The organism is Streptomyces montanus, from assembly GCF_005786655.1.
Lineage (GTDB): Bacteria > Actinomycetota > Actinomycetes > Streptomycetales > Streptomycetaceae > Streptomyces > Streptomyces sporangiiformans.
This window is the reverse complement of sequence record NZ_VBZC01000015.1, coordinates 139,565-181,715: the sequence shown is the minus strand read 5'-3', so window position 1 is coordinate 181,715 and position 42,151 is coordinate 139,565. Positions and strand designations below refer to the sequence as shown.

The 42,151-nt window shown below is 70.8% G+C and carries 45 protein-coding genes and 1 pseudogene; 30 read left to right on the top strand and 16 right to left on the bottom strand.

Annotated elements, in window-relative coordinates; translation table 11 throughout:
* On the top strand, window positions 1–1,034 hold a 1,034-nt coding region (glgB, locus tag FE633_RS16280), incomplete at its 5' end, for a 1,4-alpha-glucan branching enzyme (RefSeq protein ID WP_138045857.1).
* A gap of 202 nt (window positions 1,035–1,236) precedes the next feature.
* On the opposite strand, the gene FE633_RS16275 is transcribed toward glgB, so the two are convergent.
* A complete protein-coding gene (locus tag FE633_RS16275; protein WP_138045856.1) occupies window positions 1,237–2,637 on the bottom strand; it encodes an MFS transporter in 1,401 nt (466 codons plus the stop codon).
* 61 nt (window positions 2,638–2,698) lie between these two features.
* The gene (locus FE633_RS16270) at window positions 2,699–3,304 is read right to left on the bottom strand and encodes a TetR/AcrR family transcriptional regulator (RefSeq protein WP_138045855.1); all 606 of its coding nucleotides are present in this window, start codon (window positions 3,302–3,304) and stop codon (window positions 2,699–2,701) included.
* 112 nt (window positions 3,305–3,416) lie between these two features.
* Between FE633_RS16270 and FE633_RS16265 the strand changes: the two genes are divergently transcribed.
* Window positions 3,417–4,370: a DMT family transporter gene (locus FE633_RS16265; RefSeq protein WP_138045854.1), complete on the top strand. Its 954-nt coding sequence runs from the start codon at window positions 3,417–3,419 to the stop codon at window positions 4,368–4,370.
* A gap of 171 nt (window positions 4,371–4,541) precedes the next feature.
* Here FE633_RS16265 and FE633_RS16260 read toward each other — a convergent pair whose 3' ends face one another.
* The gene (locus FE633_RS16260) at window positions 4,542–5,075 is read right to left on the bottom strand and encodes a hypothetical protein (RefSeq protein WP_138045853.1); all 534 of its coding nucleotides are present in this window, start codon (window positions 5,073–5,075) and stop codon (window positions 4,542–4,544) included.
* A 577-nt stretch (window positions 5,076–5,652) separates the two neighbouring features.
* Here FE633_RS16260 and FE633_RS16255 point away from each other — a divergent pair.
* Together FE633_RS16255 and FE633_RS16250 are read left to right on the top strand one after the other, a co-directional pair.
* Entirely contained in the window at window positions 5,653–6,045 is a 393-nt protein-coding gene (locus FE633_RS16255; RefSeq protein ID WP_138045852.1) for a DUF485 domain-containing protein, read from the top strand.
* Window positions 6,039–7,679: a solute symporter family protein gene (locus tag FE633_RS16250; protein WP_138045851.1), complete on the top strand. Its 1,641-nt coding sequence runs from the start codon at window positions 6,039–6,041 to the stop codon at window positions 7,677–7,679. The genes FE633_RS16255 and FE633_RS16250 overlap by 7 nt, the downstream gene beginning before the upstream one ends.
* 73 nt (window positions 7,680–7,752) lie before the next feature.
* On the opposite strand, the gene FE633_RS16245 is transcribed toward FE633_RS16250, so the two are convergent.
* Window positions 7,753–8,517 (bottom strand): cache domain-containing protein, encoded by a 765-nt coding sequence (locus FE633_RS16245; protein ID WP_246113649.1) that lies wholly within the window; start codon window positions 8,515–8,517, stop codon window positions 7,753–7,755.
* A 461-nt stretch (window positions 8,518–8,978) separates the two neighbouring features.
* Between FE633_RS16245 and FE633_RS16240 the strand changes: the two genes are divergently transcribed.
* Window positions 8,979–10,178 (top strand): ABC transporter substrate-binding protein, encoded by a 1,200-nt coding sequence (locus FE633_RS16240; RefSeq protein ID WP_138045849.1) that lies wholly within the window; start codon window positions 8,979–8,981, stop codon window positions 10,176–10,178.
* Window positions 10,179–10,298: 120 nt separating this feature from the next.
* Entirely contained in the window at window positions 10,299–11,582 is a 1,284-nt protein-coding gene (locus FE633_RS16235; protein WP_138045848.1) for a DUF4032 domain-containing protein, read from the top strand.
* A gap of 55 nt (window positions 11,583–11,637) precedes the next feature.
* On the opposite strand, the gene FE633_RS16230 is transcribed toward FE633_RS16235, so the two are convergent.
* A complete protein-coding gene (locus FE633_RS16230; RefSeq protein ID WP_138045847.1) occupies window positions 11,638–12,486 on the bottom strand; it encodes a universal stress protein in 849 nt (282 codons plus the stop codon).
* A 55-nt stretch (window positions 12,487–12,541) separates the two neighbouring features.
* A complete protein-coding gene (locus FE633_RS16225) occupies window positions 12,542–13,765 on the bottom strand; it encodes a cytochrome P450 family protein (protein ID WP_138045846.1) in 1,224 nt (407 codons plus the stop codon).
* Between the two features lie 368 nt (window positions 13,766–14,133).
* On the opposite strand from FE633_RS16225, the gene FE633_RS16220 reads away from it, so the two are divergent.
* The 3 genes from FE633_RS16220 (at window position 14,134) to FE633_RS16210 (ending at window position 15,745) form a co-directional block, all read left to right on the top strand.
* On the top strand, window positions 14,134–14,652 hold the full coding sequence (locus FE633_RS16220; RefSeq protein ID WP_246113648.1) for an RNA polymerase sigma factor: 519 nt from the start codon (window positions 14,134–14,136) through the stop codon (window positions 14,650–14,652).
* Entirely contained in the window at window positions 14,642–15,235 is a 594-nt protein-coding gene (locus FE633_RS16215) for a hypothetical protein (protein ID WP_138045844.1), read from the top strand. The genes FE633_RS16220 and FE633_RS16215 overlap by 11 nt, the downstream gene beginning before the upstream one ends.
* Before the next feature lie 114 nt (window positions 15,236–15,349).
* Window positions 15,350–15,745, top strand: coding sequence for a hypothetical protein (locus FE633_RS16210; RefSeq protein ID WP_138045843.1), 396 nt, complete (start codon window positions 15,350–15,352; stop codon window positions 15,743–15,745).
* 139 nt (window positions 15,746–15,884) lie between these two features.
* On the opposite strand, the gene FE633_RS16205 is transcribed toward FE633_RS16210, so the two are convergent.
* Genes FE633_RS16205 through FE633_RS16195 form a run of 3 tightly spaced genes read right to left on the bottom strand, consistent with a single transcriptional unit; the run spans window position 15,885 to window position 19,208 of the window.
* On the bottom strand, window positions 15,885–16,670 hold the full coding sequence (locus tag FE633_RS16205) for a DeoR/GlpR family DNA-binding transcription regulator (protein WP_138045842.1): 786 nt from the start codon (window positions 16,668–16,670) through the stop codon (window positions 15,885–15,887).
* A gap of 55 nt (window positions 16,671–16,725) precedes the next feature.
* A complete protein-coding gene (pdxA, locus tag FE633_RS16200) occupies window positions 16,726–17,778 on the bottom strand; it encodes a 4-hydroxythreonine-4-phosphate dehydrogenase PdxA (protein WP_246113647.1) in 1,053 nt (350 codons plus the stop codon).
* Window positions 17,775–19,208, bottom strand: a complete 1,434-nt coding sequence (locus FE633_RS16195) for a four-carbon acid sugar kinase family protein (RefSeq protein ID WP_246113646.1) — start codon at window positions 19,206–19,208, stop codon at window positions 17,775–17,777. The genes pdxA and FE633_RS16195 overlap by 4 nt, the downstream gene beginning before the upstream one ends.
* A 192-nt stretch (window positions 19,209–19,400) precedes the next feature.
* Between FE633_RS16195 and FE633_RS16190 the strand changes: the two genes are divergently transcribed.
* The 12 genes from FE633_RS16190 to ligD all read left to right on the top strand — a co-directional run bounded on the left by FE633_RS16190 (window position 19,401) and on the right by ligD (window position 31,999).
* Window positions 19,401–20,987 (top strand): ABC transporter substrate-binding protein, encoded by a 1,587-nt coding sequence (locus FE633_RS16190; protein WP_138045841.1) that lies wholly within the window; start codon window positions 19,401–19,403, stop codon window positions 20,985–20,987.
* Between the two features lie 3 nt (window positions 20,988–20,990).
* Window positions 20,991–21,920, top strand: a complete 930-nt coding sequence (locus FE633_RS16185; RefSeq protein WP_138045840.1) for an ABC transporter permease — start codon at window positions 20,991–20,993, stop codon at window positions 21,918–21,920.
* Between the two features lie 3 nt (window positions 21,921–21,923).
* Window positions 21,924–22,823, top strand: a complete 900-nt coding sequence (locus FE633_RS16180; protein WP_138045839.1) for an ABC transporter permease — start codon at window positions 21,924–21,926, stop codon at window positions 22,821–22,823.
* Between the two features lie 3 nt (window positions 22,824–22,826).
* On the top strand, window positions 22,827–23,735 hold the full coding sequence (locus FE633_RS16175; protein WP_246113645.1) for an ABC transporter ATP-binding protein: 909 nt from the start codon (window positions 22,827–22,829) through the stop codon (window positions 23,733–23,735).
* On the top strand, window positions 23,732–24,595 hold the full coding sequence (locus FE633_RS16170; RefSeq protein ID WP_138045838.1) for an ATP-binding cassette domain-containing protein: 864 nt from the start codon (window positions 23,732–23,734) through the stop codon (window positions 24,593–24,595). The genes FE633_RS16175 and FE633_RS16170 overlap by 4 nt, the downstream gene beginning before the upstream one ends.
* On the top strand, window positions 24,592–25,572 hold the full coding sequence (locus FE633_RS16165; protein ID WP_138045837.1) for an aldo/keto reductase: 981 nt from the start codon (window positions 24,592–24,594) through the stop codon (window positions 25,570–25,572). Before FE633_RS16170 ends, FE633_RS16165 begins: the two co-directional genes overlap by 4 nt.
* 197 nt (window positions 25,573–25,769) lie before the next feature.
* Window positions 25,770–26,579 (top strand): HpcH/HpaI aldolase family protein, encoded by an 810-nt coding sequence (locus tag FE633_RS16160; RefSeq protein ID WP_138045836.1) that lies wholly within the window; start codon window positions 25,770–25,772, stop codon window positions 26,577–26,579.
* Window positions 26,579–27,772, top strand: a complete 1,194-nt coding sequence (locus FE633_RS16155; RefSeq protein WP_138045835.1) for a sialidase family protein — start codon at window positions 26,579–26,581, stop codon at window positions 27,770–27,772. Before FE633_RS16160 ends, FE633_RS16155 begins: the two co-directional genes overlap by 1 nt.
* Entirely contained in the window at window positions 27,769–28,719 is a 951-nt protein-coding gene (locus tag FE633_RS16150; RefSeq protein ID WP_138045834.1) for a phosphoglycerate dehydrogenase, read from the top strand. Before FE633_RS16155 ends, FE633_RS16150 begins: the two co-directional genes overlap by 4 nt.
* Before the next feature lie 125 nt (window positions 28,720–28,844).
* On the top strand, window positions 28,845–30,275 hold the full coding sequence (locus FE633_RS16145; protein WP_138045833.1) for an Nramp family divalent metal transporter: 1,431 nt from the start codon (window positions 28,845–28,847) through the stop codon (window positions 30,273–30,275).
* A 107-nt stretch (window positions 30,276–30,382) separates the two neighbouring features.
* On the top strand, window positions 30,383–30,982 hold the full coding sequence (locus FE633_RS16140; RefSeq protein WP_138045832.1) for a DNA polymerase ligase N-terminal domain-containing protein: 600 nt from the start codon (window positions 30,383–30,385) through the stop codon (window positions 30,980–30,982).
* Between the two features lie 6 nt (window positions 30,983–30,988).
* Entirely contained in the window at window positions 30,989–31,999 is a 1,011-nt protein-coding gene (gene ligD, locus FE633_RS16135) for a non-homologous end-joining DNA ligase (RefSeq protein ID WP_138045831.1), read from the top strand.
* An 11-nt stretch (window positions 32,000–32,010) separates the two neighbouring features.
* Here ligD and FE633_RS49240 read toward each other — a convergent pair.
* From FE633_RS49240 to FE633_RS16115, 4 genes and pseudogenes are all read right to left on the bottom strand, one after another.
* Window positions 32,011–32,619, bottom strand: a pseudogene (locus FE633_RS49240) (Orn/Lys/Arg family decarboxylase); the annotation flags it as partial.
* Between the two features lie 75 nt (window positions 32,620–32,694).
* Entirely contained in the window at window positions 32,695–32,889 is a 195-nt protein-coding gene (locus FE633_RS16125) for a hypothetical protein (RefSeq protein ID WP_171059968.1), read from the bottom strand.
* Window positions 32,890–32,966: 77 nt separating this feature from the next.
* Window positions 32,967–33,665 carry a HemK2/MTQ2 family protein methyltransferase gene (locus FE633_RS16120; RefSeq protein WP_138045829.1) on the bottom strand — a complete coding sequence of 233 codons (699 nt, stop codon included), beginning with the start codon at window positions 33,663–33,665 and terminating at the stop codon, window positions 32,967–32,969.
* Window positions 33,666–33,904: 239 nt separating this feature from the next.
* Window positions 33,905–34,078 carry a CsbD family protein gene (locus FE633_RS16115; protein ID WP_138045828.1) on the bottom strand — a complete coding sequence of 58 codons (174 nt, stop codon included), beginning with the start codon at window positions 34,076–34,078 and terminating at the stop codon, window positions 33,905–33,907.
* 235 nt (window positions 34,079–34,313) lie between these two features.
* Between FE633_RS16115 and FE633_RS16110 the strand changes: the two genes are divergently transcribed.
* Complete coding sequence (locus FE633_RS16110) at window positions 34,314–34,673, top strand: ANTAR domain-containing protein (RefSeq protein ID WP_138045827.1); 360 nt, start codon at window positions 34,314–34,316, stop codon at window positions 34,671–34,673.
* A gap of 200 nt (window positions 34,674–34,873) precedes the next feature.
* Here FE633_RS16110 and FE633_RS16105 read toward each other — a convergent pair whose 3' ends face one another.
* The gene (locus FE633_RS16105) at window positions 34,874–35,668 is read right to left on the bottom strand and encodes a SigB/SigF/SigG family RNA polymerase sigma factor (RefSeq protein ID WP_119103622.1); all 795 of its coding nucleotides are present in this window, start codon (window positions 35,666–35,668) and stop codon (window positions 34,874–34,876) included.
* 263 nt (window positions 35,669–35,931) lie between these two features.
* Between FE633_RS16105 and FE633_RS16100 the strand changes: the two genes are divergently transcribed.
* From FE633_RS16100 to FE633_RS16075, 7 genes are all read left to right on the top strand, one after another.
* Window positions 35,932–36,102, top strand: coding sequence for a hydrophobic protein (locus tag FE633_RS16100; protein ID WP_119103621.1), 171 nt, complete (start codon window positions 35,932–35,934; stop codon window positions 36,100–36,102).
* 286 nt (window positions 36,103–36,388) lie between these two features.
* On the top strand, window positions 36,389–36,757 hold the full coding sequence (locus tag FE633_RS16095; protein ID WP_246113643.1) for a DUF6479 family protein: 369 nt from the start codon (window positions 36,389–36,391) through the stop codon (window positions 36,755–36,757).
* A gap of 83 nt (window positions 36,758–36,840) precedes the next feature.
* Complete coding sequence (locus FE633_RS16090; RefSeq protein WP_138045826.1) at window positions 36,841–37,896, top strand: iron-containing redox enzyme family protein; 1,056 nt, start codon at window positions 36,841–36,843, stop codon at window positions 37,894–37,896.
* Between the two features lie 33 nt (window positions 37,897–37,929).
* Window positions 37,930–38,145, top strand: a complete 216-nt coding sequence (locus tag FE633_RS16085) for a CDGSH iron-sulfur domain-containing protein (protein WP_138045825.1) — start codon at window positions 37,930–37,932, stop codon at window positions 38,143–38,145.
* 80 nt (window positions 38,146–38,225) lie between these two features.
* Window positions 38,226–38,852, top strand: a complete 627-nt coding sequence (locus FE633_RS16080; protein ID WP_246113642.1) for an EamA family transporter — start codon at window positions 38,226–38,228, stop codon at window positions 38,850–38,852.
* Between the two features lie 59 nt (window positions 38,853–38,911).
* A complete protein-coding gene (locus FE633_RS49975; protein WP_246113641.1) occupies window positions 38,912–39,061 on the top strand; it encodes a hypothetical protein in 150 nt (49 codons plus the stop codon).
* Window positions 39,062–39,109: 48 nt separating this feature from the next.
* Window positions 39,110–39,736 (top strand): alpha-ketoglutarate-dependent dioxygenase AlkB, encoded by a 627-nt coding sequence (locus FE633_RS16075; protein WP_138045824.1) that lies wholly within the window; start codon window positions 39,110–39,112, stop codon window positions 39,734–39,736.
* Window positions 39,737–39,757: 21 nt separating this feature from the next.
* On the opposite strand, the gene FE633_RS16070 is transcribed toward FE633_RS16075, so the two are convergent.
* Both FE633_RS16070 and FE633_RS16065 read right to left on the bottom strand, forming a co-directional pair.
* Entirely contained in the window at window positions 39,758–40,159 is a 402-nt protein-coding gene (locus tag FE633_RS16070; protein ID WP_138045823.1) for a DUF6114 domain-containing protein, read from the bottom strand.
* Window positions 40,159–40,839, bottom strand: a complete 681-nt coding sequence (locus FE633_RS16065; RefSeq protein WP_138045822.1) for a DUF6230 family protein — start codon at window positions 40,837–40,839, stop codon at window positions 40,159–40,161. Before FE633_RS16065 ends, FE633_RS16070 begins: the two co-directional genes overlap by 1 nt.
* Window positions 40,840–41,468: 629 nt before the next feature.
* Between FE633_RS16065 and FE633_RS16060 the strand changes: the two genes are divergently transcribed.
* Window positions 41,469–42,134 (top strand): Tat pathway signal sequence domain protein, encoded by a 666-nt coding sequence (locus FE633_RS16060; RefSeq protein ID WP_138045821.1) that lies wholly within the window; start codon window positions 41,469–41,471, stop codon window positions 42,132–42,134.
* Window positions 42,135–42,151 lie beyond the last annotated feature (17 nt).

The following is a 42,151-nucleotide window of genomic DNA, read 5'->3' as shown; positions in this document are numbered from 1 at the left end:
TCGCCAACGCCGTGTACTGGTGCGAGGAGTTCCACATCGACGGGCTGCGGGTCGACGCCGTGGCCTCGATGCTCTACCTCGACTACTCGCGCGAACACGGCCAGTGGACGCCCAACGAGCACGGCGGACGCGAGAACCTCGACGCGGTCGCCTTCCTGCAGGAGATGAACGCGACGGTGTACCGGCGGAATCCCGGCGTCGTCACGATCGCCGAAGAGTCGACCGCCTGGGACGGCGTCACCCGGCCGACCTCCGACGGGGGACTCGGCTTCGGACTCAAGTGGAACATGGGCTGGATGCACGACTCCCTGGTCTACGCGTCCAAGGACCCCGTGCACCGCAAGTACCACCACAACGAGATGACGTTCTCGATGGTGTACGCGTACAGCGAGAACTACGTCCTCCCGATCTCGCACGACGAAGTCGTCCACGGCAAGCAGGCATTGGTTTCGAAGATGCCGGGCGACTGGTGGCAGCGGCGGGCCAACCACCGCGCGTACCTGGGCTTCATGTGGGCCCACCCCGGCAAGCAACTCCTCTTCATGGGCCAGGAGTTCGCGCAGGGTGGGGAATGGTCGCAGGAGCACGGACCCGACTGGTGGCTGCTCGATCCGTCGTACGGGGCGGAGCCGGACCATCGTGGGGTGCGGGACCTCGTCCGCGATCTCAACGGCCTGTACGCGGCCACGCCCGCCCTCTGGGAGCGGGACACGGTCCCGGCGGGGTTCTCCTGGGTCGTGGGGGACGCGGCGGACGACAACGTCTTCGCGTTTCTGCGCTTCGACGCGGGCGGCGCTCCGCTGCTGGCCGTCTCCAACTTCTCGCCGGTGGTTCGGTATGAGTACCCGCTCGGCGTGCCGGAGGGCATCCCGGCCTGGAGTGAGGTGCTGAACACCGATGCCGCGCGGTACGGCGGCAGCGGCGTCACCAACCCCGACCCCCTCAAGCCGGACGCCCAGACCTGGCACGGTCGCCCGGCCGGTATCCGCCTGACGTTGCCACCCCTGGCAACGGTGTGGCTCCGCCCGGCCTAGTACCTGGGGGCTCCGCCCCCAGACCCCCGTATCGGCCTGAACGGCCTCGTCCTCAAACGCCGGACGGGCTGAAGATCAGCCCCTCTGGGGGCACCTCCCAGCGGTAGCTGGGGGAGTTTGAGGAGCGGGGTCTGGGGCGGAGCCCCAGGGGATGGGAATGGGTAGGGGCGGCGGGGGCGAAACAACCGGAACCCCCCGCCGCTCACCCGCCCGTGCCCTCGTAACGGCGCAGGTCCGGCGTCGCAGCGGCCAGCGCAAGCGTGGCGACGATCACCAGCAGCCCACCACCCACAACGGCCGTACGCGCCCCGAACGCCGAGCCGGCCGTACCGTGCAGCACGTCGGCCAGGCGCGGACCACCCGCGACCACGACCGTGAAAACGCCCTGCATCCGCCCGCGCATCTCGTCCGTGACGGCGGACAGCAGGATCGCTCCACGGAAGACCATGGACACCATGTCGGCGACACCGGCGGCAGCCAGGAACGCCACCGCCACCCACAGGTTCGCGCTCAGCCCGAAGCAGGTGATGGCCACTCCCCAGGCGACCACAGCGGCGATGACCATGAGGCCGTGCCGCCGCGCACGGGAGAACGTGCCCGACATCAGCCCGCCGGCCACCGCGCCGATGGGGATCGCCGCGAACAGCAGCCCGAGCGCGAGCCCTTCCCCGTAGGGCGCGTACGTCTGTGCGGCGAGTTGTGGGAACAGGGCCCGGGGCATTCCGAGGACCATGGCGACGATGTCGGCGAGGAAGGACAGCAGCAGCACCTTGTGCAACGCGATGTAGCGGAAGCCCGCCACGATCTCTCGCCGGCCGGCCCGGCCGGCTGCCGCGGCGGTGGCCAAGGGCGGCAGCGCGGGGAGGCGGTAGACCGCCCACACGGTGACGCAGAGGGCGAGAGCGTCGATGAGATAGAGCTCGGCCAGTCCGATGACAGGAATGAGAGCTCCGGCGAGCAGGGGCCCGGCGACCAGACCCGTCTGCATGACGGTCGAGCCGAGCGCGTTCGCGGCAGGCAGTTCGTCCGAGGGCACGAGCCGGGCGATGGAGGCGTTGCGGGCCGGGGAGTTGAGGCCGAAGAACGCCTGCTGGAGGGCGAGCAGCACCATCAGGACGAGTACCGAGTCGAGCCCGCCGACGGCCTGGATCCAGAACAGGAGCGAGGTGGCGGCGATGCCGGTATTGGTGACGAGGAGCAGCTTGCGCCGGTCCATGGTGTCGGCGATCGCGCCGCCCCACAGGGCGAAGACGACGAGCGGGAGGAATCCCGCGAGGCTCGCATAGCCCACCCAGGCTGAGGAACCGGTGATGTCGTAGATCTGTTTGGGCACGGCGACGGCGGTGAGCTGGCTGCCGACGGCCGTGACGACGGTCGAGGACCACAGGCGACGGTAGGCCGGGCGCCGCAGCGGGCGGGTGTCCATCGTCCACCGGCGCCAGCCGTGCCTGGGCGAGCCCACCGAAGCCGAAGCCGAGTCCGAGGCCTCGTTCCGCTGGGCGGCCGCGTCACCGGTTCTGTCGCCGGCGCTGTCGCTGTCACCGGCGCTGTCGTCGGTGCTGCTCTTGCTCGTGTCCACGCTCGTCCTGGCTGCTTGGTACATCTTTCCGTGTCGGGGTTCACTATCGCCGATCGGAGAGCGGCCGCCGTCCGGCGGGGTGCGCTCAGCGTGCGGTCGGCCCGCCGTGGGAGGTGTCCAGCAGCGCCCGAGCTTCCTCTCGGGCGTGGTCGAGCGGTCCCGGGAAGATGCCCAGGCCGTGTGCGACGAGGGCGCCTTCGTGGAGCAGCATCAGGGTGCGGCCGAGCGAGTCCGCCTCGGCCGGGGCGAGAGGTCGTAGGAGATCGGTGAACAGGGCGAGCATCCACTGCTTCTGCCCGGTGATGATCGCGTACGCGGGATGAGCCGGATCGTCGATCTCCGCATGGGCGTTGACCATGCTGCAGCCTCGGGAGCCGTGCTCCGCCATCCAGTCGCGTGAGGCGTAGAAGACGGCCAGAAGCCGGTCCTGCGGGGTGGGGGCGTCCTCGATGCGGGGTGCGAGGAAGGCTCTCCAGCGCTCGTCCCGGTCGGCGAGGTACTCGACGACGATCTGCTCCTTGGAGCCGAACCGGTCGTACAGCGTCTTCTTCGTGACGCCGGCCTCGGCCGCGATGAGGTCGACCCCGACCGCGTGGATGCCGCGCTGGTAGAACAGCCGCCCGGCCGCTGCCAGTACACGGCGGGCTCCGGGGGTCAGGGGTACACGGCGGGGAGCGTTCGCGGTCGTCATGGCTCCAGCATAGACCGATCTGTATACTCGGCAACGAACTCAGGTATACAGATCGGTCTACTCGACCGGGATCGGCCGACCTCGGCTCCCCGCCCCGGAGGTGCTCGACACCGTGAACGTCCTGCTTTCCCTCGCGTTCGTCCTGGCCTGGAGTTCCGGCTTCATCGGAGCCAAGCTCGGAGCCGGGACCGCCCCGGCCGTCACGCTTCTCATGTGGCGCTTCCTGCCGCTGGCGCTCGTTCTCGGCATCGCGACCCTGGCCGTGGCACGCGCGTCGTGGCGCACGCTGACTCCGCGGGACGTCGTGCGGCAGGTCGCCGTAGGAGCGCTGTCGCAGAGCGGCTATCTCTTCACGGTCTATTACGCGATCGAGTTGGGGGTCTCCAGTGGTACGACGGCCCTGATCGACGGGACGCAGCCGTTGGTGGCCGGAGCGCTGGCGGGGCCCCTGCTGGGACTGCCGGTGTCACGTACGCAGTGGGTCGGGCTGGGGCTGGGCGTGACCGGCGTCGGCATCGTCACCGCGGCGGACGCCGGGGCCGGGACGGGCACCGAGTGGTGGGCATATCTCGTGCCCTTCGTCGGCATGCTCTGTCTGGTGGCAGCGACGTTCCTGGACCGCCGGTCGTCCGGTGGAGACGTTTCCCCGATGGTGTCGATGACCATCCACGTCGGCACAAGTGCCGTCGCCTTCACCGCACTTGCCGCGGGAACCGGAGCGGCGACGCCTCCTGCGAGCGCCTCTTTCTGGACCGCCGTGGCCTGGCTCGTGATCCTTTCCACCTTCGGCGGGTACGGACTGTACTGGCTGATCCTGAGGCGATCCGGCGTGACGAAGGTGAACGCCCTCATGTTCCTGATGGCTCCGGTGACGGCCGTATGGGGCGCCCTGATGTTCGGAGAGCCGTTCGGGGTGCAGACGGCGGCGGGGCTGACGCTCGGCCTGCTGGCGGTGGCCGTCGTCCATCACGGTGACCGCCAGGGCCGAGGAAGGCCGACGGCGCGACACCCCGTCTCGTGCGAGACCGACCGTTCGACGTCCCCCTGGTCACATCGCCCCTCTTGAGGAAACTGCTGGAAATTTCCGAAAGGAACGGCGTCTTCACAGAAGCGACACGAGCCTTGTCAAGCTCGATACAATTCCTCTTTCCATTTCCTCACAATTGGCCGCCACAAGGAGCCACGCGCATTTGCCGCGGCAAAGAACGCGCCACCGGAAGCGATGCCGCAGACCCGATCAACCGGTCGAGCCCGGCCCGGCTTCCTTCCGCAGGAAGCTGGTCACCTGGGCGGCGAGGATGTCCAGCGGAGTATCGGAGCGTGCGCCGACCCCTATGGCCGACTCATGCAGGTCGATGCCACCCGACCAGAGATACCGGTCGGTCCAGTCCTCGTCGACCTTCAGCTGGACCTGGATGTCCACCTGGGACAGGCTCGCGTCGTCGGCCGCGGCGTACAGAACAGCAGTGACCCGGCGCAGCGGGTAGACGTCGAAACCCTCGATGAACTGCGAGTTCCTCCAGTCGAGGAACGCCGCCTCGCCGTCGGCGCCGACCCGGACGTCGAGCTGGCCGTCTTCGAGATGGATGCCGAAGTGCGCCGTCGTACGGTTCTCGACGGTCACCCGGAACCTGAAGTACGTCAGGCCTTCGGCGGCGTCGTCACGCCCCCGTGGCGGCTCCGCCTTCTCCAGGCCGTGGACGCGGACACGCAGGCCGGCATGCTCGTCGTCGCACTCCTGCCAGTCCCCCACCACGTTCGGCTCGTACACAGTCCACCTCTCGGCCTCAGAGAGCTGCTTCCTATCTGTGCGCGTGGCAACGTGTCAAATGAGCAGAATGGGCGTTGGCCAGGGTTTTTGCCCCTCTTGATCGGCGATCAAGCCATGCCCAGCCAGAATCGCCCCCGCCGACGCCACAGACGCCAGGCACGCGTGCTGCACATCACGTTGCCGACCTTGCACATCACGTTGCCGACCTCCGGTCGCGGACGCGTCACCAGGGCCGAGGAGCGGAGGGCGGATGCTGTGGACTGCATTTGAGCCGACTACGAGCCCTGCCATTCGGCGCTGTTGATTGTTTAATCGATGGAATGCCACAATCCGACAGGCCGCGCTGACCACCCCCACCAGCGGGGCCACCAGAGTTGGCCGGGATGAGGATTTCGGTGGCATTTCGGGCGAATTATCGAGCTATACGATCCGAAAACTTGAACCCAGGTCAGCAATGCCCACCTGTACTGCATTTCTAGTGCGCACTGATCGCGCCCGGGGCGCGAACAGAAAGCGTCAGACAAGGCACGGTATGCCAACACACTCCAGGCCGCACTCCAGCCCCCATTCAGGACAAATGCCACCCTCCCCTCCAGACGGGAGCAGAGTCGGCGACTCTCCCGACTTCCGTGCGATACGTGTCGCCCACCGCTCCTTCGGGATCGTGGCGATGGTGATCTCGGTCGGCGGCTTCCTGCTGTTCGTGCTGCTGTCGAGTTTCGTTCCCGGGATGCTGAACCAGCCCCTGTTCGGACACGTCACGCTGGGACTGGCCTGCGGCGTGGGCGCGTTCGTCGTCATGGGCCTGACCGCATGGCGGTACACGCTGCACATGGAGCGGCGAATCGACCCGGCGACCGACCGTCTCCGTGCGGAGATCGAGCACGACGAGGCCCAGCAGACGCGTCCTCAGCCGACGCGTACTCAGCAGACGCGCGGTCCTCAGCAGAGGCGGTTCGGCGCGTGGTGACCCTCTCCGAAGGCGTCGTCGACGGCGCCAGCCTGAAGCTGACCTTCGTCCTGTTCGTGTCGGTCGTGGTGGTCAGCATGTTCACGGCCCTCATCACGGCCCCGCAGGGCGACGAGATCAGCGAGTTCTACCTGGGCAACCGGGACATGTCGCCCCTGCGCAACGGACTGGCGATGTGCGGTGACTATCTGTCCGCCGCCACCCTCCTGGGCAGCACCGGCCTGGTCGCGCTCACCGGATACGACGGCCTGCTCTATCTCTGCGGCACCGCCGTCGCCTGGATGCTGGTGCTGTTGCTGATCGCCGAACCCCTGCGCAACGCGGGCAAGTTCACCCTCGGCGACACGCTGGCCCTGCGGCTGCCCAGCAGTCAGCGGCCCGTACGGATTGCCCTGGCCGCCTGCACGCTCATCATCTGTGTTCTCTACCTGGTCGCCCAACTCGTCGGCAGCGTGGCCCTGCTGACGCAGTTCATCGGCGAGCCCAGCAGCACCACCCGCACCCTGTGCGTCGTGGTCATCGGCACCCTGGTCGTGCTGTATGTGGCGCTCGGCGGAATGCCCGGCGCGACCTTCATCCAGATCGTCAAGGCCGTCATGCTGATCGCCGGTGTCACGGTGACCGCGATCATGGTTCTGCACCGTTTCAGCTGGAACATCGACGACCTCCTCGGCGCCGCCACCTCCGGGAGCGGGATGGGTCAGCGCTTCCTGGAGCCGGGGCTGCGTTACGGCGGCAGTACGACCAGCAAGCTGGACTTCTTCAGCCTGCAGATCGCCATCGTGCTGGGCCTGGCCGCGCTCCCGCACGCGATGATGCGCCTGCTCGCACCCCGCGTCACCCGGGTGCTGCGCCGCTCGGTGCTGTGGGCCACGGGCCTGGTCGGCTTCGTGTGCCTGGCGGCCGGTGTGCTGGGCCTGGGGGCGACGGCGATCGTCGGCCGCAAGGCCATCGAGGGCATCGACTCCAAGGGGGACGCCGCGGTACTGCTGCTCGCCCAGTCCATCGGCGGCGCCGTACTCACCGCGCTCATCTCCTGCCTGGCGTTCGTGACCCTGCTGGCCGTCGCCGCCGGACTCACCCTCGCCGCGGCCTCCTCGCTCGCCCATGATCTGTACGGGCAGGTGATCCGCAAGGGCAAGGCAGGGCAGACGGAGGAGATGACCGCGGCCCGGCTGGCCGCCGTCGTCATCGGAGTCCTCGGCATGCTGCTCGCGCTCGTGTCCTGGGGTGCGAACACCGCCACCCTGGCGTTCCTGGCCTTCGCCATCGCCGCGTCCGCGATCCTGCCGACCATGATCTACAGCCTGTTCTGGCGTCGCTTCAACGCGGGCGGAGCCCTGTTGAGCCTGTACGGCGGTCTGGCCACGTCCGTGCTGCTGGTCGTCTGCTCGCCCGTCGTCTCCTCGAGGCCCACGTCGTTCTACCCGTCGGTGGACTTCGCCTTCTTCCCCCTCCAGAATCCGGGCATCGTCTCCGTGCCGGCCGGATTCCTGCTGGGGTGGCTCGGCACCGTGCTGAGCAACCGCACGGAGGATCCCGGGGTGTACGAGAAGTTCCAGATCCGCTCGATGCTCGGCGTCCAGCGGCAGCAGCAGCACGAGCAGCAGCAGCCGGCGGGCGCGCCGCACTGACGCCCCGCACGTCCGGCGCCGTCGGTGCGGCGCCGGACCGACGGCGCCCGACCGACGACGCCGCACCGACCGCTCAGCTCTCCGCCACGACCAGTACGAGCGGTATCGCGTCGCACGGCATCAGCCGCATACCGTGCGAGTGCCCGGGCCGTGCTCCGTCGAGCACGGCCCGGAAGTCGGGGCCCCTGGTGAGGGAGCCGGCCAGGTGGGCGGGATCGGCGGAGGCGGCCACCCGCCCGCGCGCGTTGACCAGGTGGGCCGGTGCGGGCAGACCTTGCAGCAGAGGCAGGACGGCTGCCTCGAAGTGGCGCAGATACACGTCGGCGGCGGCCACGCCCGCGAAACGGCCCTGGACGGTCACCGGCACGGACAGGGTCAGGCTGTACTCGTCGGAGCACAGGTAGTCGACGTACGGGCCGGTGACCGTGCGACGTCCGGTGTCCCGCGGCAGGGCGAACCAGTCCCAGTGCGTGTAGTCGCCGTAGGCGGAACGGGCGGGGTCCAGGTCGAGCAGCAACGGCCGGACGTCCCCGTCCGGGCCGCTCTGCCACCACTCCAGCCACGCCGGTACGTCGCCGAGCAGCCCGGGAGCGGCGACGAACCCGATGCCGGAGACCAATTCGTCCTGGGCGAGCCGGAGATGGAGCCCGGGCCGCAGTGCCGCCAGATCGGCCGAGGCGGGCCTGCGGCCCTCCGCGGCCATCCGGGCCAGCAACGCGGCGGTGTCCGCCCGCGTTTCCGCGACGGCGTCGAACACCGCCTCCAGCGTGGAGCGGACCTGCGCCGCAGCGCCTGATGTAGCGTCAAGTGTCGCTGTGCGGCCGGGATTCCCCCTCAAGATCGTCGTCCGGCGAGCAGGGTGGGCTGCCGAGGCGGGCGACGCGGTACGGAGCGCACACCGAGCCCCGCGAGTGAGTTGTGCATGACAGCGACGGTAATACGCGACGCCGTCTCGACGCATCTTTCACGCTCCCCAATCGGCCCCAACTGCCCATATCCATATGGCAGTTGCCGGAGATCGCCGCTCTCCATAGGCTGTGGCGCACGCCGTCCGCCCGGAAGACGTCACCCGTTCACAGGTGGACCCGGCGCAGGGGTGCCGCCTGCCTCCAGCAGGATCCGGAGCCGATCCGGTACGTCGCGGCGATCCGTGGCCCCGGGTCTCCCTCCAAGGGCACGTTTTCGGGCACTGGACGCCCGTTTTGAGGCCCTTCGGGCACATGGACCTCCCCCTCTCCGAGGTCCGTGCGCCCCCGGGTCGCCACTCCCCCCACCTTCAATCCCCCCTGTGGAGATTTCGTGCGTCTGAGCAGGTTATTCACGACCGCCGTCGCCATCGGCGCCTTACTGTCCGTCACGGCCTGTGGCTCGTCGGACAGTTCCGGCTCCGCCTCGGCGTTCGGGCTCAACCCACCGGACATGGAAGCCCAGAGCGAGCTCGGCAAGACCGAGGGCCAGGTCAACCTCATCGCCTGGGCCGGCTACGTCGAGGACGGCTCCAACGACCCGGACGCCGACTGGGTCAGCACCTTCGAGCAGCGGACCGGCTGCAAGGTCAACTCGAAGACCGCGGCCAGCTCCGACGAGATGGTCAAGCTCATGAAGACCGGCCAGTACGACGCCGTCTCCGCCTCCGGCGACGCATCCCTGCGCCTCATCGCCTCCGGCGACGCCGCCCCCGTCAACACCGACCTGGTCCCCAACTACGAGGACGTCTTCATCGGCCTGCTCAACCAGGACTGGAACTCCGTGGACGGCCAGTCCTACGGCATCCCGCACGGCCGCGGCGCCAACCTGCTGATGTACAACACGAAGGAGGTCTCGCCGGCTCCGACCTCCTGGTCCTCGGTCTTCGACGACTCGGGCCCGTACAAGGGCAGGGTCACCGCGTACGACTCCCCCATCTACATCGCGGACGCCGCCCTGTATCTGCGCGAGACCCAGCCGGGCCTGGGCATCGACAACCCTTACGCACTCGACGAGGAGCAGTTCGAGGCGGCGGTCGCTCTGTTGAAGCGGCAGAACGCGAACGTCGGCGAGTACTGGAGCGACTATCTCAAGGAGGTCGCCGCCTTCAAGAGCGGTGACTCCGTGATCGGCACCACCTGGGAGGTCATCTCGCGGCTCGCCCAGAGCGAAGGGGCCGATGTGAAGGCGGTGCTGCCCGAGGAAGGCGCGACCGGCTGGTCGGACACCTGGATGCTCTCCTCGAAGGCCAAGCACCCCAACTGCGCCTACAAGTGGATGAACTGGATCATCTCTCCGAAGGTGAACGCCGCGGTCGCCGAGTACTACGGAGAGGCCCCCGCCAACGTCAAGGCGTGCGATGTGACCAGCGATCCGGCGTTCTGCGACGAGTATCACGCGACCGACGAGAGCTTCTGGCGCGACATCGATGTCTGGACCACACCCATCGAGCAGTGCCTGGACGGACGCACGGATGTGAAGTGCGTACCCTACTCGAAGTGGGTCCAGGCCTGGACCGAGATCAAGGGCTGACCGAGGCGCGGCGATCACCCGTCTGCCGATGCCCCTCCCGCCGGTGCGCGGAAGGGGCGTCCGGGCGGGAAGGCGCCTGCGCGACGCGGTGGCCGAGCGTGAGGCGAGGGCAAGAGAGCGATGGCATTGCAAATCAGCGCCACCAACCCGGAGCATCCGGCGCTCCTGCTCGCACTGCCCTGGCATCTGCCGCTGGAGGAGTGGCCGGACCGCCACCTGGTGCCGTTGCCGCGCGGTATCTCGCGGCACGTGGTGCGCTACGCGCGCGCCGGCGACGAGGTGGTGGCCGTCAAGGAGCTGGCGGAGCGGCCCGCGGTGCGGGAGTTCGGGCTGCTGCGAGACCTCGACCGGCTGAACATTCCCGCGGTGGACCCGCTCGCCGTGGTCACCGGCCGCACCCGGGGCGACACACCCCTGGAGCCCGTGCTGATCACCCGCCATCTGACCGGCTCGATGCCCTACCGGTCGATGTTCGAGACGACGATGCGGCCCGCCACCATGCACCGGCTCATGGACGCGCTGGCCGTGCTGCTGGTCCGGCTCCATCTGGCCGGGTTCGCGTGGGGCGACTGTTCGCTGTCCAACACCCTCTTCCGGCGCGATGCCGGAGCGTACGCCGCGTACCTGGTGGACGCGGAGACCGGTGAGCTGCACTCGCGGCTGAGCGACGGGCAGCGCGCGTACGACCTCGATCTCGCGCGGGTGAACATCAGCGGCGAGCTGCTCGACCTGGAGGCCTCCGGGGCGCTGCACCCGTCCGTGGACCCGATCGAGTTCGGCACGGAGATTTGCCGACGGTACGACGGCCTGTGGCGGGAGCTGACGCGTACGTCGGTGTATCCGGCGGGCAAGCACCACTACATCGACCGGCGGATCCGGCGGCTCAACGAGCTCGGGTTCGACGTCGCCGAGATGCAGATCGGCCACTCCTCCAACGGCGACACGGTCACCTTCGTCCCCAAGGTCGTCGACGCGGGCCATCACCAACGGCAGCTGCTCCGGCTGACCGGGCTGGACGCCGAGGAGAACCAGGCGCGCCGGCTCCTCAACGACCTGGAGAGCTGGATGGCCACCCAGGAGGACTACTCACCCGGCGACCCTCCCCCGAGCTCTCGGCTTCGCTCGAGCAAGGGGGACCCCCATGCCGCGCGCCCCGAGGTGCTCGCCCACCGCTGGGTGCGCGAGGTGTTCCGGCCCACCGTGCGTGCCGTACCGCCGGAGCTGCGCGGCTCGATGGACGCGGCGGAGCTGTACCACGAGTTGCTCGAACACCGCTGGTACCTGTCGGAGCGGGCGCAGCACGACATCGGCCTGGACACGGCCGTCGACGACTACGTCAAGCACATCCTGCCGAAGATCCGCAAGGCGCTGCCGTCGACGGACGTCACCACTCCGTCGGCCTGACGGGGGCGGGCCTGAGCCGCCGGGGCTGAGCCTGAGAACCCAGAGGCCGGGAAGCTCAGGCGGGCGGGACGACGGCCACCGGGCAGGGCGCGTGATGCATGACCGCGTGGGCCACCGAACCGATCCGTGGGCCCACGGCCGAGCGGTGGGCACGGCGCCCGACCACCGCCAGCTGGGCGCGGGCGGCCGCCGACAGCAGCACCTCTCCCGCGCTGCCCATCTCGGTGTCCTGGATCACGGGCACATCGGGAAACCGCTCCTGCCATGGCTCAAGCGCTTCGGCGAGCGCCTTCTTCTCGTACGGCTCCAGGCCGCCGGCCTCGTCGAGGAGCTTCATCGAGCCGGGGCTCATGGAGTAGAGCGCCGGCAGACTCCAGGCACGGACGACACGCACGGTGGCGCCGCGTGCCGCCGCGGTCTGGAAGGCGAACCGCAGGGCAGCGCCACTGTCATCGGGGCCGCCCTGCTGTCCCACAACGATCTCGCGGCCCGCCGCCTCGGTCTCGGCGCGGTCGTCGGCGCGTACGAGAACGACGGGACATGCGGACTCCGCGACCACCTGCTGGCCGACGGAACCGAGCAGGAAGCCGACGATCGCTCCGTGCCCGCGCGAGCCGAGCACCAGCGTCTCGGCGTCCGCCGCCTCGGCGACCAGCGACGGGACCGGGGCCGCGTCCAGTCGTTCGGTGGAGACCGGCACACTCGGGTGCCGTTCGGCCAGCTCGTGCGCGGTCTCGCGCAGCGCGTCCAGCGCCTTGGGAGCGTGCTCCCCCGCGTCCGCGGTCTCCCAGGCGTGCACCAGCCGCAGTGACCGTCCGCGGCGGACCGCTTCCCTGGCCGCCCAGTGCACGGCGGCCAGGCTTTCGGCCGAGCCATCCACTCCTACGGTGATCGGGCGGGTCATACGGCTGCCTCTCTCTTCTCCGTCGAGTGCTGACACGCAGTCGTCCAGCGAACGGTCACCAGCGCACCGGAAGCTTCCGTACGCCTCTGATCAGCATGCCCGGCATCCAGGGTAGTTCGGCCTCGTCCGCGTCCGCGGCGAGGTCCGGGCAGCGTTCCAGCAGTGAGCGGATCGCGATCCGCCCTTCCAGCCGCGCCAGCGGGGCGCCCAGGCAGTAGTGCAGACCGTGACCGAAGGCGATGTGACCACGGGAGTCCCGGCGGATGTCGAACCGGTCCGCGTCCGGGAAGCGCTTCGGGTCGCGGTCCGCGTCCGCCATGGTGATCAGAACGGTGGAACCCGCTGGGATGGTCACCCCGCCCATCTCCACGTCCTCCAGGGCGAGACGCTGCGTGCAGGTCTCCACCGGGCCGTCGTAGCGGAGCATCTCCTCGATCGCCCCGTCCAGCAGGCCGAAGTCTGCTCGCAGCTCCGCCAGTTGGTCAGGATGCGCGAACAGCGCCCGCATGCCGTTGCCGATGAGATTGACCGTGGTCTCGTGACCTGCGATGAGCAGCAGGACGGACATGCCGATGAGTTCGTCCGGCGAGAACCGGTCACCGCCCTGGTCGACGGCATGGATCATCGCGCTGAGCAGGTCGTCGCCCGGATGCGCCCGCTTGGCCGAGATCAGCTCGCGGAGATACGCGGGCATCTCCCGGTAGGCGAGCGCCTCCGCGTCCGGGCTGGTGCGCGCGACCATCTCGTTGGACCAGTGGCGGAAGGCGTTCCGGTCCAGCTCGGGCACGCCGAGCAGCTCGCAGATGACGGTCATGGGCAACGGGAAGGCGAAGGAGGCGATCAGATCCGCCCGGCGCTCCTGTCCCGCCGTCATCGCGTCCAGGAGTTCGTCGGTGATCTGCTGGATACGAGGGGCCAGCGAGGCAATGCGGCGCGGAGTGAACTCCTTCGCCACCAGACGCCGCAACCGGGTGTGGTCCGGCGGATCCGCCATCAGCATGTGTGCGAGAGCGGGCTGGTCCTGATCGGTGTTCTTTATCTGGCTGATGTGACCGGTCTTCCTCCAGTCCCGGCTGAGCCGCGGATCGGTGAAGGCGGTACGGCATGCGTCATATCCGACGACGAGCCACACTTCCTGGCCGTCGGTGTCGCGTACCTGGTGTACGGGCGCCTCCGACCGGAGGCGCGCGTACACGGGATAGGGATCGCGCAGGAACTCCGGTCCGAGCTGCTGCAGGTCGACGACGGGTCGCGCCACGGTGTTGTTCCCCCAGTTCATGAGCCGAACGGCAGGTTTACCCGGCGTTCGAGACCGACGAACGTCGGTATCCGGACAGGTGTGCCCGGGTGGGCCGATGTGGACCACGGCCCCCGGAGGCCGGGCGGTAGGCGGACCTGGAAGGGGAGTTGAGGTGAGGGTTGAGAGCCGAGTCGGAGAAGGTGCCGCGTGTCCCGTGTCCCGGCCGCCACCGGGTATGGATCATCCGGCACAGCACCGCGGGCAGACGACGGCCCGCCCGACGTCACCACCGGGAGACATCCGAGCACATGGGCCACCCGCCGACCGGTCCCTCGCCGTCACCATCACCGACACGCTTCGACGACACGTTCTGCGCGCTCCTGCCCCGGCTCTACCGAAGAGCGGTCATGCTGGCCGGGACCAGATCCTGGGCCGAGGACGCCGTGCACGAGGCCTATCTCAAACTGGCCCGGCGGCCCCAGCGGTTACTCGAACACCCGGAGCCGTACGCTTACGCCTTCACCGCGCTGATGAGCGTCGTACGCGACACGCATCGCCGCGAACGCCGCCAGGTCCCGGTCGACGACGTGGAGATCCCGGGCCCCGGCGACACCGCGGGCGGAGCGGGCCGTGTCGGTGCGGTCGGCCCGGTGGTCGCCGGGGCCTGGGACGGAGGAGTGGAGCGCCGCGACGCCGAGATGGAGGCGATCCGGCTGCTGGGGAGACTCTCTTCCCGACAGGCCGGAGTAGTGATACTCGTCGATCTGGACGGCTACACCATCGATCAGGCCGCCCGGATCATGAAGGTGCACCGCGGAACGGCCGCCCGGCATCGCGCGCGTGCACTGGAGAAACTGCGCTCACTGCTGGACGGGATGGACAGCGAGCCGGACGGTTCAGGAAGGGAGCCCGGGCATGGGGCCTGACGCAGAGTCCGACGACCGCGTGGCCGCGCTGCTGCGCGATCGGCTCAGGGCCGCGGATGAGGAGATCAAGACTCCCCCGCGGCTGTGGGAGAACATACGGGCCGCCGACGCCCCGCCCCGCAGGGCCGCCATCGGTCCACGCCTCCGGCTCGGGTGGGCGGTCGCGGCCGCCGCCGTCCTGGTGTGTACCGTCGCGCTGGGGTCCTGGTGGCTCGTCCGGCCGGCCGCCGATGCCCCTCCGGCCCGGCCCGCGCGCTTCGATGTCCCGGTGACGGTGTTCAACGCCGAGGGACCGTGCCGCCCCCTGCGGACCATGGAGTGCGCGCTGCGGCTGGCCAAGGATCCGTACGCCGAATACGCCGCCCCCGGCAACGCGGCGGGCCGTGTCTGGCACGGTGACCACCTGTCGGCGGCCTGCGTCGTCACGCGCGGCACGATGGTCGAGGACGAAGCCGGCATCACGTCGACGCGGTGGTACCTGGTCAGGACCCCCGCGGGAGTGGAGGGCTGGCTGCCCGGTGTCCGTACGCGCAACACCGCTGAGCTACGGACCTGTTCAGCGAGCGAGGCCCACCCCACCTGACGGAAGCCGCCCCGTGGACCTGTGACGAGCGTCACTCTCCCCTGGGTCATACACGGAGGGCCGTGTCCTCGTGTGCCGTGCGTAAGGCAAGCACGACAACACGGGGAGATTTCCATGCGACTTCGTAGTGCCTTCGGTGCGGCCCTCGCCGCGACGGCCCTGACGGCAGGGTTGGCCGGTCCGGCGGCCGCCTCGTCGGGTGACGCATCGGACGGAGTGTCGGCCCGGGCGAGCTTCACGGTGTGGGCGACCGACGTCAATTTCCGCGACAACCCCGGCGATCCCGGCGCCTGCGACGCCTTCCCGTCGCCGGCCAACTGCCCCACGGTCGCCGGTAAGTTGCAGCCGGGCCAGGCCTTCGAGGCGGTCTGCCAAAAGCAGGGTCAGAACGTCGGCGGCAACCCGTGGTGGGTCTACGTCACGCGCGGCGACTCCCGCGGCTACATCGCCAATTACTACGTCGACCACCCGGACGACCAGCTGCCCGGCGTCCGGGACTGCGGCACCTGAGCCCGGGGGGGGCGAAGGAGCGGGGGAGGAAAGGGCCAGGCGCTGGGAGGCGCCTGGCCCTTTCCGTGCCGTTTACGGCGGCTCGGCCCGTCCGCCTTGTGTACGGCGGGCTCGGGCCGCTCGGTACGCGGCCGGCCGCTCAGGGCGTACCGACGGGCTCGGCCAGGACCGTGGTGACTCCGCGCGTGCGCAGCTCGTCGAGGATGCCCGGCTCAGCCGTGTCGTCCGTGACCAGGGTCCAGCCCTCGGGCAGGGCGGCCCAGGCATGGAAGGGGCGGCGGCCCAGCTTCGCGGCGTGGGCGAGGACGTAGACGTGGTCGGCGCGGCGGGCCATGAGTTCCTTCAGGCGGGTCTGGCGCAGGTCGGCCTCGCAGATCCCGTGCTCCGGCGAGACACCGTCCGTGCCGAGGAAGACCCGGTCGAAGGTGAGGCGTTCGAGCGCCGCCTCGGTCAGCGGGCCCACGAAGCCCTGGCTGAGCGGGCGGAGGGTGCCGCCGAGGCACTCGACATGGACGGTCTCGACGTCGGCGAGTTCCTGGAGCGCGGTAAGGCCGGTGGTCGCGACGGTGATGTCCTTGGCCGTGCGCAGTTCATGGGCGAGCGCGCCGACGGTCGAGCCCGCGTCGAGGAGCAGCGTCTCGCCGGGCTGGATCTGGGATGCCGCCCAGCGGGCGATGGCCCGCTTGGCCTCGAAGGCCTCCCCTGTGCGCTGGCGCAGTGAGGCCTCGGGGTGCGCGGACAGGGCCATGGCGCCGCCGTACGTGCGGGCGAGGCGTCCGTCGGTGGTGAGTTTCGCCAGGTCGCGGCGGATGGTGGAGGCCGTGACGCCGAACAGCTGGGAGAGTTCGTCCACGCTGGTCAGACCGGTGGTGGTGGCGAGCTGGACGATCCGGTCGCGGCGGGACTTGGATCCGATCGCAGACATCAGTCCTTGGTCCTTCGGTGTCCTGGGGTGTCCTGTGGTGCCGACGAACCGAGAGTCATCGGGCGGCCGGAGCGGATGACATCTCGGCGGCCTGCCGCAGCGCCTCGACCATGCTACCGGCCTCGGCGCGGCCGGTTCCGGCGATGTCGAACGCGGTGCCGTGGTCGACGGAGGTACGGATGACGGGCAGTCCCACGGTGAGGTTGACGCCCGCTTCGATGCCGAGGACCTTCACCGGGCCGTGGCCCTGGTCGTGGTACATGGCCACGATGAGGTCGTAGTCGCCTCGCGCGGCGAGGAAGAAGGCGGTGTCGGCGGGGAGCGGCCCGCGGGCGTCGATGCCGTCGCCACGTGCGGTCTCCAGGGCGGGGACGATCTTCGACTCCTCCTCGCCGTAGCCGAACAGCCCGTTCTCGCCCGCGTGCGGATTGATGCCGCAGACGCCGATCACGGGGGCCTCGACGCCCGCGCGGACCATGGCCTCGTGGCCGCGGCGCACGGTGCGTTCGACGAGGCCGGGCTCGATGCGGTTGACGGCGTCGATCAGACCGATGTGCGTGGTGACGTGGATGACCTTCACCTTGGGCGTGGACAGCATCATCGACACCTCGTCGACACCCGTGAGGTGGGCGAGGAGTTCGGTGTGGCCGGGGTAGAGGTGCCCGGCGGCGTGCAGGGCCCCCTTGTTGAGCGGGGCGGTGCAGATGCCGTGGACGTCGCCGTCCAGGGCGAGCCCGGCGGCGACACGGACATAGTGGTAGGCGGCGTCGCCGGCCGCGGCGGAAAGGGCGCCCCAGGGCAGATCGGCCGGAAGCAGGCCGAGGTCCACGACGTTGATGCGGCCGGGCGTGAACGCCGCCTGGGCGGGGCCGTCGACGGGCACGATGTCGCAGGTGATGCCGAGGATGTCCGCCGCTTGGCGCAGGCGATGCGCGTCGCCGATGACGACGGGGCGGCAGCCGCGCAGGGTGTCGGCGTGCAGCAGCGCCGGGACGATGACCTCCGGTCCGATGCCGGCGCCGTCGCCCATGGTCACCGCGATGATCGGGAGCGGGTGTCCGGCGGTACCGGACTGCTCGGCGGGCGCGGCGGTGGGGGCTGCGTTCACGTGGGTTCTCCTTGCGGGGCGAACGATGCGGGCGGTACGGCGGGGTGGTCGGGGCGCGTCGAGCCGGCGACGTCCCTCGGCCGCGGCGGCGGGCGCAGCGCGCGGGCGATGCGCAGCAGGGAGTCGGTGCCGCCGAAGCTTCCGGGGCGGGTGACGACGTTGCGGCCGTCGGGGGTGCGGGAGTGCACGGCGCCGTGGTGGATCTGCCCGACCGGCAGCAGCTCACGGACACCGAGGGTGTCGAGCACACGGCGCGCGGTCTCGCCGCCGGTCAGCACCAGGTCGCTGCCGTGCGCGGCTTCGGCGACCGCGCGGGCCAGCCCTGCCACGAGGCCGCGGGCCGCGCCCGGCTCGACGACTCCGCCCCCGCCGATGCTGATCACCGTGATGCCGTCCGGAGCGGGGACGAGCGGATGAGGTGCACGGTGGTCGGTGCGTGTGTGCCGGGCACGGTGGTCGGTGGGCGTGTGCTGGGTGAGGGTGTGCGCCGGCAGGGGCACATGGCGCGCACCGGCCGCGACGAGTTGCGCGATCTGCGCAACGGCGGTGGGCTCGGCGGTGCCGACCACAACGAGCAGCGGTCTGCCCGGCGTACCGGTCCCGTCCCGCTCAGTGTGTGCGGTCGCGTCCTGCTCTGCGTGTCCAGTGCCGTCCCCCTCGGCGTGTCCGGTCCCGTCCCGCGCGGCGTCCGCGGCGGTCGGGAGCCCCCTTGCCGCAGGAGCGGCCCCGTCCGCTCCCACGAGCCTGCGACCGAGAGCGGCCGCGAGCCCGCCCGTCCCCAACAGCCTTACATTCGGGCCGAGTTGAAGCGCCGCCTCGGCGATCGCGTCGAGGTCGGCGTCCGTCTCGGCGTCGCACACCGGGTGGTGTCCCTTCGCGAGGAGGGTGCGCAGCCGGCCGGACAGCGTCAGCGCGGGCGCGCGTACCACCGAGAGGGGCACCACCCGCGTCGGTACGTCGCCCAGTGCCGCGCCCACCGATTCCGGCGCAGGACGCGGTTCCGCGCGCCAGGCGTCTGTGGCGTGCAGCGGGGCGCCGTGCAGATGGACGACGCCGTCACGCACCGTGCGGCCCGCGACCGGCAGGGCGGGGGCGATCACCACGCCCGCGGCGCCCGCGGCGTAGGCGGCCGTCTCGGTGGCGAGGTTGCCGCGCAGCAGGGAGTCGATCTTCTTCAGGACCACGCCGCCGTCGGCGTGCGCCAGGGCGTCCCGCACGGCACTCGCGGCCTCGCCGGCGGAGAGCTGCCGGGTGTCGAGATCCAGTACGACCGCCTCGCCGTCCAGTGGCGGCGCGGTTTCCGGGCCCAGCACGATGCGCACGGTCCGGTCGTGTGGGCCCAGCGCCGCGGCGGTCTCGGCGGCGCCGGACAGGTCGTCGGCGAGCGCCAGTACGCGGGGCGGACGCCCCGTGCGGGTGGTGCGGGACACGAGTACCTCCTCGAGCCTCCGGACGGTCGGCCTCGGACGGCGATGATGACACAGACTGCGCGAAATGCGCGAGACCTCTTGCGCGCTTCGCGCAGCCGTGCCACCTTTTCCGGCGCGACAACTGTTCGTCGTCCAGCGGTCCGGGCGGCGTCAGCGAGAACCGGTCGCCCTCCAGAACCGAGAAGGTCGACGATGACCCGAACTCCTCACCTCGTCCCCTCACCCCGTCCGCCCAGCCGCCGCGCCCTGTTGCGCTGGGGCGCCTTCGGTGGCGCGGGCGTCGCGCTCGGCCCCCTGTCCGCCTGTGCGGGCCCCACCGGAGCGCCCGGCCCCGGGACGCTCACCCTCGGTCTGAACCGCTCCCTGGTGAGCCTCGACAACAAGCTCAACCAGTTCGAGGCCGCGGTGACCGTGCAGCGCGCCGTACGCCAGGCGCTCACCCGCATCGGCCCGGGTCTGCGGCCGCAGCTCGTCCTCGCCGACCGCTTCGAGATGACCGAGCCCACCGCGTGGACGGTGCGACTGCGCGAGGGCGTCTGCTACTCGGACGGCAGCCCCGTCACCGTCGACGACGTGGCCACGGCGCTGCGCATGTACGGCAAGGTCCCCGGCTCGTTCCTGCTCGGTCTCTTCCCGGAGCTGCCCGCCGTCGAGGCCACCGGCGAGCGCACCTTCCTCCTGCGCACGCGGCGCCCGGTGCCCGGGCTCGACCGGCTGATGGCCAACATCCACATCACCCCGGCCAAGGCCAACCGGCCCGAGGAGTTGCGCTCCGGGCTCGGCTCGGGCCCGTACCGCGTCGTCCGCGCGAACAGCGGGGCGGGCGAGTACACCCTCGCCCGCAACACCAGGTACTGGGGCCGGCAGCCGTCGGTCGACACGGTCCGGGTCCGGTTCGTGCCCGAGGAGTCCAGCCGGGTCGTCGCCCTGCGCAGCGGGGAGCTCGACGTCGTCGACACGCTGACACCGGACTCCGCCGAACAGCTCACCGGACTTCCGGGGGTCACGGTCCAGGAGATCTCCGGGGCCCGCATGTGCCAGCTCTTCTACAACTTCCGCAAGCCCGAAGGCCACCCGCTCGCGGACGCCCGGGTCCGGCACGCGCTGACGTACGCGATCGACGGCACGGCCCTCGTCCGCGATGTGCTGACCGGGACGGCCGAGGAGGCCCGGGGCGTGGTGCCGCTCGCACTCCAGGGTGCCGTCCCGACGGGCACGTACGCCTTCGATCCGGGGCGGGCCCGCCGGCTCCTCAGATCGCTCGGCGCCGAGGACCTGCGGATCAAAGTCATCTGGGAGTCCGGGGAGTTCGCCGGCGACACCTCCGTCATGGAGGCCGTGCTCGACATGCTCCAGGACGTCGGTGTACGCGCCTCGCTGCAACAGTTCGAGCCCGGCGGCGACATTCTCAAGTGGCGCCAGGGCCGTGGCGGTGACTGGGACGTCATCGGCAACGGCTACAGCAGCCCGACCGGGCAGGCCCTCACCATGCTGCAGGGGATGTACGGCGGAACGGCCGAGAAGGACCGTACCGGTGACGCGTTCATGGGCTATGTGATCCCCCGTATCGAGCGGCGGCTGTCGGCCGCCGCCACCGAGGTCGACGACGCGGAGCGGGACCGGCGGCTGGCCGCCGTGCAGCACGCCGTGTGGGACACCTGGCCCAGCCTGTGGGCCTTCGCGCCCAAGACGCTGCTCGCCCGCCGCGACCGCGTCCACGGCCTGGCCCTCCAGCCGATCAACTCCTACGACCTGACCGCCGTACGACTGGAGGGCTGAGCCGTGCCGACGTATCTCGCCCGCCGCATCGGCCAGAGTCTGCTGACCGTCTTCCTCACGCTGACCACCGTCTTCCTGCTGGTGCGGCTCGCACCCGGCGATCCGGCCTCCGCGTATGCGGCACCCAACGCGACCTCGGCCGAACTCGCCCGGATCCGCGAGCAGTTCGGGCTCGACGACCCGCTCTTCGTCCAGTACGGGCTCTTCCTGCGCGACCTGTTCACCGGGGACCTCGGGACGAGCTACTCCTTCCACTCCCCCGCACTCGACGTGGTCCTGGACCGCATTCCTTACACCGTCACCCTGGCCGTCTCCGCCATCGCGGTCACCACCGTGGTGGCCGTGCCCCTCGGCGTGTGGATGGCGCGCCGCGCCGACACGCGCAGGGAGCTGGGCGCCAACGTGCTGACGATCGCCGGGCAGTCGATGCCCGACTTCTGGACCGGTGTCATGCTGCTGACCGTCTTCGCGGTGGTCCTGCCGGTGCTCCCCGCGTCCGGCTTCACCTCCTGGAGCGGGCTGGTGCTGCCGACCGCGACCGTCGCCGTCCTTCAACTCGCCCTGGTCTCACGGCTGGTGCGCCGCGAGATGACCACAGCCCTGGCCTCGTCGTACATCACCGTGGCCCGCTCCCGAGGGGTCCGTGAGTCCGCGCTGACCTGGCGCTACGCGCTCGCGAACTCCGCGGTACCGCTGGTCACGGCGCTCGGTACGCGCTTCGCGGCGCTGCTCAACGGTGTGGTGGTGGTCGAGGTCGTCTTCGGCTGGCCCGGCGTCGGCTCCCTCGTCGTACGCGCTCTGGAGACCCGCGACTATCCGCTCATCCAAGCCACCGTCCTGGTCACCGCGACGCTCGCGATCCTCGTCCAACTCCTCGTCGACCTGGCCTATCCGCTGCTCGATCCGCGGGTGCGCCTCGGAAAGGCGGCCTGAGCCATGACCACCGCCGTCAGCGCCGACCGGCCCAGCGCCGTCACCGCACGCGATCTCGCCCGAGCCACCGCCACCAGTCAGCGGCGCGGCGCCCGATTCAAGCTGTGGGCCGGAACGGTGTGCACCGCGCTCGTCGTACTCCCCGTCGCACTGGCCGGTGTGCTGCCCCTGCCCGGCGCGAACGCGCAGGACCTCTCGCGGCGCAGGCTGCCGCCGCTGAGCGAGGGGCATCTCTTCGGGACCGACCAACTGGGACGGGATCTGCTGTCGCGCGTCCTGCACGGCGGCCAGGTGTCCCTCGCGGTCGGTGTCCTCGCCGTGCTCGTGTCCGGTCTCATCGGTATCGCGGCGGGCTCCGCGGCCGGGTTCTTCGGCGGATGGGTCGACGCGGTCGTCTCCCGGTTCCTGGAAGCCCAGCTCGCCCTGCCGCTGCTGATGATGCTGCTCCTCGTCGTCGCCCTGTTCGGGCCGACCGTCACCGTCATCACCTGCGTGATCGCGATCGCGCAGTGGCCGGAGGTCGCGCGGCTGACCCGCTCGCTCGTGCTGGTCGAGCGGGAGAAGCCGTACGTCGCCGCGGCACGCGTGCTCGGGCTGCGCTCGTGGTCGGTGCTCGCGCGCCATGTGATCCCCAATGTGGTGCGGCCGGCGAGCCTGGTGGTGTTGCTGCTGCTGGCGCAGGCCGTGCTGCTGGAGAGCGCGCTGAGTTACCTGGGCGCGGGCCCGCAGCGGCCGTTCGCGACCTGGGGGCGCATCATCTCCGACGGCCAGGACTACATCACCACCTCGTGGTGGCTGGTCACCCTGCCGGGCCTGGTCATCGCGCTGCTCGTGGTCGGTGTCAATCTGCTCGGGGACGGGCTGCGGGACCGTACGCCGTCGCGTGCTCGGAAGGGAGCGTGAGCCATGGCCGAAGTCACGCCGATGACCGACAACATGCCGACGGCCGACAACATGCCGACGGCCGAGAACACGCCGCTGCTCGACGCGGCGGATCTGCAGATCGAGCTCATCACCGCGCACGGCGTGGTGCGGGCGGTCGACGGAGTGAGCTTCACCGTCCGCCGGGGAGAGACCGTCACGCTGATCGGCGAGTCCGGCTCCGGGAAGTCGACCACGGCGATGGGCGTGCTGCGGCTGCTGCCCGAAGGGCTCGCCGTGATGTCGGGCAGCGTGCGCATCGCTGGGCGGGACGTCGTCGCCGATCCGGGTGCCGCCCGTGCGGTACGCGGGCGGACCGTGTCACTCATCCCGCAGGACCCGATGACCGCCCTCAGCCCGGTGCACACCATCGGGCGGCAACTGGGCGACGCGCTGCGGCTGCGCCACCCCGGCATGTCGCGAACACAGGCTAGGGACAAGGGAGTAGAGCTCCTCGCTCAGGTCCGCATCCCGCAGCCTCGGACCCGCTGGAAGGCGTATCCGCACCAGTTCTCCGGCGGCATGCTGCAACGCATCCTCATCGCGACCGCGCTGGCCGCCGAACCGGAACTGCTCGTCGCGGACGAGCCGACGTCCGCGCTGGACGCCACCGTGCAGGCGAGCGTCCTCGATCTGCTGATGGAGCTTCAGGAACGGACCGGGATCGGGATGCTGATGATCACCCATGACCTCGGGGTGGCCCGGCTCGTCTCCGACCGGATCCACGTCATGAAGGACGGCCGGTTCGTCGAGTCGGGCTCCGCCGAGGAAATCGTCGAGCGGCCTGCGGAGCCGTACACCCGTGAGCTGCTCGCCGCCGTGCCGCGCCTGGGGGCGTGGGACGAGGACGGCGACGAACGGACCGAACCCGTCGCGCAGGGAGCAGCGCCGTGACCGACAGCCCCGAGGCCGCCGGCCGGCCTCTCCTCTCCGTCGAGGGCCTGGTCGTCGAATACGCCACGTCCCACGGGCCCTTCCGGGCAGTCGACGATGTCACCTTCCGGATTCCGCGCGGCGGTTCGCTCGCCGTGGTGGGCGAGTCCGGCTGCGGCAAGTCGACGCTCGCCCGCGCCCTCGTACGGCTGCTCAAGCCGGCGAGTGGCCGGATCGTCCTGGACGGGACGGACATCGCGCCGCTGCCCGAGCGGCGGCTGCGTCCACTGCGGCGGCGTGTGCAGATGGTCTTCCAGGATCCGTACGGGTCGCTGGACCCCCACCTCACCGCCCAGCAGATCGTCGCCGAGCCGCTGCGCGTGGGCGGGGTCGGCGACCGTGCCGGGCGCGCGCGGCGGGCGGCCGAGTTGATCGAGCGGGTCGGTCTGCCGTCCTCGGCCCTGGACCGGCGCCCACCCGAGTTCTCCGGCGGCCAGCGGCAACGTATCGGCATAGCCCGCGCCCTCGCCTCTAGGCCCGACCTGCTGGTCTGCGACGAGGCGACGTCCGCCCTCGATGTCTCCGTACAGGCACAAGTACTCGATCTGTTGCGGGAGTTGCAGGCGGACACCGGCATCGCCTACCTGGTCATCGCCCACAACCTCGGGGTCGTCCGGGAGATCAGCAGCGATGTGGTGGTGATGCGCGCGGGCCGGGTCGTCGAGACCGGGCCGACCGCCGCCGTGCTCGCCTCGCCCGCCGAGCCCTACACCCGCGCGCTGCGCCGCGCCGCCCTGGACCCCACCGCGATCCGGGGTGTGAAGCCCCGGAGCGTACTCGCCCTCGCCTCGGCCCCCACATCGGAAGGAACCTCCTCGTGACCACCGGCATCGACCTGCCGAACATCCCCGTCCCGCTGTCCCGTCTGGTGCTCGGCACCATGACCTTCGGCGACACCGTCGACGCCTCCGGAGCGGCCGGCATGCTCGACGCCGCGCTCGACGCGGGCATCACCGGCGTCGACACGGCCAACGGATACGCGGGCGGCGAGAGCGAGCGCATCCTCGCCGGGCTCCTGCCGGGCCGCCGCGACCGGATCGTGCTGGCGACCAAGGCCGGTATCCCGCATCCCGACCAGGGCGACAACGCCCCGCTCTCCGCGGCCGGGCTCCGCGCCGCGCTGGAGGGCAGCCTCAAGCGGCTCGGCACCGACTCGGTCGACCTCTTCTACCTCCACCAGCCCGACCGTGCGACACCGCTCGCCGAAACCCTCGCCACCGTCGCGGAGTTCGTCGCCGAGGGGAAGGTCCGCGCGCTCGGCGTCTCCAACTACGCGGCCTGGCAGATCTCCGAACTCGTCCGCACCGCCGACGACTTGGGCGCCCCGCGCCCCGTCGTCGCCCAGCAGATGCACAACCTCCTCGCACGCCGCATCGAGGAGGAGTACGTCGAGTACGCCGCCGTCACCGGGCTGCGCACCATGGTCTACAACCCGCTCGGCGGCGGACTGCTCACCGGCCGCCACCGCTTCGAACAGACCCCGGACTCGGGCAGGTTCGGGGACTCCAAGGTGGCCGCGATGTACCGGCAGCGCTACTGGGACGAGCGTCTCTTCACCGCCGTCGATCAGCTGACCGCCGTCGCCGACGCCGCGGGCATCCCGCTCACCGACCTCGCCCTGCGCTGGCTCCTCGACCGCGACTCGACCGATGCGCTGCTGCTCGGCGGCTCGAAGACCACACACCTGTCGGCCAACCTCGCCGCGGCCCAGGCCGGTCCCCTGCCCGCCGACGTGACGGCGGCCTGCGACGAGGTCGGCGCGGCGCTGCGCGGGCCGATGCCCGCGTACAACCGCTGATAGCGGGCGTCCTGAGCCGCGTATGTCCCCCAGGTCGTCCTTCCGCTGCGGGACGGCCGTGGCTGGTCGCGCCCGCGCGGCGGAGCCGCTTGATGTCACAGCCCCGCGCCCCTGAAGGGCGCGCCCCACTCGGTCACAGTTGCCCGCCACCCACCAACCGACAGCAAGCCCGGCCGCCCCAGCCGAAGGAGCACCGCATGACCGCCCTCACCCCCACCCCCGACCCCGGCACCCCCGCCGCCTTCGCCGCCCTGTTGCGCGCCCGCGAGCCGCTCGTCGGCTACTGGTCCGTCCTCGACTCCCCCGTCTCCACCGAACGCATCGCCCGCCTCGGCTACGACTATGTGGCGCTGGACGCCCAGCACGGACTGATCGAGTACTCGGGCGTGCTCGCCTCGCTGACCGCGATCGACACCAAGGGATCGACCGCCGTCGGCCTGGTGCGCGTCGAGGCCAACGACCCCATGCCGATCGGCAAAGCCCTGGACGCGGGCGCGGCCGGTGTCATCGTCCCGCTGGTCGACACCGCGCAGGACGCCGCCGACGCGGTGGCCGCCGTTCGCTATCCGCCGCTGGGCAGGCGGTCGTACGGCCCGATGCGCTCGGGCCTGCGCATCGGGCCCGACCCCGCCGACGCGCACCGGCAGACCGTGGTCCTCGCGATGATCGAAACCGCTCAGGGCCTCGCCAACGTCGCCGAGATCTGCGCCACCGACGGCCTCGACGGCGTCTACATAGGTCCCTCCGACCTGCGCATCGCGCTCGGCGGTGCGAGCTCCACGGATCCGGCGATCGCGGACGAGTTCGAGGCCGCGCTGGTCACGGTGCGCGAAGCCGCGGCGGTCGCCGGGATCGCCGCCGGCATTCACAACGCGGACGGGGCGAGCGCCGCCAAGCGGCTCGCCGAGGGCTTCACCTACGTCACGGTGGCGAGCGATCTCGTCCATCTGGAACAGGTCGCCTTCCGCCACCTCACCGCCGCGCGGGCGGCCGGGCGGGGTCAGTGATGTCGGGGCCGGCCGTCGCCGACGGCGTCGTACGTCCGCAGCCCGGCGACCCCGGCCGCTTCGAGGCATGGCTGGCCGCACCGGCCGTGCAGAACCATGCCGCCAACCTCACCGTGCTGCCCGGCGGCGACCTGGGCTGTGTCTGGTTCGGAGGGACGCAGGAGGGCGTCGCGGACATCTCGGTGTGGTTCTCGCGGCTGTCCGCGGACGGCGACACCTGGTCGCAGCCGGTACGGCTCTCCCACGACGACACGCGGTCGGAGCAGAACCCGGTGCTGTTCACCGACCCGTCCGGCGACTGGTGGCTGCTGCACACCACGCAGCGGGCCGGGCACCAGGACACCGCCGAGGTGCGGCTGCGTGTCAGTCACGACGAGGGCGCGACATGGGGGCCGTCCCGGGTGCTCTTCGACGGTGGGGTGTTCGTGCGCCAGCCGGTGACGGTCCTGCCTTCGGGCCGTCGGCTGCTGCCCGTGTTCCGTTGTGTCGCCGCGCCGGGCGAGCGGTGGTCGGGTGACCGGGACACCAGCTCGGTGATGGTCAGCGACGACGCGGGGGCGAGCTGGCGCGAGGTTTCGGTGCCGGGCTCGACCGGGCTGGTGCACATGAACGTCCGCCCGCTGCCGGACGGTTCGCTCCTCGCCCTGTTCCGCAGCCGCCGCGCCGACGCCGTCCACCGCAGCGTGTCGTACGACGACGGGGAGAGCTGGTGCGCGCCGCACAGGCTGGACCTGCCGAACAACAACTCCTCGATCCAGTACGTCCCCTTGGCCGACGGACGTCTCGCGCTGGTCCACAACCACAGCAGCGCCGCGGACGCCGTCGCACGTCGCGTCTCGCTGTACGACGAGATCGACGACGAGGGGCTGAGCGGGAAGGAAGAACCGAGCGGGGACGCGCCCGGAGCCGCGCCCACGACCGGAGCCGCCTTCTGGGGTGCACCTCGCGCGCCGCTCACCCTCTCCGTCTCCTCGGACGGCGGCCTGACCTGGCCGGTGCGCCACGATCTGGAGACGGGTGACGGCCACTGCCTGACCAACAACTCCCGGGACGGGCTCAACCGCGAGCTGTCCTACCCGTCCGTCGTCCAGACCCCGGACGGCACGCTGCACATCGCCTTCACGCATCACCGCCGCACGATCAAGTACCTCCGCCTGAGCACCGCTTGGGCGGACCGGGAGATCCCCGTATGACGACGACTCTCATCACGACTCCCACCTTCTCCCGTTACTCCCCCGAGCCCTGGCAGATCCTGGAGCGGGCCGGCGCGGGCCCCCTCCGCCCGTACGAGGACGCCGCGCTGCCCGCCGGCGAACTCCGGGCGCGGATCGGTGAGGTGGACGCGCTTGTCGTCGGCATGGACCGGGTCACCGCCGGCCTCATCGACGCGGCGGCCCATCTCAAGGTCATCGCCAAGCACGGCGTCGGCGTCGACACCATCGACGTGAACGCCGCGCGGGCCCGTGGCATCGCCGTGGTGTGCGCGCCCGGCAGCAACTCCCGGGCGGTCGCCGAGTTCACCTTCGGCCTGATCCTGGATGCCACCCGTGGCATCACCGCCTCGCACCAGCGGGTGGCGCACGGGGAGTGGCCCAAGCTGTTCGGGCCCGAACTCGCCGGAAGGACCCTGGCCGTGGTGGGCTTCGGGCGCATCGGACGACTGCTGACCGGATACGCCCTCGCCTTCGGCATGACGGTGCTCGCGCACGACCCGTACGTCGACGCCGAGGACATCTCCGCCCTCGGCGCCCGGCCCACCCCTCTGGACGACTGCCTGGCCCGCGCCGACGTCGTCAGCCTGCATCTGCCCGCCACCGCGGGCGCGGGCCCGCTCCTGGACGGCCGCCGGCTGGCCGCCATGAAACCGGGCGCACTACTGGTGAACGCAGCCCGGGGCGGTCTCGTCGACGAGACGGCGCTCGCGGCGCTCCTTACGGACGGCCACCTGGGCGGCGCCGCGCTCGACGCCTTCGCGCACGAACCGCTCGGCGACAGTCCGCTGCGCACGGCCCCGAACGTCCTGCTCACCTCGCACATGGCGGCCTGCGGGCACGACGCCAACCGCACGATGGGCGCCATGGTCGCGGAGGACGTCGTACGGGTCCTCGCGGGTGAGCCTCCGCTGCACCCCGCCCTCTGATCCGCCCTCGTTGCCCGTCCCCCCGCGCTCCCTCCGTCCCCACGTTCCCCGTCCCCACGTTCCCCGTCCCCACCTTCCCCGTCCCCGAGTCCGGCGACGAAGCCGCACGACCCGAAGGATCCGCCATGCCCAAAACCACCGCCCGGACGGCAGCCGAGGCCCCACCGACCGAACCCGACCCGTACGCCCTGCGCGCCGAGGACGTCCGCGAGGCACCCCGCGCCTTTGCCGGGCGGCTGCGCCATCTCGGTCCCGGTTTCGTCCTGTCGGCCGCCGTGGTCGGCTCCGGAGAGCTCATCGTGACCACCTCGCTCGGCGCCGAAGCCGGGTTCGTGCTGCTGTGGCTGGTCGTCATCAGCACCGCGGTGAAGGTGTGGGTGCAGATGGAGCTGGCCCGCTGGACGATCCTCAACGGCCGTACCGCGCTGGAGGGTTACCGGGACATAGGCCCTCGCATCGGCCGGGTGGGCTGGACCAACTGGCTCTGGATCGGCATGGACTTCGCCAAGATGTTCCAGCGGGGCGGCATCATCGGCGGTACCGCGGCGGCGTGTTCGGTGATGTGGCCGATCACCGGCGAGACGCTGAGCCACCGTTCGCTCGCCGTGTGGACGGTGCTGATCACCGCGCTGGCCGTGGTCCTGCTGCGTACGGGCAGGTACAGCGTGGTGGAGCGACTGTGCGTCGCCTCCGTGGTCATCTTCACCGTCGCCACGCTGGCACTCGCGCTCGGCCTGCCCCTGACCGAATTCGGGTACGGGGCACACGAACTGGGCGAGGGCTTCAGCTTCCTCATCCCGGCGGGCACGGCCGGGATCGCGCTGGCCATGTTCGGCATCACCGGTGTCGGCGCCGACGAGATGACGACGTACACCTACTGGTGCATCGAGAAGGGCTACGCCCGATGGACGGGCCCGGACGACGGGAGCGAGGCGCGGGCCCGGCGGGCCGAGGGGTGGCTGAAGGTGATGCGCCTGGACGTCGCCGCCGGCTGGCTGGTCTGCACGCTGTGCACGCTCTCCTTCTACGTCATCGGCGCGGCCGTACTGCATCCGCAGAACCTGATCCCCGAGGGCAACTCGATGATCACCACGCTGTCCCGCGTCTACACCGACACGATGGGTCCCTGGGCCGAGTACCTGTTCCTGATCGGCGCCTTCGCCGTCCTCTTCTCGACGCTGATCGGGTCGACCGCCAGCGTGCCGCGGCTGTGGACCAACACCCTCGGACTGCTCGGTGTCATCGACTGGCACGACGTCCGGGTACGGCGGCGCACGATCCAGGTCCTGACGTGCTGCCTGCCGCCTCTGTGGGCGGCGTCCTTCCTGTGGGTGCAGTCACCGGTCCTGATGGTGCAGATCGGCGGCATCGGCGGCGGTGTCTTCCTGCTGGCCGTGGTGATCGCGGTCTGGCGGCTGCGGTCCACCGGCGTCGACAAGCGCTTCCGCGGCAGCCCGTGGCTGACGGCGGCGCTCGCGGTCAGCAGTGCGGCGATCGTGTTCCTCGGCGTCTACGGCGTGCTGGAGGTCCTCGGCATCAGCCTCGCCGGGTCCTGAGTCGGCCGGGCACGGGCGGGGTACCCGGGGTCTGCGACGGTACCGGGCGCGACGGCCGGCTGTCCGCCGCCGCACCCGGAGCCGTGGGTCGAGGGAAGGAGCGGGACGTGGGCGAGAAGGACCCGCTGCGGACGTACCGCGGCAAGCGTGACTTCGGCAGGACCAGGGAACCTCACGGCCGGGACAGGCCCTCGGACGGCGAACCGCACTTCGTGGTGCAGATCCACGACGCGAGCACGATGCACTTCGACTTCCGGCTGCAGGTCGGCGACGTGCTGAAGTCCTGGTCCGTCCCGAAGGGGCCGTCGGCCGATCCTCGTGAGAAGCGGCTGGCTCTGCCCACGGAGGACCATCCACTGGAGTACGAGGAGTTCGAGGGCGTGATCCCCCAGGGCGAGTACGGCGGCGGAACCGTCATCGTCTGGGACCACGGCACCTACCGGCCCACCAGCCACGACCGGCGTGGGCGGCCCGTGCCCTTCGAGGAGGCACTGGAGCGTGGTCACGGCACGTTCCGGCTGCATGGCTCGAAGCTGCGCGGCGAGTACGCCCTGACCCGGCTCCGCGGCGGGAAGGGCGAGGCATGGCTGCTGGTGAAGACCGCCGACGAGCGGGCCCGGCCCGGTGAGGGCGGGACGCCCGATCCGCGGCGGGCGCGGTCGGTGCGCAGCGGGCGCACGCTGCGGCAGGTGGCCGGAGCGGGGTGAGCGGCGGTGGCCGGTCTCCTGGACACGCTGTCCGCCGACGAGCGCCGATGGCTGCGTGACGCACGGCCGGGCGTGGAGCTGGCCTCCGAGCCCATGCTCGCCACGCTCAGCAACCGACGGGACTTCTCCGGCGAGTGGATCTTCGAGCGGAAGCTGGACGGTGTGCGTGCGCTGGCGGTCCGGGAGAACGGGCGGGTGGTTCTGCTCTCACGCAGCGGCAACCGGCTCAACGAGACGTATCCGGAGATCATCGAGGCGCTCGCCGCTCAGACGTGCACGGACTTCACGGTCGACGGCGAGATCGTCGCGTTCTCGCGGGGCCGTACCGACTTCGCCCGCCTCCAGCGGCGGATGGGGCTCACCCGGCGCCGGGACATCGAGGCCAGCGGCGTGGCAGTGACGTACTACCTGTTCGATCTGCTGCGGCTGGAGGGCGCCGACGCCCGGCAACTGCCGTTGCGCACGCGCAAGTCGCTGCTGCGGCGGGCCCTGGCGTTCCGCGCACCGCTGCGGATGAGCACGCATCGCAACGAGGGCGGCGCGGAGTTGCTGGCCGAGTCCTGCGCCCGCGGCTGGGAGGGGCTGATCGCGAAGCGGGCGAACAGCCGCTACCAGCCGCGCCGTTCACCGGACTGGCTCAAGCTGAAGTGCTCCCGGGAGCAGGAGTTCGTCGTCGGCGGATTCACCGAACCGGCCGGCAGCCGCGCCGGCCTCGGCGCGCTGCTGCTCGGTTACTACGAGGGTGACATGTTGCGGTACGCGGGCAAGGTGGGCACGGGCTTCGACCATCGCACACTCGCCTCCCTCCGCGAGCGCCTGGACGACCTGTCCATCGCCACCTCGCCCTTCGCCGACCGCGTCCGGGAGCCACGCCCTCACTGGGCGAGGCCGGAGCTCGTCGCGCAGATCGCGTTCACGGAGTGGACACGGGACGGCATGCTGCGCCATCCGCGGTTCCTCGGGCTGCGCGACGACAAGGCCGCGCGGGATGTCGTACGCGAGCGCGCGGCGGCGTAGCCGGATCCCGCTCAGACGCGGACGCGGATCGTGCGCAGTTCCGCGTCGGAGGCGTCCGGAAGGTTCATCCCCGCCCGCAGGCCGGTTCGCAGGTAGCGCAGGACGGGCTCGGTGAGCCGCTCGCCCGGCAGGACGGCCGGGATTCCGGGCGGGTAAGGCGTGATCATCTCGGCCGAGACACGGCCGACCGCCTGCTCCAGGGGCACGGCGCGGGCAGGGCCGAAGTACGCGTCGCGGGGGCGGCAGGTCTGCTCCATCCGCATGTCCTGCCCGCTCGGCACGTCGATGACGGGCCGGCCGTCGGCCGGCTCCGCGGCATGCGCGGCGAGGTCGCGCAGGGCGTCGAGCAGCGGCTGCGTGGTGGCGGTCGAGTCGGCGTGGGTGAGCTGGGCACTGATGCGCCGGTGGTCGACCAGGTGCATGTCGAGACGGTGTGCGCCGCGCAGCCAGTCGGCCGCTCGGTAGCCGCTCATGCCGAGACCGCTGACATCGATGACCACGGGCAGCGGGTCGAAGTCGCGGGACAGGCCGGGCCCTACGAGATCGTCGCGGCCGAGGACGTTCAGACCCGGCATCTCGTCGATGGCGGCGCGGACTTGCGCGGCGAGACGCAGCGCGCTTCGGTGTGGTCCACGGGCCATGTCCTCCTCTTGGCGACGAATTCGGGGCGGGCCGCCCATGAACTGGCGCACCGCCTAGGGACGGTCCGGAGGGTCTCCCCCGGTGGCCTCCCGGTTCGCCCGGATGCTCGGGGTGATGGGGTCGCCGGGTCCGCGCGCTCGGCCCCGGCCGGTGTCCGTGTCGTCCTCGTGCCCCTGCTGCTTGGCCTCTTCCAGGGCTTCTTCGGCCGCGGTACGGGTTGCCTTCTTGCGCCGCAGGGGGTGCTGCATGATCTTGTGCATACGGCGGCGAGTACCCGGCGCGCCGGTGTGCAGTCCCCCGTGGACCGTGCCCGGCCTTGTGGCGGCTATGACTCCGATGACGTCCGCTCGGCCCGGATGATCACGAGTTCCTCGTTCTCCTCGCGCTCGCCGACCAGCCCGGACTCCCGCAGCCACGGGAGGCGCGAGCGCAGAACCGGACCGAAGGGAATGTAGGTCCGGTCGCTCACGGCGGGCCGGAGTCCGCAGCGCGCCAGGCGGACGAGTGTCTCCTCGATGTCGTTCAGCCCCGACTGGGCCATGAGCAGCACACCGCCGGGACGCAGGACTCGCGGCGCGTCGGCACAGATCCGGTCCAGAACCGCACGCCCGTCGCGACCGGCGTTCCAGGCCCGTTCGGCGCCAGGGGCGCCCGGCCGGTGCGCGGCGGGAGTGGGGACGTAGGGCGGGTTGCTGACCACCAGGTCGAGGGACCGGTCCGGGACGGAGCCGAGGAGGTCGCCGTGGCGGACCGTGAGGCGTTCCCCGGAGCGCAGGGCGTTCAGCCGGGTGGTGAGTACGGCGCGCCAGGAGATGTCGATCGCCGTGACGTGCGCTCCCTGACGAGCGGCGCAGATCGCGAGGGTTCCGTTGCCGGTTCCGAGGTCCAGCACGTCCGCGCCCATGCTCAGTCCCTCGCCGCAGAGGGCCTGTGCGAGCAGAAAGGTGTCGGCCTGCGGCCGGTAGACGCCTAGCGGCGTCAGGAGGGTCGTCGGAGGAGGGACTGAATCCACGAGACCAGCCATGGTGGTGACTCTCCGTCCGGGCAATCGTCTCAGGTGGTGGAGAGGGCGTTTGCAGCCGACCGTCGATCGCCTGGCAGGGCACGTCCGTTTCGTCGCGCCGAGTGCCCTTCAACCGCTCCCCCACACGTCGTCCGTCACGCGAGCCCTGCTCCGCTCGTCCGAATGAAGGACGCCCCCGGCGGTCGCACGGGCGGGGCCGGTGCGACCGCTCAGGGGCGTACCGCGCGGGCGGACCCGGTCTACCGGGGGGTCTTCTTCACGCGCTCGGAGGGCCTCATGTCCTGCTGCTCCGCCTTGCCCGACATCTGTTCGCTCCGGCCTTCGCGCTCCATGGTCGTGTCGCCCATGGTCTTGCCGGTGGTCTCCTTCATCTTGCCCTTCATCTGCTTGGCCTTGCCCTTTGCCTTACCCATGGTTTTCCGTCCTTTGCGGGGAGGGTTGGACTGGCATGTCCACCCTGCGCCCCGATCCCACCCCTCGCAATTCGTGAAGGTTTCAATACGCTGAGTAATCATCCCGCGTGCCCGCGCGCGCTCGCACTGGCACACGTCAGGCCGAGTGGGGACGATGGACTCAGGCCATGCGCACAAGGGACGGCGAAGGGATGACGCGGGAGAACCACGCCAGTGCTCCGACCCGGAGGGGACGATGACGCCAGACACCCGTTCGGACGAGGTCGCCGGCTGCCCACAGGAACCGACCGCACCGGACGACCAGGCGGCCCGGATCGCCGAGTTGCGGGCGGAGATCGGCCAGTTGAAGGAGGCCGTGACCTCCCACGCCGTGGTGGACCAGGCGATCGGCATGATGGTCGCGCTGGGGCGAGTGACACCCGAACAGGGCTGGACCGTTCTGCGGGAAGTCTCCCAGCACACGAACATCAAGCTGCGCAATGTCGCGGAGCTGATCATCATCTGGGGGCAGAAAGGCGACCTCCCGCCCGAGATTCGCACCACGCTGGAAGACGCGCTCGACCGCTACGGGCCCACGCAGATCCCGGACGCCTGACCGCCCGGCCGTCATCGCCTCCGGCCAGGCCCTCACGTGTTTCGGTTCGATCCACCTGGTTAGTTCGGACACTGGCGACACACTGGCCAACCGCTCCCGGGAGGGTTCGGCAGTGAGCCCGCCACCCGGCCGCCCGGCCCGAAGGAACTCGCGCCGGGCGGCCGGGCGTTCCACCCGTCCACTCCGGCGCGAGCCAGGCATCAGGCAGGTCCGGCGAGCGCCTTCTCCCTCAGTTCGGTGCAGCACGCACTGAGCAGCCGGGACACGTGCATCTGTGAGATGCCGAGTTGCTGCGCTATGCGGCTTTGTGTCATGCCTCCGAAGAAGCGCAGGTAGAGGATGGTCCGTTCGCGTTCGGGGAGCTCCCGCAGACAGGGCTTCACGGCCTCGCGGTCGACGACCAGGTCGAACCCGGCGTCGGGCTCCCCCAGGACGTCCCCCAGCGCATAGCCGTCCTCGCTGCCCGGCAGTTCGGCGTCCAGAGAGAGGGCGGTGAAGCTGTCGAGCGCTTCGAGACCTACGCGTACGTCGTCCTCACTCATGCGCGCGTACGCGGCGATCTCGGCGACGGTGGGCCGGCGGCCGGGAGCCGACTGCGACAGTTCCTTCTCGGCGACCCGGACCCGGTTGCGCAGGTCCTGGACCCGGCGTGGCACATGAAGGACCCACATGTGGTCGCGGAAGTGGCGCTTGATCTCGCCGGTGATGGTCGGGATCGCGTAACTCTCGAAGGCACAGCCGCGATCCGGGTCGTATCGGGCGACCGCCTTGACGAGGCCGAGTGCGGCGACCTGGCAGAGGTCTTCGATGGACTCGCCGCGCCCCCGGTACTGGGTGGCGATGCGGTCCGCCATGGGCAGCCAGGCCTGGACGATCTCGTCCCGCAGCGCATCGCGATGAGGCCCCTCGGGCAGAGCGGCGAGCCTTTCGAAGGCCGCTGCCGTGTCGGGGGCGTCGTCATGCGGGTGTTGCTTCGATCTGACGGTGACTCGCATGGTGCGTCGCATCTCCCTCAGAAGGCGCCGACTGGGCAGTCACCATGGGAGGGCGCGCATGGACGGGCTCGGAACACACCCGCGATCTGGCGGACCAGCTCCCACGGACGTGCCTCCTGTCCGAAGCACTTATATGCCCATTTCCCACCATTTCACCCGGTCAAACGAGGAGAATTTTCGCGATGCTCCGCGACGAGTCATCCGTGCGGAGCTCCGTGTAGAGCGTCGATTCGGGGAACTCGGGCTCTCAGGAGGTGGAGGTCATGGTCCCCGTCTTGTTGGTCCTCCTTCTGATCCTGATCCTGTTCGGAGTGGGATTCGTGCTGGAGGCCCTGTGGTGGATCGCCGTCGCCGTGCTCGTCGTCTGGTTGCTCGGCTTCCTGATGCGCGGCACGACGGCGACGGGCTCCCGGTCGCGCTGGTACAGGTGGTGAGGGCGAGGCCCAGGGCACTTGTTCTGCGCGTGCGGCGCTGGCTCTACGCCACGCTGGGAGGGACGTACCGGCCCCGTGCGCGGACGGGTCCCTGACGCGTACGGGCGAACCCCTGACAGGGAAAAACTGCCGGCGGGTCTTTGACGGTGGGCCCGTCGGCGCGGGCGCGTGCTGATGGCCGCCGGCGACCGGCCGCTGTCAGTGGGCCCGCCTGGTGGCCCAGACCACGGTCGGCCGCTGCCGACGGGCGGTTGTTTCGGTCGGTCGCGGCGGGTACCCGCGCGAGATGGACACCGTCACGACACACATGACCCTCTCCTCCCCCGTGCTGGGCGGAGTGGTGCCGTTCCTGGTAGGGATCGTCATCGTCGGCGCCCTGATCGCCGCCGTCTGGTGGGGCCATCGGCTCCGCGAGCGCGAGCCCGCGCCGCCGCACCCCCACGAGCAGCCCCGGCCCCCCGCCTCCGGCCCCGTGCGCGAGGTGCGCGAGCGGCGCGAGCCCGTCGAGGTGCCGCGCGGCCGCCAACGGCTCACCCCGCACCAGCTGTGGGGACACGTCGGCGGCGGCTCCCGTCCCGCGATGGACCAGGAGGCGCCGACCTGGGACAAGAAGGGCAGCGGAGCGTCCGGCAGCGGCGGCCCCGGCCGGACGTGACCCTTCAGCGTCCAGGGCTCCCGCCCCCGGATGGGGCAACGGCACGCATGTGAGGGGTTCTCGGTCACGGGTACCCCGCAGGCATGGAACGCGTAGCGAAGCCCCTGACCCGGGAACCGGAACTGCCGCCGAGCCGGGGGCCACTCTCCGCGTCGGTCGCCGGACATCTGCGTCATGCACGGCCGCTGCCCGACGATGCCGCGATCGGCGACGCCGCCCCGTTCGGCGACGCCGCCCCGTTCGGGGATGATCTGCAGCTCGCCCTCCACCTCTGCTACGAGCTGCACTATCGAGGCTTCGCGGGCGTCGACGCGGACCGGGAATGGGACCCTGATCTGCTCAGGGTCCGGGCGGCGCTGGAGCGGCCGTTCCTGGCGGCTCTGCGCGCCGTGGCGTCCCGGCACGAGCATGCCGACGACGCACTGGACGAGTTGCTCGTGGAACCCGCCGACGGCCACGGGATCACGCACTTCCTCCAGGACGAGGGCGAGCTGTGGCACCTGCGGGAGTACGCGGCCCAGCGGTCGGTCTACCACCTCAAGGAGGCCGATCCGCACGCCTGGGTCCTGCCACGGCTCTGGGGCCGGGCCAAGGCGGGGATGGCGGCGGTGGAGTTCGACGAGTACGGAGCGGGCCGCGCCGAGCGCGTGCACGCCCGGCTGTACGCCGACCTCATGACCGACCTGGAGCTGGACCCGGCATACGGTCGCTATGTCGACGCGAGCGGCGCCGAGGCCCTGGCGATCGTGAATCTCATGTCTCTCTTCGGGCTGCACCGTGCGCTGCGCGGCGCGCTGGTGGGGCACTTCGCGGCTGTCGAGACCACCTCGTCGCCCGGATCCCGGCGTCTCGCCCGCGCGATGCGACGTATCGGAGCGGGCCCGGCCGCCGAGCACTTCTACCGCGAGCACGTAGAGGCCGACGCGGTGCACGAGCAGATCGTGCGCCGGGAGGTCGTCGCGGGCCTTCTTGAGGAGGAGCCCCAGCTGGACGGCGACGTGGCGTTCGGCGTGGATGCCACCGGGTACCTCGAGGACCGTTTCGCCGACCGGCTGCTGGCGGCGTGGCGGGCCGGTGAGTCGTCACTGCGTACACCCCTGAGCACGTCCACCCGCACATCCCTCCACCCATCCGTCTGACGTTTTCCCCACACGAGAGGCCGGTGGTCACCGGTGTCGACCGTCCCCGGCGAACGTCCGCGCCGGATCACAGCCCCACGCGAGGGCCCGCTGCTCGTCGAGGGTCCGGTCGAAGTCGTCCTGGAGGACGGCACGACCGTGTCCTCCGAGCGGTTCTGTGTGGCCTTGTGCACCTGTCGTCGCAGCCGCGCCTATCCGTGGTGCGACACCAGCCACCGCCAACGCCCCGAGCGCACGCATCGGGACTGAGGCGCCGCCCCCGATCCGGCTGATCGAGCGCGAACGCCTCGTGCGCCTCTCGCGTAAGGCCGCACGGGCACTCGGAGCGCATGGGTGCCTTACTCGCGCCGGCCTCGGCGGCCTGCTACGGCGTCGTCGACTACGCCGGCGGACTGCTGTCCCGGCGGATGCACTTCGCCGCGGTCACCTTTCTAGGGCAGATCGGCGGGCTGCTGCTGGCACTCGCGGTGGCTCTGGTCCTCCCCGCCGAAGCGGTGCGGCCCGCGGATGCGGCGTGGGGAGCGCTGTCGGGGATCGGCAGCGGCGCGACCATGCACTTCCTCAACCGTGGCCTGAGCCGCGAGGGGATGAGCGTCGTCGTGCCGGTGAGTGCCGTCACGGGCGTGGCACTGTCCGTGCTGTGCGGCGTCTGCTTCCTGGGCGACCGGCCCACTCGCCTGGCCTGGCTGGGCATCCTTGTCGCGGTGCCCGCGCTGTGGCTCGTGTCCGGCGCCGGTGCTCGGCACCGCGACGGTGCGGCGCAGGCGTCCGCGGATGGTCTGCTCGCCGGCCTGGGCGTCGCCGTCCAGTACATCGGGCTGGCGCAGGCCGGAGCGGGAGCGGGGTCTGGCCCGTGGTCGCGGGGCGCGTCGCCGCGGTCGTTCTGCTGCTGCCGAGCGCCCTGCGGCACGTCCGGCGGTTCAGGCAGCCGCCGACGCCGCTGGCCCAGGCGGTAGCGATCGCGGCGGGGGCGGCACTCGGCCTGATCCTCTGTCTCTGGGCGACCCGGCAGCAGATGCTGGCCCTCGCCGTTGTGCTCGCCTCGCTCTATCCAGCCGTTCCCACGGTCCTCGGCCTCGCGATGCTGCACGAGAGAGTCAGCCGCGGGCAGGTCGTCGGCCTGGTGGGCGCGGGCACCGCGACCATCCTGCTGGCCCTGGGCTGACAGCCGCTCGATAGTACGTACATTCGAATCCATGAGTAGCCTGGAGCCATGTCCCCGCACCTCCAGGGCTCGCTCTTCGACCAGAGTGACGACGTCCGTCTCGGCCCGCTGAACGGGCTGCGCCGGACCGCGCTCGGCGACGGCGCATGGATCGATCTGCTTCCAGGGTGGCTGCGGGGAGCCGACGCTCTGTTCACGCGGCTCGCCACCGAGGTGCCCTGGCGGGCCGAGCGGCGGAGAATGTACGAGCACACGGTCGACGTACCGCGGCTGCTTGCCCACTACGACGCCGACGACGTACTGCCGCACCCCGTCCTGGACGAGGCGCGGGACGCCCTTTCCTCGCACTACGCCGAGGAGTTGGGCGAGCCGTTCGTCACGGCCGGGCTCTGCTACTACCGCGACGGCCGGGACAGCGTGGCCTGGCACGGGGACCGGACCGGGCGGGGCGGGCACGAGGACACGATGGTCGCCATCCTTTCCGTGGGCGCACCGCGCGATCTCCTTCTGCGCCCTCGGCGCGGCGGCGGCAGCGTACGCCGGGCACTCGGGCACGGCGACCTCATCGTGATGGGCGGCTCCTGCCAGCGCACCTGGGAACACGCGATCCCCAAGACCACGCGTGCGGCCGGGCCCCGGATCAGCATCCAGTTCCGGCCGCACGGCGTGCACTGACCGCGGGAGCGACCCGTCTCGTCATGCGCTGTGGGGGGTGGCGGGCGTCCGGCCCCTGCGCCACCACGAGCGACGGCGGCGCGGCTCCTGGTCCGGAAGCCAGCCGAAGGCCAGGCAGCTGCCGACCACTCCGAGGAGAAGACCCACGAAGAAGCCGCCCAGGTTCGAGGTGAGCCAGGTGCCCAGGGAGAGCAGAACACCGCTGATCGAATAGAAGAGGCGCTGCGTGGGGTTGAAGAGGATCAGCAGACCGCAGATCAGCATCAGGGCGGGCAGGAGATACCCGGCCAGACCCTGCATGCCGATGTGCATGACGACCTTCAGCGACGCCTTCTGGGTGACCAGGATCTCCGCCCCGCCCAGGGTGAGCAGCAACCCACCCCAGAAGGGCCGGGCCGCCCGCCACCGCTGGAAGGCCGGCATCAGCAACCCTTGTCGCTGAAGCGGAGCTTCAGACCGGGGAGTTTGAACACCGCTGCCGTGGTGGCGTAGTTGGTCTGCCGGAGGTTGGCGATGTGGACGGTGTCGGCCTGCTGGCTGAAGACGCCCTTCGGCCCCTGGCCCCCGGGCCCGGCCTTGTCGAGGGTGCTGGCGTCGTTGCCGATCTCGATGTTCTTGAAGGCCGCGTCGCCGGAGAGTTCCGTTGAGTCGGTGGTCAGGTTGGTCGCGCTCACCTTCTCGGAGCCCTGACCCGCCGTGATGAGCAGATTCGTGCCGCCGAGATCGACGCTCTGACAGAGCTTGGTGAGCGTCGCGCTCTTGATCGCGGAGACCACCACGAGGACCTGACCTCCGGTGTCGCCCTCGTTGGGGCTGCCTTCCGCCATCTGGTCGAGGCCGCCGAACTGCGCGAAACCCTTCCCGTCGAGCTCCGTCGCGGTAACGGTGAACGGCATACCGGAGATCGCGAACTGGACACCCAGGGCCCCCTGGGCGGTGAGGATCATCAACCCCGCCGCGAGCACCGTGGCAGGCACCGCCATCACCGCGGCGCGGCGCAGGCGGACCCGCCCGCGTCTTTCGGAAGTGGAACCGCTCTCCGAGCTCTCGGCGGGCTCGGGGCTGGAACCGGTGGACGAGGTGACGTCCGGGGACGAGGCCATTTCTGCTCCCTGTGCAGTTCAGCGTGGGTAGGGCTTCAGCGGCACGGTGTCCTGGCGCGGACAGCGGCCGCGGCGCACGCCTCCTCACACCACCCGGCGAGTGCAAGGGCTTTCTCGTTACGCCGCAGTAACCGCCGTGGAAGTTACCCCCGGTAAACAACGGAGGTCAAGAAGCTTGTGGAAAAAGAAAGTTGGAAATGTGACGGACCCATGGAGGATTACTGAGTCCCCTGGTTGACCCGCGGAGCAGCGCCGCCCGACAACGGCGCCACACCGCGGCGCGGGCCGCCCATTTCCTCGCCAACTTCCTTGCTGCGCCTTGACGTTGAGCATCCCTCAGGTTTACAACTCTCCCAGGTTTCGCACGGATCCGTGGCGCCGGATCCGTTGTGCGGCGCACGTCGACCCCCGGGTTCCACGCACGTCGACTCCGGGCTGCAATCCCGTCACACGGGCGACAGATCTCCTGTGCGGCCGCACCCACTCCTCGTGGCACCGAGCACGACCGCTATCCCCGGCTGCAGCGTGCTCGGTCGCCCCGCCCCGCCGGTCCGTCGCGTACGGAGAAGGCGCGACGGGCCGGCGGCGGCCACCCTCCACCCCCGCTTCGACAGAAGAGGCATACCCCCATGCGTACTCGCACTTACCTCACCCTGGCCGGTGTCATCACGGCCCTCTCGCTGTCCGCGGCCGGCCCTGCCTCGGCGGCCGACACCCCGGTACTGACCACCGGCGGTCTCGGCGGAACGCCCGTCGCGACCGGTGACGTCCTCAGCGCCTCACTGGCCACCGGCACCAACGCCACGCTCTACTCCAGCAGCACCGGCAGGAGCGGCCTCTCCTGCTCCTCGTCGACCTTCGTCGCCGCCGTCACCGACAACCCGGCCGCACCGGGTACGGCCACCGAGTCGGTCACCCGCCACACCTTCGACAGCAGCAGTTGCACCAGCAACGTCACCGGCGTCCTGGGGGTCACCAGAATCACCGTCGACAACCTGCCCTACACCACCGCCGTGACATCGGACGGCGCCGTCACCATCACCCCGGCCGATGGCTCGTCCATCCAGACAACGGTCGTACTGCGCACGCTCCTGGGCAGCATCACCTGCGTCTACCGGGCGCCCAGCCTGTCCGGCACGGCGAGCAACACCGACAACAGCATCTCGTTCACGAACCAGCAGTTCACGAAGTTCTCCGGGTCGTCGCTGTGCTTCAGCAACGGCTACTTCACCGCCAAGTACGCCCCTGTCGTGGACACGAGCCAGGAAGGCAGCCCGGCGGTCTTCGTCAACTGACTCGTACATCCCCGTAC

Bases quoted from the DNA above. Each gene is read 5' to 3' on its own strand.
- FE633_RS49975 (WP_246113641.1), top strand. From the start codon at position 38,912: ATGCTGGCCCTCGCCGTTGTGCTCGCCTCGCTCTATCCAGCCGTTCCC.
- FE633_RS16215 (WP_138045844.1), top strand. From the start codon at position 14,642: ATGGGGCCTGACGCAGAGTCCGACGACCGCGTGGCCGCGCTGCTGCGC.
- FE633_RS16230 (WP_138045847.1), bottom strand. From the start codon at position 12,486: ATGACCCGCCCGATCACCGTAGGAGTGGATGGCTCGGCCGAAAGCCTG.
- FE633_RS16095 (WP_246113643.1), top strand. From the start codon at position 36,389: ATGGACACCGTCACGACACACATGACCCTCTCCTCCCCCGTGCTGGGC.
- FE633_RS16080 (WP_246113642.1), top strand. From the start codon at position 38,226: ATGGGTGCCTTACTCGCGCCGGCCTCGGCGGCCTGCTACGGCGTCGTC.
- FE633_RS16270 (WP_138045855.1), bottom strand. From the start codon at position 3,304: ATGACGACCGCGAACGCTCCCCGCCGTGTACCCCTGACCCCCGGAGCC.
- FE633_RS16210 (WP_138045843.1), top strand. From the start codon at position 15,350: ATGCGACTTCGTAGTGCCTTCGGTGCGGCCCTCGCCGCGACGGCCCTG.
- FE633_RS16100 (WP_119103621.1), top strand. From the start codon at position 35,932: ATGGTCCCCGTCTTGTTGGTCCTCCTTCTGATCCTGATCCTGTTCGGA.
- FE633_RS16220 (WP_246113648.1), top strand. From the start codon at position 14,134: ATGCTGGCCGGGACCAGATCCTGGGCCGAGGACGCCGTGCACGAGGCC.
- FE633_RS16175 (WP_246113645.1), top strand. From the start codon at position 22,827: ATGGCCGAAGTCACGCCGATGACCGACAACATGCCGACGGCCGACAAC.
- FE633_RS16150 (WP_138045834.1), top strand. From the start codon at position 27,769: ATGACGACGACTCTCATCACGACTCCCACCTTCTCCCGTTACTCCCCC.
- FE633_RS16090 (WP_138045826.1), top strand. From the start codon at position 36,841: ATGGAACGCGTAGCGAAGCCCCTGACCCGGGAACCGGAACTGCCGCCG.
- FE633_RS16060 (WP_138045821.1), top strand. From the start codon at position 41,469: ATGCGTACTCGCACTTACCTCACCCTGGCCGGTGTCATCACGGCCCTC.
- FE633_RS16180 (WP_138045839.1), top strand. From the start codon at position 21,924: ATGACCACCGCCGTCAGCGCCGACCGGCCCAGCGCCGTCACCGCACGC.
- FE633_RS16145 (WP_138045833.1), top strand. From the start codon at position 28,845: ATGCCCAAAACCACCGCCCGGACGGCAGCCGAGGCCCCACCGACCGAA.
- FE633_RS16205 (WP_138045842.1), bottom strand. From the start codon at position 16,670: ATGTCTGCGATCGGATCCAAGTCCCGCCGCGACCGGATCGTCCAGCTC.
- FE633_RS16120 (WP_138045829.1), bottom strand. From the start codon at position 33,665: ATGGCTGGTCTCGTGGATTCAGTCCCTCCTCCGACGACCCTCCTGACG.
- FE633_RS16105 (WP_119103622.1), bottom strand. From the start codon at position 35,668: ATGCGAGTCACCGTCAGATCGAAGCAACACCCGCATGACGACGCCCCC.
- FE633_RS16115 (WP_138045828.1), bottom strand. From the start codon at position 34,078: ATGGGTAAGGCAAAGGGCAAGGCCAAGCAGATGAAGGGCAAGATGAAG.
- FE633_RS16235 (WP_138045848.1), top strand. From the start codon at position 10,299: ATGGCATTGCAAATCAGCGCCACCAACCCGGAGCATCCGGCGCTCCTG.
- FE633_RS16160 (WP_138045836.1), top strand. From the start codon at position 25,770: ATGACCGCCCTCACCCCCACCCCCGACCCCGGCACCCCCGCCGCCTTC.
- FE633_RS16125 (WP_171059968.1), bottom strand. From the start codon at position 32,889: ATGCAGCACCCCCTGCGGCGCAAGAAGGCAACCCGTACCGCGGCCGAA.
- FE633_RS16190 (WP_138045841.1), top strand. From the start codon at position 19,401: ATGACCCGAACTCCTCACCTCGTCCCCTCACCCCGTCCGCCCAGCCGC.
- FE633_RS16155 (WP_138045835.1), top strand. From the start codon at position 26,579: ATGTCGGGGCCGGCCGTCGCCGACGGCGTCGTACGTCCGCAGCCCGGC.
- FE633_RS16075 (WP_138045824.1), top strand. From the start codon at position 39,110: ATGTCCCCGCACCTCCAGGGCTCGCTCTTCGACCAGAGTGACGACGTC.
- FE633_RS16275 (WP_138045856.1), bottom strand. From the start codon at position 2,637: ATGTACCAAGCAGCCAGGACGAGCGTGGACACGAGCAAGAGCAGCACC.
- FE633_RS16225 (WP_138045846.1), bottom strand. From the start codon at position 13,765: ATGAACTGGGGGAACAACACCGTGGCGCGACCCGTCGTCGACCTGCAG.
- FE633_RS16070 (WP_138045823.1), bottom strand. From the start codon at position 40,159: ATGCCGGCCTTCCAGCGGTGGCGGGCGGCCCGGCCCTTCTGGGGTGGG.
- FE633_RS16255 (WP_138045852.1), top strand. From the start codon at position 5,653: ATGCCACCCTCCCCTCCAGACGGGAGCAGAGTCGGCGACTCTCCCGAC.
- FE633_RS16065 (WP_138045822.1), bottom strand. From the start codon at position 40,839: ATGGCCTCGTCCCCGGACGTCACCTCGTCCACCGGTTCCAGCCCCGAG.
- FE633_RS16110 (WP_138045827.1), top strand. From the start codon at position 34,314: ATGACGCCAGACACCCGTTCGGACGAGGTCGCCGGCTGCCCACAGGAA.